This window comes from Rhizobium sp. TRM95796 (assembly GCF_025779995.1).
GTDB lineage: Bacteria > Pseudomonadota > Alphaproteobacteria > Rhizobiales > Rhizobiaceae > Rhizobium_E.
The window spans coordinates 964,923-1,019,324 of record NZ_JAOXHE010000001.1 but is presented as its reverse complement, the minus strand read 5'-3'; the positions used below and the strand labels follow the sequence as shown (position 1 = coordinate 1,019,324).

Here is a 54,402-nt window from a genome sequence, read left to right as displayed (position 1 = left end):
CACAACGCTGGCCGAGGAACTGTTCCTCTTGCAGACATTGGGCGACGATCGCGCCATCGCGGAGACGTATGTCGCAGGCCAGCCGGTGAAATCTCGGTTGCCCGGTTGAATTGCGGTCCCTATTGTCTGAAACGGACAATGGAGGGGACTTGGATGATCGCCAATCTCGGCCTGGGCGCGCTGGTCATATCGCTGACGGTCCTCATCCATACCTGGGGACTGATGGCGGTGACGCATGTGATGACATGGCTCACGGGGCGCTTCCGGCTGCACGGCCATCGCAGCCGCGTGCTGGCGATGAACACGGTGGTGATCGGCATTTTCGCCGTGTTGACGGTGCAGGTCTGGCTTTGGGCCGCCTGCTACACGCTGCTCGGCGTCGTCGCTGATTTTCCCACCGCGCTCTATTTCTCCACCATCACCTTTTCCACCGTCGGTTATGGCGACGTGGTGCCGGCGCATGAATGGCGGCTGTTCGCCGCCCTCGAGGGCGTCAACGGCTTTCTGCTGATCGGCTGGTCGACGGCCTATCTGATCGCCGCCGGCATAAGGGTCGGTCCCTTCAGGTCAGGCGAGCATTTCTAGATTAGCGTCTTTTCCATGAACACGCTGAGCGGATCCGGCAGATAATCGGCGAAGGCCCCGCGCCTGACATAGCCGGAGCGCTCGTAGAGCCCCAGCGCCTCGTGGTTCTCGATGCCCGTTTCCAGCCGGATCACCGAGATGCCGGCGCCGGCGGCGCGGGCTTCGAGATGGGCGAGCAGCGTTTTGGACAGGCCGCGACCACGGGCGGCGGGCGCCACCCACATGCGCTTGAGCTCCGCCCAGCCGTCATCGAGCGCGATAGCCCCGGTCCCCACCGCTACTCCATGTTCGGTGCGGGCGACCACGAAACGGATATGGGTCGCTCGCAGCGTCTCGACGGGTAAATAGTGGTTGCTTTCGGCGGGATAGAGTGCGGCGCCATAGGCTTCGCCATCTTCCAGAAGCTTGAGCACATCCGGCTGGCCGGGATCTTCGAGAGAGAGGTGAAATATCATAGGGGCACAATAGCTGTCATCACAACGACGGTCCAGCGAGAGCCAGACCGAAGACAAAACCGCGGCGGCCGTCAAGCGCGCCACGGCTCGAAAGCTTGTCGGACAGTCAGCGTGTGGTCAACGCGTTAGGCCGTGGCGAGGCGACCTGCTTGAGCGCAAGCATCGCCAGGAGCGCCGCGACATAGGCGGCCAGTTCCATGCCGTCGGGCCGGTCGAAATAGCCGATCAGCGTGTGCAGCACCCGGCCGACCATGGAATCCTGCGACAGGACCCACGATGTATCCCAGAGCGGATCGGTCCATTGCATCAGATAGCCGGCGCTCTGCAGGAAGGTCACGGCTTGGGCGGCGAGGCCGGCGGCCAGCAGCGAGATCAGCAGGGACAGCGACCCGAACAGATAGCGCATGGGGATGGAGATCAGGCCGAGATAGAGGAGCGTCGACACCGCCGCGCCGCCGGCGAGGCCGAGAAGACCGCCGATGAGGATATCGCTCGCGCTGTCGCCGCCGGCGGAGGCGACGCCATAGAGAAACAGCACCACTTCCGACCCCTCGCGCATGACCGCGACGCCGCAGACCACAGCGAGCGCGCGAAGCGGCCGTGTTCCCTGAGCCACCTCGGCGCCGAGTTGTTTCATATCGCGCGCCATGTCCCGGCCGTGGCTCGCCATCCAGGCGTTGTGCCAGGCGAGCATGCCGACGGCGAGAAGCAGGATGGCGGCGTTGACCAGTTCCTGACCGGCGCCGTCAAACAGCCCGGCGATCGCCTCGGCGAACACCGCCACGAGCAGCGCGCCCGCAATGCCGAGCGCCACGCCGCCCGCAAGCCAGGGCAGCCTGTGGCTGAGACCGCGCGTGGCGGCGAGGGCGACGCCGAGGATCAACCCGGCTTCGAGCATTTCCCGGAAAACGATGATCAGGGCAGAGAACATGGGATCATTCCGCCACGATCACGCCCTGGGCGGTGTCGGAGTGATACTCGCCCATGAAATGATAGTTGCCCTTGGCCAGCGGCCTGAGACGGATGATCCCTGTGGCATGACCGGCGACGACCTTCTCGGTCTTGAGGTCATGCGAGTCGAATTCTTCCGGCGTGCCGTCCTCGTTATTCATCAGGATCTGGATCGGCTTTCCCGCCGGTACATGAATTTCGGCCGGATCAAATTCGTGTTCGTCGAGCGTCAGTTCGATCTGGCCGGACGAATTGGTCGGCGTCATGCCGGCGGCGTGTGCGACGCTGGCGGCTGAAGTCATGAGAAGGAGGGACGTGAGGATGCGAAGGCTCATAGGCGTGCTCCGTGCCGGCCCCAATGAAAGTGGATGGCCGATGTCCGGTTTTCTTGGCCTCGAATAAGGCCGAAACATGGCGGTATCGGGCAAGTAGAGGCGCTTGCGCGAGGAGCTTGCGGGGACTTATGATGAGGTACGAACAGGCGAGGCGATCATGCAGACAAAAGTAGATGTGGAGGCATCGCTGCTTGAGCGCGCGATGAAAGCGACAGGCGGAAAATCGGAACGAGACACCGTCGAACAAGCCCTGCGTGCGGCCATCGATCGTGGCGAGCGGCTACGACATGATCTTTCCATCGAGCCGCGTGCGGATCATGGCTGCGCTGATAAAGAACGAGCTGCGTAGAGGCCCATTCACCGGCACGGTCTTCGTGTTCCGGTCACGGAAGGCGGATCGGCTGAAGCTGATCGCCGCACCTATCGAAACGCGCAAATTCAAGGTTTTTGATCCGCTGGCCTATCTGACCAGCACGCTCACCGCCTTCGTCAATGGTCGCAAGCAGAGCCCGATTGATAAGCTCCTACCGTGGAATTGTCTGGTAAAGTAACCCGTTCCCCGTGACCGCCGTCGCCCATTGCGGACTAAGTCAATGTGACCACCCGCTATCTGGTTTCGCTTCCCGTTCTTTTGAAGCCCGATCATGCGTGAAATCGGATGCTGTTTGGCGGTCTTTGGTTCTCAGCTTGGGGGCAGCCCCATAATCGATGAGCAACTGGGCGATATCGGTGTTGTCCAGCTGGGCAGCCACCATCAGAGCTGTGCTCCCGTCTCTATACTGGGCGTTGGGGTTCAATCCGTTTTCCAAAAGATAGCGCGTATCCGCGAGATTATTTTCGCTGACGGCAAGCATTAGAAGCGTGTATCCAGACGATGTCGACTGGTGGATATCGGCGCCATAGTGGATCAGGATTTGACGTATCATTACTCCCATTGGCTTTTGACAGCCCGTGTTGTCGAACTGAAGGAACAATGGAATGCCTTCGTATGACCAGCCGAGTTCCTTGGCGTTGGGATCAGCGCCCGATTCCAGATGACGAATGACGGCAACGGTATTTCCTGAACATACTGCATCAGCGAGCGTTTCCGGAAGCACCCAAGGCTTCGTAAAATGGACGAACGCCAGAGCGAATAATGCAGAAAATATGGCAATAGCGCGTAGAAGAAACCGAACAATTCGGCGGCAAACGGCTGATATCACTATAGTGCACCCTAAACGGCAATTGCCCCCGGTTGCAATATGGCGGGCATCCGAGCCTAAGGTCAACAACTGCTAGGCGTCACAAGATCGGTCGTCCGAGGATTCCTACTGGTCTATAGTTGCCATGCCAAAAAAGCTGCTGGTTCTCCACACAGAATCCAGGAATTTGTCCAAGTGCGAGTGGCGCACCGCTACTATTGTCTGGATCAGCGATACGCTCTTATCCATTCCGACCGCGACTATCAGCCGATGGTGGAGCATCTCGGCCTGAGGCAGTGGTGACGACAATAATCGGCGCCGCCGATGATTGGCGATCTTCGTCGGCGCTCCATTGGCTGGCGTCAGGTGGCCCTCGTTCCTGTCATCGGCAGGGCCATCAACCCACCTTCACATGCGCCATCATGCCCTGAACCATGTGATAGAGATGGTGGCAGTGAAAGGCCCAGTCGCCTTGCGTTCCGGCGTCGAAGGCGATGGTCACGGTCTTCATCGGCGGGACCAAGACGGTGTCGCGCAGCGCGCCGGAGAGGGGCGCGCCGTCGATGGCTGTCACCTGGAAATGATGGCCGTGCAGATGCATCGGGTGTGCCATCATCGACATGTTCATCATGCTGATTTCGATCCTCTCGCCCGGCGCCGCCGTGATGTCCTCCGCGCCCGCCATGCCCCACTGGTAACTCGCCATGTCGCCGGTCAGGTGGACCATGAAGCGCTTTGCGGCGGCTTTGGCGGGAAGCGGCGCGGCGGCCTGCAGTTTTGCTTCGAAGGCGAGATCGAGAACCGGGCCGGCGGTTTCGCTCAGAGGCGCGATTTTCCGCGTCGCCGCGCCTTTGGTGGCGAGAACAAGCCCCGTTCGGTGCGCGGTCCCCTCGCGGCGGGCGAGGATCGGGAAGGAGCCGCCGTCTTTGGGGAGATCGACGAGCAGATCGACGCGCTGGCCCATGGTGAGCGGAAACAGCGTGGCCTCGACCGGCGTGATCGGCTGGCCGTCGACCGCGACCGCTTGGGCCGTGAGCGCCCCGGTGTCTATAGTGAAGCCGGTCGAGGCCGCTCCGTTGATGATGCGCAGCAGGACGCGGCCCGCGCGCTCGACCGTTACGATTTCGGGATCGTCGAGCGTGCGGTCATTGGCGAGATAGGCGTCGTATTCGATGTCGTTGAGATCCATCGACATCATAGAGGCGCTCATGCCCGAGGCATGGTCCATGGAGCCATGCCCCATCGCGTCATGGTTCATCGAACTATGGTCCATCGTTCCGTGATCCATGGCGCCATGTTTCATGCCGCCATGTCCCTGGCCCGAGGTCAGCCGCGTCAGCAGTTCTTCCGCCGGCGTGAAGGAAAAGTCGTGCAGCAGCATGACGACCTCTTGGCGGTCCGCGGTCAGATCCTCCTTTGAATGAACGATCAGCTGCGCGGCGAGCAGATTCTGCTCCTGCAGCGTATGGGCATGCATCCAGTATGTGCCGGGTCGGTCGAGCGGAAAGTCATATGCTCTCGTTTCGCCCGGCTTCAGCATGCCGCCGGCATGGGCGACGCCGTCCTGCCTGATCGGCGGGGTCAGCCCGTGCCAATGCACGATCGTCTCCTCCTTGAGCCTGTTGGCGAGATCGACGCGGAAGGCGTCGCCCGGCGCGAATGTCAGACCGGGGCGGCCGTCGGGCCCGGTGAGGCCATAGACGGTGGCGGCGCGGCCGTTGATTTCGAGAGTGCGGGTGGAGATGGTCAAGGCGCGTGCGGCGGCCCGAACGGGGGCGGGCAGGCCGAAGGCCGCGCCGCCGGCGAGCGCGACGGCGCCCGCGAGAAAACCCCTGCGTTTCATGGAATGTTTCTTTCGTCTGATCTGTCGAAGGCGGCGGGTCGAGCGCCGCGGCGGGTCGTCAAACGAAAGAGGCGATGGGAGGCTCGAGCCCGGGGGCGAGGTCGCGGCCGATCAGCCGAGCCTGCAAGGACGGGGCCGGCCGCTGTGTCTGTGCAGCGCGCGTGATGTCTATGCGCGGCTCCGCCGGGAGCGACAGAAGCGAGGCGAGGCACCAGGCGGCGCATTTCTCCGCGGCGCCGTCATGATTTCCGCCATGGCCGGTGGAGTTGTCCATCATGGCCGCGTGGTCATGCTGCATCATGGCGTGATGAGCGGGGACGGCGTCTGCGGGTTCAGGCGCGCGCCAGGCGCCCGGCAGGGAGATCAATCCCGCCAGAAGGCCCAGCACCATCAACAAGAGCGGCAGACGCGGCATGGTTCGTCCCGTGTTTACCCGTCGATCATAAACCCGAAGCGCTGCGCCGCCAAGCGCCGCAGCGTCGCAGGATGATCACGCCTCGGCCTGTGCGGCGACCGGCGAGCGCCTGAGGCGATCGATGTCGCGGGCCGGCGGGGCGCCGAACAGGCGTTTGTATTCGCGGCTGAACTGCGAAGGACTGTCATAGCCGACCGTATGGCCGGCGCTGGCCGCATCCAGCGACTGGGTGAGGATCAACCGCCGCGCCTCCTGCAGTCTCAGCCGCTTCTGATATTGCAGCGGGCTCAGCGTGGTGGCCTCGCGGAAATGCTGATGCAGCGACGACGGGCTCATGCCGGAGACCGAGGCGACATCCTCGATGCGGATCGGCCGGTCGTAATGCTCCTTGATCCAGTTGATGGCGCGGCCGATGTGGCGGTGATGATTTTCCGGCGTCAGCGCGCGGCGGATGCAGCAGCCCTGCGGTCCCTGCAGCAGACGGTAGATGATCTCGCGTTCGATCAACGGGGCTAGTTCGGCGATGTCGTCGGGCGTTTCATTCAGCTTCAACAACCGGATCGCAGCGTCCATCAAAGGTTCCGGCGTCTCGCCCAAGGCCGCGCCGAGCTTGGCCTCGCTTTTCGGCGCACCGGGATATTTGAGCAGCATCTCCGCGCAGAGTTCCATGTCAAGATCGAGTTTTAGGCAAAGATAGGGATTGTCCGGGCTCGCCTCGATCACCTGGCCGACCACCGGCAGGTCCATGGATACGACCAGATGTTGGCCTGCGCCATAGGTGAAGAGCTGATCGCCCATCGTCACCTGCTTCCTGCCTTGCGCAATAAAGCAGATCGACGCCGAGTGAACGCCGTGCGCCGGCTCCGACGGCGACGACAGTTTCGCCGTAAAAAGCCTGGGAACGCCGGTTGGAGCGACGCCGTCCTCCTTGGCGTAATGTGCAATAAGAAACGCAAGCTCCTGAGATTTCTTCATCTTGTCACCTTGGGAACCATTTTTCGCCCGATTTCATGGCTTATTACTAGCACGTCCGATCGGGGCAGGAAATGGTTGCATGCTAACCTTTGTAGGAATGTGCAATCCTTCCGGAGGATCGGTCTACCGCTGCGGCCGCTTGTTCCCCATATTGGCCGTGTTGCACAAAACGACGAACCTGAGATGGAAGGAGCACGATTATGAAAAACGACCAGCTTCACATCGCCATTAGATGGGATGTCCCGCTCAGGATGTTCAAGACGTTGCGCGACAAAATCATAGCGTTCAACGAGGAGCGCGAGCGGCAGGCGGAAGCGAGGTGGATCAATGGCTGACGGTGGATTTTTGATCAATGCAATGGCGGTGGTGTTCTCGATGATCGCGGCGTTCGGAATCTTCGGCAAGGCGTTTGGCGACACCGTCAAGCGCAAGCAGGAGGTGCGCGCCGAAGAGGTCGACGTGGTCAATCGCCTGGTGGGCATGTGGATCACCGGCGACGGCCAGGTGCAGCGCGAAGTGCGCGCCGATGGCCGCTTCGTGGAGCGCAATGCGGTCGTCGACCGCCCGACCCGCCAGGGCCGCTACGAGATCGACGGCGACAAGGTCGCCTATTACGACGACGCTGGTTTGCGCAGCGACGGCGTCTATAAGGACGGCATTCTCTATCACGCCGGCATGATCTTCTACCGGCGCTGAAGAAACGCGAAGATCCGAAAAAAGGCGGGGCCGCGCGGCGCCCGCCTTTTTTCATGCTCTATCCGTCGATCAGTTCGAACTTGTCGACATCCACCAGCCCCTTATCGGAAATTTTTAGATGCGGGATCACCGGCAGCGGCAGGAAGGCCAGTTGCAGGAAAGGCTCCTGCAGCGTCGAGCCCAGCGCATAGGCCGCCTCGCGCAGGTGATGCAGCGTGTCGCGGACGCTTTCATAGGGTTTGAGGCTCATCAGCCCCGCCACGGGGAGGGCGATTTCGCCGGTGACCTTGCCGCCCTCGACCACCACGAAGCCGCCGCGGATCTCGCTCAGCCGCCTGACGGCGACGGCCATATCCTCGTCATCGGCGCCGACCACGCAGATATTGTGGCTGTCATGGCCGACGGTGGAGGCGATGGCGCCTTTCTTGAGGCCAAAACCCTGGACGAAGCCGACGGCGCGGTTGCCGTTCTTGCCGTGCCGTTCGATCACCGAGACTTTCAGGATGTCGTTTTCGAGGTCCACGCTTGCCTGATTGCCTCGGGATGGCAGGCGATGGCGGCGGTGTTCGGTGATGATCTTGCCGGGGATGACGCCGAGCACGGAGCTGTCGCCCTGCCGCGCCGGCACGGAGAAATCGGCCGCCGTGATCTCGGGGGCGCGGACGCTGTCTGTGCCGACGGGCGCGACCGGTTTGCGGCTGGCGAACAGCTCTTCCGTCACCTTGCGGCCGCCCGAAAACACCAGTTCCGCCCTGCAGTTTTCCAGACTGTCGATGACGACGAGATCGGCGCGGCGTCCAGGCGCTACCAGGCCGCGATCCATCAGGCCGAAGGCGCGGGCCGCCGAGATGGAGGCGGCGCGGTAGACGGCGAGGATGTCTGCGCCATCGGCGATGGCCGTGCGGATGAGATAATCGAGATGGCCCTGTTCGGCGATATCGAGCGGATTGCGGTCATCGGTGCAGAGCGCGATGAAGGGTGACAGGCGTTCGGTGAACAACGGCGTCAACGCTTTGAGATCTTTCGACACCGAGCCTTCGCGGATGAGGATATGCATGCCTTTGCGGATCTTCTCCATGGCTTCCTCTGCCGAGGTCGCCTCATGCTCGGTGCGAATGCCGGCTGAGATATAGCCGTTCAGCCCATAGCCCGACAGCAGCGGCGCGTGACCATCAATATGGCCGCCTTGGAAGGCTTCGAGCTTGGCCATGGCGACGGGATCCTTATGGATCACGCCCGGAAAATTCATGAATTCCGCCAGCCCGATGACTTTCGGGTGCTTGCGGAAGGGCAGGAGCCGCTCGATCGGCAGATCCGCCCCCGCCGTCTCCAGATGCGTGGCCGGCACGCAGGAGGACAGCTGGACGCGGATGTCCATGATGGTTTCCTCAGCGGAATCGAGAAAAAACTGCAGCCCCTCGGTGCCCAGCACATTGGCGATTTCATGCGGATCGCAGATCACCGTCGTCACGCCATAAGGCAGCACGCAGCGATCGAATTCATGCGGCGTGACGAGAGAGCTCTCGATATGTAGATGCGTGTCGATGAAGCCGGGCACGACGATCCGACCGGAAATGTCGATCTCGACAGCGCCTTTGTAGTCGCCATAGGTGCCCACGATACGATCGCCAGTAATGGCGATGTCGGAGGCGACCAGATCTCCCGTCACCAAATCGTAGAAACGTCCGCCCTTGAGCACGATATCCGCGGGTGTGCGGCCCGTTCCCGCATCGATCATCCGTTCGAGTTCGCTCATGGCCTGCTCCGATTCCTGTTGTGTTCGCGAGTGTAGCGGGGGTGGGCGCGGGGGTCACGCCCCCACATGATTTATCGACGTTTTCGAATGCGTCTCGTCGATCCTGTCTCCCAGGTGACAGCCCGGCTTTTGGAGGCGGGGCAAAGTGGCCTCATCAACACGCACACAGGAGGCCATGATGTTGAAAATGCTCGCCTTGACCGCCGCAGTCACACTGACCGCCACCGCCGCAAACGCCATGCCGCCCCGCCATGGCGGGCCGCAGACCGACGAGATCAACCGCACGATCGCCAATGAGGCTGGACCGGCCAGTCGCGTCATGACCCGGCTCTATGGCTGTCTGCCGACCGAAAGCCCCGGCGCGGCCGCCCGCTGGACCTGTGTCGGCATCGGCGACGGGCCCAAGGCGCGACCCTTCGCGATCTCGCTCGAGCGCAAGGACGGGATCACCCGCGCCTATCGGCTGGTCGACGCTTCCGCCGTGCTCTGCCCTAAACCCTCGGAGGTCGCGCGGATTCTCGCTCCGCGCGCCCATTCCGGCGCTTTCGCCGATCTGCGATCGGGCAGCGTTCAGACCCGTGGAGACATCGCTGTCACGGGCCTTTCCGCCGGCCCGCGTCTCGCTGCGGTCTGCCGCTATATCGGCGGCTTGAACACCGGCCTCTACGAGATTACCGCCCATTTTTCCTATGATCATCGCGGCTACAGCCTGGTGGAGGGGCTGCCGATCCGAGAAAGCCTGAAAGATCACGCCGGACGGGACATGGTGATGAAGTGAGGGATCTCACGACGGGTTAGGGGGCGGTCGGCGGTCTGGCGATTTCCTGTCGGGCCGCCGGCTTCGTCATATGCAGGCGTGAGGAATGCTGTATCGTCTCGGTTCTGAGCGCAACGTTCGACGGCTGTTGCCGCGATGGTTCCGCATCTGGTTCGCCTTGGAGTTTTCCCATGTTCTCATCGACGTTGCGCGCTGTCCTGACCGCGCTCTGTCTGTCCTCCAGCGTCGCCGCTGTTCTCGCCGAAAACAAGAACGAGCCCCTGCCGACCTTGATCGGAGCCTGCGCCATCACCAGCATCGTCGAAATCGGCGGAAGGCTGGAAGGCGATGAGACGTTTGAAACCGGAACTTATGTCGCCTTCGCCAATGAAGGCTTGCAGATCGGCTATGACAGGGTCGAGGCGGTAGTCCGCTCCAAGATCGGCGATCCCGTCCGCATCTGCCTCACCGACATTCCCAAGGACTGCCCGCCCGGCGACGATCGCGGCCGCGGCTATCGCACCACCAATCTCCGCACCGGTGAAAGCTGGGAGATGGCCGACAGTCAGCATATGTGCGGCGGGGCGTGAGAGGGCGCAAATCATACTGTGTATGATAGAGGGGTGTTGTAGAAAGAGTGTTTATGTGCATTATCAATTCAGGGTTGCGCGTGGTTTTCATCGCCGACCTGTTGCAGATCTCCAGCGATAAGCAAAGAAATATAGGTGGCTGTTATGCACAGATCCGCGACCGAAACACGTGATTACTATCAGTTGAAGTTAGGTGAAGATTTTGGTCGCGATTATTATTATGCGTTTTCAGAATATTGTGACGTCTGGCTAACTTGGAAGCAGTATTGCGGTCTGTTTCAGCACTCTCCCGAACGAGTGCAGCTTTTAAACAAAGCTGGATCGGCTTTTTTTGCCAGGGTTCAACGGAATTTCTTTGAATTTGTGATTTTAGGAATTTGTAGAATAACTGACCCTGCAGAAAGTGGTAAGGGTCAAAAAAAGCAAAATCTAACAATAAGGCGATTTGATCGATTTTTGGAAGTTCCAGAACATAGGGAAAAATTCTCAGACCTAATTAATATTGCTTCAGATGAAACTGCATTTGCACGAGATTGGCGTAATCGGCATATTAGCCATTGTGATTACCAAGTTCTTACCGGAGCCTCAATTCTGGAAGAGGCAACTGGAGTTAAAATAAAGAGCGCCCTTCGGGCGATATTCAATGTCTTCTTGTTTGTGGAGCGCGAAATAACCAAGGGCGACCTTAGCGACAATGTGATTGACGATCTGAATAATGAGCTTGTTCTTCTTGAGCCGTCCAGGCATTTGAGGAAAGTTTGCGTGATGGACGCGATGTTCATTCCACGTTTCCGGAGTGGCTTTAGAGTAGTTCAAGGCTCTAAGCCTTGAACTACTCGGAAAACATTGAAACCTTACGCGTTCGCGACCAACACTTCCCTCAGCTTGCCGATCAATTCGTCGATCTGCTCCTTGGTGATGATCAAGGGCGGTGACAGCGCGATGATGTCGCCGGTGGTGCGGATGAGAAGGCCCTTTTCATAGGCCTTGAGGAAGGCCGAGAAGGCGCGCTTGGTGGGTTCGCCGTCGATCGGCTTGAGTTCGATCGCGCCGATCAGGCCGATATTCCTGATGTCGATGACATGCGGGCAATCGGCCAGCGAATGCAGGCGCTCTTCCCAATAGGGGGCGAGTTCGCTTGCGCGGGTCAGCAGACCCTCTTCCTTATAGGTGTCGAGCGTGCCGAGGGCTGCCGCCGAGGCGATCGGGTTGCCGGAATAGGTGTAGCCGTGGAAAAACTCGATCAGATGTTCCGGGCCGGTCATGAAGGCGTCGTGGATTTCCGAGGTCACGAAGACCGCGCCCATCGGGATCACGCCGTTGGTCAGGCCCTTGGCGGTGGTGACGATGTCGGGCTTGACGTCGAAGAATTGCGAGGCGAAGGGCGCGCCGAGGCGGCCGAAGCCGGTGATTACTTCGTCGAAAATCAGCAGAATGCCGTGCTTGGTGCAGATCTCGCGCAGGCGCTGCAGATAGCCCTTTGGCGGAATGAGCACGCCGGTGGAGCCGGCCACAGGCTCGACGATCACCGCGGCGATGGTGGAGGCGTCATGCAGGGTGACGATGCGCTCGAGTTCGTCGGCGAGTTCCGCGCCATGTTCCGGCTGGCCCTTGGAGAAGGCGTTCTTCGCCGGCAGATGGGTGTGCGGCATATGGTCGACGCCGGACAAAAGCGTGCCGAACATCTTGCGGTTGGAGACGATGCCGCCCACCGAAATGCCGCCGAAATTGACGCCGTGATAGCCGCGTTCGCGGCCGATCAGGCGGGTGCGCGAGCCGTTGCCCTTGGCGCGGTGATAGGCGAGCGCCACTTTCAGCGCCGTCTCCACCGATTCCGAACCGGAATTGGTGTAGAGGATATGGTCGAGGCCCTCGGGCCCGATGTCGACGAGGCGATTGGCGAGCTCGAAGGCCTTGGGGTGACCGAGCTGGAAGGCCGGGGCGTAATCGAGTTCGCCGGCCTGCTCGCGGATCGCCTCGGTGATCAGCGGACGGCAATGGCCGGCGTTCACGCACCAGAGGCCGGCGGTGCCATCGAGCACGGTGCGGCCGTCATGGGTGGTGTAATGCATGTCCTTGGCGCCGACGAACAGCCGCGGCTCCTTCTTGAACTGGCGGTTGGCCGTAAACGGCATCCAGAACGCCCGCATATCGTTCGGCGTGGAGTTGAGGCGGTTCGACATTTCATTCTCCGGAAGTGGTGAGACCCGATGCGCGTCGCCTCGTACGGTCCGGTTTTTCCTGGCGTTTCAGGCAAATCGGCGCTCGACGCGGGCCGGCGTGCGTGTTGCGCAAAGTAGCAAGCACCCTTGCCGCGTCAAGGAGGGCCACGGAATTTCATGAGTGATCACGGGAATTGACCGGTCAGGCCGGAGCAAGTTTGATGTGGGAGTTCCTAATATGCAGGTTGTGCGGTCGTCAGGGCAAAACGCGGCCACACAGCGATGCATCAGCGGCGGCACGCCAGAATAGCCCCGTTTCTCACTATGACCGGAGAAACGGGGCCGTTTTCACCAGATCTTCCGAAGCATCCGATCGGCTTTCGTCTGTCGCGCCAGACACGAAAGAGGGGCTCATCGCCCCTCTCGTCATCGATCCAGCACGTCGCGGACCTCGATCAGATTCGAACGCGCCCGCAGAATGTAGAAACCCTGCGTGGCGAGATGGGTCGGCATGATCCAGCCGTCCTCGCGGCCATTGGAAATGATCGCGGGCTGGATGTTGAGCGCGGCGCGGAACTGCTTCAGCATCTCGTTCCAGAGCGGGGCGAGATTGCGCTCGCGGATCACCGAGCCGAAATCGGCGCGGGCGGCGGTCAGGATGCCGTAATAGCCGTAGAGCTGCCCATAGGCGAACCAGAAGCGATCGTCGGCGCGCGTGTCGAACCAGCCGGCATTGTAATTCTCCGATCGCTCGCGAAGCATGGCCGAGGTCGAGCCGAGATCATTGGCGATGCGGTCGAGGAATTCGAGCAGATTGTCGGCGCGGCCGTCGAACACGGACTGGCACTTGCCGAGTTCGGTATTGAACTGTTTGAGCTGGGTGACGGCCTGGCGATAGATGTCGGGCGTCGGCGTGCGGAAGCCGAAGGGCGAGAAGCTCACATACCAGGAGCCTTCGTCATATTGCATGTTGGAGCGCGCGAGCTGCAGCGTGTTGTTGATGCCCGAGGTGCCGCGGACGCGGGCGAGCGAATCCACAAGCTCCACCGTGGTGCGGCGCACCGTCTGGTTCACGCCGCGCTGGAAGCTGGCCTTGTTGTCGAGCCAGGGCGTGTGATCCCAGTCTATGCCGAACAATCCCAGTTTATAAAGCGGCATGGACGAGATCCAGGCGTTCTGGTTGACCTCCTGGTCGATGAGATCGGCGGCGACATCGACGATGCCCGACGTCTGGCAGGCGGTGGGCGTGGCGCTGTCGGCGCCGCTGATATCCTGGCCGGCGACGAATTTGCGCTCGTTGAGCTTGTAGGCCGCGACATAATCGGGATTGAAGCCCGACCAGACCTGGGTCATCCAGATGAAATGGCCATAGGCGCCCACCAGGATCAACAGAAATAGCCCGACCACCGCCTTGATGATCAGCCCGCGCGAGGCGTACCAGCGGCTGGCGCTGAGGAAGGGAAACAGGATCCAGGCGATGATCATGCCGATCCCGCGGCCGATGGCGCTGAAGATGCGTTGGAAAAACGCAATGATCGGGTCCAGCATGCTCACTCCTCTTGAATGCCGTAGAGCCGGCGGCGAAAGCCCGCCTTGTCCCTGAGATATGTGCTTTCGAGCGTCTTCACAACGTGCTCCCGGAACTTTTCCGGATAGGCCTCATAGGCTTTGTAGAAGCCCTGTTTGTCGAAGATGAAGCGTGAGACGAAATCATGCGGCTGCAGCGAGGCGATCAGCCGGTTGACCAGCCACTGATCCGGATGGGTGGGTTCGGCGCGGATCAGCAGAAAGCGGTTCTTGGCGGCGATGTCGGGCATGCGGATGCTGCCGGTCGTATCCGCCACGCGCAGCATCTCGTTGAGCAGGGGATAGCCGCCATCGGCGAGCACGCGATCGGTGTTCATGTGCGCCCAGGTCTGCAGCCAGACCATGTCGGCGCGTTCGGGATCGAAATTGGGATCCTTGGCGCTGGCGAGGCCGAGCAGGATCATCCGCATGCGATGCTGATAGAGACCCGAGGCGATGACCCAGGAGGCCTGGGGCAGCTCGATGCGGCGAGTGCGGGCGAGAAAGCCGTAGAGCGTGTCGTGGTCGTCGATGTCGATATAGGACACCTGCCAGGGACGCGCCTTGCGGAAGCCCGGCGTGTCGGCGCGGCAGATCACCGTGGTGTTGCGGGCATCGTGAAAGACGAAGACGCCGCCGAAATGATCGGCCCAGAAGGCGTCATGGCGGAAGACGAGCTGGTCCGGCACCAGCGTGTTCTGGCGGATGTCGCCGGTGATCTTGGCGAGCTCCACCATGCGGTTGAGCATGGCGTCGTCGCGCCAGGCGTCGGGCTGCGACGTCACCTGATCGGCGAGCATGCGCAATTCCGACGCTTTGCCGAGGATGTCTTCGGCGGAATGGACGCGGAAATTCACCTCGTTGATCGAGAGCAGGTCCTCGATATGCTCGACCTTGGCCACCGAATCCTCGATCTCGCCATAGAGCGCGTCCTTGATGGTGACGGCGCTGATGGCGCGGGCGTTTGCGCGATAGAATTCATGCATCAGGCCTGCGGTGTTGGAAAAGCTGGTGTGAACCACCGGCAGGTTTTCCTGTTCCGGGGTCAGGATGATGAAGCGCCTGTTGACCCTGAGCGGATCGAGATAATCACGATCGCCCAGTTCCTCGGCGATCTCCGGCGAGAAGCCGGTCATGTCGATGTCGAAGCGTTCGAGCTTGGTTTCGGCCAGGCCGAACCCCTTGAGCGCCTTGTTGTAGCGGGCGATCAGATGCGGGGCGTCGACGGTGAGCAGGCGGCCGTAGATGAGTTCGGATTCGAGGAGGCGTTTCATGCGGTTGCGACAGCTGCGAGACGTTGCAGTTCCTTGAGATTGGCAGGATTTCGAGAGCCGAGGATGTCGTCGTAGATTTTGAGCACAAGCAACTTCACAAGGTCCGATTTTGTCAGATGCAGGGTGGTCACCAGACGCTCGATAGCGGCGTTTAGTCGAGGCGTCACTTTCAGTGAAAGGCGGCGCTTGGGAGCTTCGGAGTTGAATACCGGCCGGTCCGGCGCCACGCCGATCAGTTCTGTTTGAGCCTGATCTGTTTCTGCCGCCTGGAAGATATAATAGGCGAGCAGCTTCTTTCTAAATTCCGATGTGGCTTCCGGATCGATGCGAAATGCGGCGAGATCAAGCGCCTCGATAAATGGCGCTGGAATATTGACCTCGATCGGCCGTGTTGCCGTCTCTCTCGCTGCCTTGATTGCCGGCGTCGATTGGGCGGGCGTTGCGACAATATCGCCGCATTGGTCGCAAACGAGAGCCAGGATGTTTTTCGCCCTGCCGACGCCGTCGTCGAAGGGAACATCGCGATAGGCGTAGGTAGCGCCCGTCAACTCCTGGCAATGAGGACATAACGCTTTTGATTTTTCGCCTGCGACATGAAGCTTCATACCTCGACCTATCTATGCACGCTGATGAACACGGTGTCGGGATCGACGAAGTAGAAAACCCTTCCTGTTTCATATAATACGAAGATTCTCGTATATCAACTCCACCGCCCCTCCGTCTTCATCGCCTCGATCTCGCGCACCGCGCGTTCGCGCTGGCGCTCGCGGCGGATGATGTCGGTCACGGCGGCGTCGTCGCTCTTGTCGGCGTAGCGGAATTCGGAATCGGCGTAGCGGTTGATTTCCTGCTGCACCATGTCGAGCGTGATCGGCTGGCGCAGGTCCTCGATCATGGCTTTCTTGGCGTCGTAGTCCTTGTGCATGAAGGTTTCGGGTTTTTCGAACCAGTCGTCGGGCAGCTCGACATCCATGGCGCGCATCTTGATCGCGTCGGTGATGTTCTTGATGGCGCGGCCGGTGAAGCGTGGCTCGGCGAGCCGGATCTCGTGCAGATAAGCGCCGATATCGGCGATCGTCCTCAGCCCGCCGCGGCTTTTCTCGAAGCGTTCCCACACTTTGACGAGGCCTTCCTCGGTCGGCCTGCTGTGACCTTCATAGGTGGCGCTCACCGCGCGCTTGATCTCCTGGCCGGCATAGAGCTGGTGTTCGCCGAGCGGGATCTGGTGGTTCTTGCCGACCAGCAGCGCGAAAATGTCGATATAGTCTTCGCGCGTCTGCGGGCCGTCGACCAGCCAGCGGGCGCCGGCGCGCTGGCGCAGCGCATCGTCGACATTTTCCGGGTAGTTCGAGAACATGCCGAAGGAGCAGTTGCCGCGCACAACGGTGGAGGCGCCGGCAAAGGCCTCCATCAGCACGGCGGTGATTTCCTGCTGGCCGGATGAGGCCCGGTCGTCCGAACGTTTCGCGGCGACCTGGTCGACGTCGTCGATCGTGCCGAAGCCGATCGTCTTGGGGTTCATGATGTTGTCGATGAACGCCTTGCAGTTCTGGCCGGATTTGCCCTGATAGGACGAGATCTGGTCGACGCCGAAATTTTCATAGTGGAAGGCATAGCCGGCCACCTGGCAGTAATCGTTGACCAGGCCGGCGATCATCTGGATCAGCGTCGTCTTGCCGGTGCCGGGCATGCCGTCGCCGATGAAAGTGAACAGGAAGCCGCCGAGCTCGACGAAGGGATTGAGGCCGCGGGCGAAGTCATAGGCCATGATCATCTTGGCGAGTTTCATGCCCTGATATTTGGCGATGTGATTGCCGATCACCTCATCCGGCTTCTTGAAGCTCATCACCAGCGGCTTGCGTTTGACGCCGGGGGCGACGTCGAAGCCGTTGAGGTCGAAATCGTCGCTCTCGATGCGGATATGGGCGGTCTCGAAAGGACCGAGGCCGGTAAAGCGCGGCTTGCGCGTCATCAGCCCGGCAATGGCGTCGCGGGCGAAAGCGCGGGCGCGGCTGAGAAGCGCGAGATCGTCGGGGGCGCCGGAAAGGGCCCGCTCCAGACCCGCGATCATCGATTTCACCGCATCCTGCGGCGTGTCGAAGAGATAATCCGGTTCGCCTACATCCTCGGCCGGCTCGCCTTCACCCGACAGCGTCGAAGAGAGATAGGCGGCGAAGGAGAAGGCGGCCACGAAGGCGGAGGTCGACAGGAGCGCCTTGAACTGTTCGGCGTCCGGACCCGCCAGAGGGGAGGCGGCGTTGCGGGCCTTCAGGCTCTCCAGTCCGGTCTGCCGAGCGAAGACGTCGGAAATCGCGAGCGCCGCCATCACCCCGCGCCGGGCCCTGTAGAGCAGCGCATGCTGGCGGGGAGACAGCATCGGGTCGTCGGCGCGCGCCGCCTGGATGGCTCTGGCCAGATCCACCTCGCGCGTCCGCCGCATGCCTGATGTCGAGACGGTGGAGACGAAGCGGCGGCCTGTGCCGGCGATCGGCGCGCTGGCATTCGCGGCGTCGCTTTCGATCATCGAGAAGCGCCCCACGAAGCTTTGCGCGGTCGCCAGATGGCTGCGGAGATCGTCTTCGGAAATGGCCGTGAGGCCTGTATTCAGCGACATATGTTCCTCCCGGTCATGGCTGGCCGCAATGGCCCGCCGCCGTTCTCAGACATCCGTCACCTGGTTGCCCGAGATGACGTGGACCTTGTAGCCCGCAAAAACGCGCTCGGCTTCGCCCGAGGCGTAGAGCGCTGTATAGGCGTCGTGCGGCACCAGCGCGTGTTTCTCGAAAGCGCTAGCGCCCATGCGCGCCGCTTCGAGATCATTGGTGTCGATATGGAAGATCTGCTCGGCCGGCGTCGAGGAGAAGAAACCGCGCTGGGCGGGCTTCTCCTGTTTCGAGATCACGTCCTGCACCGTCCAGGTCAGCAACCAGGCGTTTTCGGCCTTGCGCACCCGCGACAGGATCGAGTTGATCACCTCGTTGTTTTCGGTGATCCCAGCCGAATAGAAGGGGCCGATGACGATCCGTCGCATCTGCTTGGGATGCAGCGTCGGAAAATCCTTGTCGAGATTGGTGGCGATCGTCACCGGCGTCAGCGCGTAGCCGCTGTTGCGGATGACGAAATCGTCGAAGCGAGCCGCGAGTTCCGGATTGAGAAAACCGCCGACTGGGAAAGGGATGTCCACCTTGTCGTTCAATGTCCCATCCGGCTTGACCAGCATGCGGGTGAGGTTCTCCGAGGAGTCCTCGATACGGGCGATATAGATCATCGGCAGCGTCTGCGCGCCGTCGAAGGCCGCCCAGTTGACGACCACCGAGGGACGCAAGTTTTCGGAATTGACCGACACGGCGGAGGTTTCGGGCAACACCACCGGCGAGAACACCTCGCCCTTCTGCGCCTCTTCGAGATAGAGCCGCTCGGCGATCCGGCTCTGCAACTCTTCCGGAAACGCCTTGTTGCGCAGGATGAAGTCGACCATTTCCGCCCGCAGCCTACCGGCATCGGGTATTGCTGCGAGCTTCTCCGGGGCCGAACGGCGATCGTTTTCCAACTCCAGAACATTCTGGAACACCGGGAAGCCCGAATCCGCCCGCGAGATGCGGAAGCGGTCCATGAAGCCGATCTTGTTTTCCCAGCAGGCAAGCGACGTCTTGAGACGCTCGACATATTTCATCACCAGCGTCGAAGTGAGATCCTTCGACGACTGGTTGCGGCCGGGACCGTCGAGATAGGCTTCCAGCCCGACAAAGGCGGCGCGGACAGTCTGGAAATATTGCGCCGCCGCCGGCTCGACCGCATTCATGGGCGACACTCCATGTTTACTTGACGCCAAGGAACGGCACGGCCGATCCCGGCACCATGGTGGAGGGAAGCTGGCCGTTCCACTTTTCCGCAGCGGTCAGGTTGATCAGTTCGGGATTGTCGCGCAACGCCGCGCCCTTGGCCTTGATGGCGTCGGCTTCCGCCTCGCCAGCCAGCCGGGTCGCTGCCGCATTGGCTTCGGCTTCGGCGCGCACGGCATCGGCGCGCGCCTGCGCCTGGGTGACGGTGATCTGCGCCTGCACCTTTTCCCGCTCGGCGTTCTGGCGGATCTTCTGCACTTCCACCTCGGCCAGCATGCGGTTCTCTATGGATTGTTCATAAGCGTCGGAGAAATCGATATTCTCGATCTGCACGCTGTCGATGATGACCGGGCCCCGCACCGTGTCGCGGATAGCGGCCTCGGCTTCCGCGTTCAGCCGGGCGCGGTCCTGAATGGCGGTGACGGCGTTGAACTGGCCGAAAACATTCTTGACCTGCTCATAGACCCGCCGATCGATCAGCCGGTTCACGACGCCTTCCTCGCTGCCATATTCGGCGTAGATCTTGGCGACCTGATCCGCTGGCAGACGGTAATTGACCGAGAGGGTGATCTCGGCGGGCTGCTGGTCGCGCGAATAGGTGCTGACGCGTTCATAGAGCTGGCTGCGGTTCTGCACCGTGATCTTCACCACCTTGTCGATCAGGGGCAGCTTGAAGCCGAGACCCGGCTCCGCCGTGCCGACGACTGCCCCATAGCGAAGGATGACGCCGCGTTCGCCCTGGTCGACGGTGTAGAAACCGCCGGAGGCGATCAGAAATACGATCAGGGCGACAACGGCGATGGCGGCGAATTTCGCGAAGCCGCGATTGTTGGTCTTGAGTTTCGCAATGGCGGTCGGTTCGGTCATGAAGGCTCTTTCGATCGAGCGAGATCAGCGCGTGCGTCGGTTGACGCGGCCCATTCAGGACCGCGTGTAATTGGCGGAATTGTGCTTGTCGAGCACGGCCTGGAAGCGGCGGGCGAAGGCGTCGTCGGCGAGTTTCTTGCGGCGCTGGATGTCCTGGGTGGAGAGCATGTTCTTCTCGTGCATTTCCAGGAGGTCGCCGATATGGCGCTGTGCGGCGGCGCCGATGCCGGCCATGGTTTCCTCAGCCGCCGTATCCACCTGGCTGCCCAGCGTGTTGATGCGGTGGGCGACTTCCTGCTGCGCGGCCGTCTTCAACGAATCCTCGAGCGCCTTGTAGAGAACGATGCGCTGTTCCGTGTCGATGGTCAGCTTGTTGATCAGCGTGTTCTGCGCGGCGATCTGGTTGTTGAGCGAATCCACGAAGGTCTGGAACATCGAGGTGTAGCGTTCGAGCGTCTGGCTTTCGGCCAGCAATTCCTGCTCCTTGGCCTGCTTCTCGTTATATTCGGTGGCGAGTTTCGAGCGCTCGCCTTCGAGATCTGTGCGCGCCTTCTGGTCGGTGGCCGACGCGATCTTGTTCTCGATGTCGAGCAGCAGCGGGTTGAGCTCCTCGATGCGCTTCTGGACGGCCTCCAGATTGACCATGGCGTTCTTGCGGCGCTCGATCACCTGGATCAGGCTGGCTTCGGAAGACTTGTAGCGCTGGTCGAGGACATTCTTCTGTTCTTTGAGAATGCCGACGATCGTGTCGGATTTCGCCAGCAGCTCCTGCAAATTGCCGGCCAGCGACATGCCGCGGACGCGATCGGTGCGCATGCGCTGCGCCTTCTGCTTGGAGAAGATGCCGACGAATTTTTCAAATCCCGTATAGCTCTTCATACTCTCGAATTCGGAGCCGAACACATTGGTGGCGTCCTCGAGCCCGAGAATGAGGTCGGCGATATTGCCCTCCATCACCTTCTGCTGGGTCAGCACGTCCTGGATGCGGGCGTTCTCAATGTCGAAGCTGGCGTCGCCGATCTTGGCGTCCGCCTTTGCGAAACGGTCCAGCACCCCTGTCGAGGCGTCGAGTTTCCCGCGCATGTCGTTGACGATCGAGCGGGTCTTTTCGATTTCGGAGTCGAAGGACTGCAGGCTGGCCATGGTCGTTTCCCTGAAGTGGCCGCGTTGCCGCGGCGCGTTGACTGCGTGCGCACAATAGGCGTTTTCGCCGATTTGAAAACCGGCAAAACGCTCAACCGTCACAGGCGGTTATGTTGTCGTCGTCAGGTCAACGCGCAAGGCTGTCCATTTATTCGGACGCGAAAAAATCGCGCCCGCTGCAAGTAAGACGGGCGCGACGGCGCGGAAACGCTCATTTGGCCGCCGCGGGATCCTTGAGAAAGGCGATGAGATTGAGGATGTCCTCCGGCTTCTTCAGTCCGGCGAAGGCCATCTTGTTCTTCGGGATCGCGGCTTTCGGATTGCTGAGATAGGCCGTCAGATGCGTCTCGTCCCATACCTTGCCGTCGGCGCCGAAGATCTTCATCGCTTCGGAATATTTGAAGCCGTCCACACTCGCCACCTTGCGGCCTACGACGCCCATCAGGGAGGGGCCGACCTTGTTTTTGGCTTCGGTGGCCGTATGACAGGCGGAACACTTCTTGAAGACGGCGGCGCCTGCCTTCGCGTCGCCATCGGCGAAAGCCATGCCGGTGGACGCGGCAAGCAGAAGGGCGGCGCAGGTGAGAGACTTCAACATCGAAAGAATCCTTGAGAATCGTTTGCAGCAGCTCGATGATAAAGCGGTGGCGAGGACGTTGCCTTGACGTCCATCAAGCCTCCGCTCGAAGTCGATAGTCGTCGGAAAACGAGCGGGAATACAAGGAATTTTCAGCTGTCTTCCTCTTGCGCCGTCGGCGTTTCTCGGATTGCGCCGAAATGACGTCGCTAATCGGCATGTGCGCGCCGCCAATCTGCTTGAATTGTCGCGTCAATGGTGGTTGGCTAGCGGAACCATAAAAGAGGGAGAACGTTCAATGACGTCAATGATTTCTAAAGCCGTGATGGCGCTGGCGGTATCTACGCTGGCCTTTGCCGGCGTCGCACGGGCCGCCGAGCCCGATAGCTGCTCGACCGTCCGCTTCGCCGATGTCGGCTGGTCCGACATCGCCGCCACCACCGGCACAGCCTCCGTCGTGCTCAAGGCGCTCGGCTATGAGACGGATGTGAAGGTCCTGTCGGTTCCGGTCACGTTCCAGTCGATGAAGAACAAGGACATCGACGTTTTCCTCGGCAACTGGATGCCGACGATGGAAGCCGACATCAAGCCTTATCGCGACGAGAAGAGCGTCGACACTGTGCGCGAAAACCTCGAAGGCGCAAAATATACGCTGGCGACCAACGAGGCGGGCGCCGCGCTCGGCATCAAGGATTTCGCCGACATCGCCAAGCACAAGGACGAACTCGAAGGCAAGATCTACGGCATCGAGCCGGGCAATGACGGCAACCGCCTCATCCTCGGCATGATCGACGGCGACCAATTCGGCCTCAAGAGCTTCGAACTGGTCGAGTCCTCCGAGCAGGGCATGCTGTCGCAGGTGGCTCGCCTCAACGGCGACAGCAAGCCGATCGTCTTCCTCGGCTGGGAGCCGCATCCGATGAACGCCAACTTCAAGCTGACCTATCTGACTGGCGGCGACGATGTGTTCGGCCCCAATCTCGGCGGCGCGACCATCTACACCAACACCCGCGCAGGCTATGTGGCCGAATGCGCCAATGTCGGCGCTTTGCTGAAGAACCTCAAATTCAGCCTGGCGATGGAAAACGAAGTGATGAAGAAGATCCTCGACGGCGGCATGGAGCCCGAAGCGGCCGCCACCGAATGGCTGACCGCCAATCCCACCGCTTTTGAGCCCTGGCTCAAGGGCGTGACCACCAAGGATGGCGGCGACGCGGTCGCTGCGGTCAAGAGCGCTCTCGGCCTCTGATCGGCGAATGAAGACGGACCGCGCAGGCGAGGGGAAGCCTGCGCGGTAACCGGTTGCCCATCAGCGTCATTTGTCGGGGACAGCGCATGAATATTTTGACTGAATACAAGATCCCGGTCGGCAGTTGGGCCAAGGCCGTGGTCGACTGGCTGACGACAGACCTGAAGGTCGTCTTCCGGGTGATCTCTGCCGTCCTCGACTCGTCGATCAACGCGATGCTGTTCGTTCTCGAGGCGCCTTATCTCAAGGGGTCGAGCCTGGAGCAGGTCTACCCTCTCTTCATGATCCTGGTGTTTACCGGCTTCGCCTGGTTCATGCGCCGCTCGGTCGGCATCGCGGCTTTCACCCTGCTCGGAATGCTGTTCATCTATAACCAGGGTTACTGGAAAGAGACGATGCAGACCCTGGCGCTGGTGCTGGCGGCCACGGGCGTCTGCATGGTGATCGGCATTCCCGTCGGCATCGCCTGCGCGCGCCGTCCCTGGCTCTATTCGGCCATGCGTCCGGTGCTCGATCTGATGCAGACCATCCCGACATTCGTCTACCTCATTCCGGCGCTGCTGCTGTTTGGTCTCGGCATGGTGCCGGGCCTCATCGCCACGGTGATCTTCGCGATCCCGGCGCCGATCCGGCTGACGCGACTGGGCATCATTTCGACGCCGCCGTCGCTGGTGGAAGCGGCGGAAGCGTTCGGCGCCACCAAACGCCAGGTCCTGACCAAGGTCGAACTGCCCTTTGCGATGCCGCAGATCATGGCGGGCCTGACCCAGACGATCATGCTGTCGCTGTCGATGGTGGTCATCGCGGCGCTGGTCGGCGCCAACGGGCTCGGCGTGCCGGTGGTGCGCGCGCTCAACACCGTCAACATCGCCAAGGGGTTCGATTCCGGCCTCTGCATCGTGATCCTCGCCATCATCCTCGACCGAATTTTCCGGTCTTCCGACGAAGGAGACGCGTGATGACAGCGGTCAAGTTCGACAATGTCTCGATCATCTTCGGGGCCAATCCGGAAAAGGCGCTGGCCATGGCCGACGCCGGCAGGACACGCGACGAGATCGGCTCCGAGACCGGACTGGTGCTCGGCGTGGCCAACGCGTCGCTGAGCATCGAGGAAGGCGAAATCCTCGTGCTCATGGGCCTTTCGGGCTCCGGCAAGTCCACGCTTCTGCGCGCCGTCAACGCGTTGGCGCCCGTGGTGCGCGGCGACGTCAGCGTCGCCCACGGGGGTAAGTTCCTCAATCCCTACAAGTGTTCGCCCGCCGAACTGCGTGATCTCCGCATGCATTCCGTGTCGATGGTGTTCCAGCAGTTCGGGCTTCTGCCCTGGCGCACGGTCGCCGAGAATGTCGGCTTCGGGCTCGAACTCGCCGGCATGCAGGAAGGCGAACGCAAGAAGATCGTCGGCGAACAGCTCGAATTGGTCAATCTCGCCAAATGGGCCGACCGCAAGGTGCAGGAACTCTCGGGCGGCATGCAGCAGCGCGTGGGGCTTGCCCGGGCGTTCGCCACCGGCGCGCCGATCCTCTTGATGGATGAACCCTTTTCGGCGCTCGATCCCCTGATCCGCACCCGCCTTCAGGACGAACTGCTCGAGTTCCAGCGTCGACTCAAGAAGACCATCCTGTTCGTCAGCCACGATCTCGACGAAGCCTTCCGCATCGGCAACCGCATCGCCATCATGGAAGGCGGACGGATCGTCCAGTGCGGCACGCCGCAGGACATCGTGCGCAATCCGATCAATCAATACGTGGCGGATTTCGTGCAGAACATGAACCCGATCAACATGCTGACGGCATCGGACATCATGCGGCGGGAGAATGTCGATCCGAACGCCCCGGTCTCCGGCGCCACCACGCCGGACGCTCGTCTCGTCGACGTGCTCGACGTGATGTCGCGCCAGCCTGGCGTGATCGGCGTGGTCGACAACGGCGTTCTGGTCGGCGCGATCTCGGCCGAGGATGTGGTGAGCGGATTGACGCGGCATCGCAACAGAGGCTGACGGACAGCCGAGCCCCTGATAAAACCCTCCGGTCGCCCATGCGCCGGAGGGTTTTTTATGCAGGAAGAGACACCGCTCATCCGTCCAACAGACGAAGAGGCGCGCAAACTCGCGCGGACCCTGCTGCGAGGCGCGCGCTATGGCGCGCTCGCCGTCCTCGATCCGGAAACCGGCTTTCCACTGGCCACCCGCACGCTGGTCGGCGCCGATCTCGATGGCGCGCCTATCCTGCTGATCTCGCACCTTGCAACTCACACCAAAGCGCTGATGGCGGATCCGCGTTGCTCTCTCCTCGTCGGCGAACCCCGCAAGGGCGATCCCTTGGCATGGCCGCGACTGACGGTAACCGGAGTGGTGAGGAAGGTGGAAAAAGGTTCTGAAGAGGAAAATGTGATTCGGCGTCGGTTTTTGCGACGGCATCCGAAATCCAAGCTCTATGCCTCTTTCGAGGACTTCCAGTTCCACAGAATCGAGCTAGGAGACGGCTTCCTCAATGGAGGTTTTGGAAAAAGTTATAATATTTTGCGAGGCGACCTGCTTATCCATTCCTCGCTGACGTCGGATATCGCGGCAAATGAGTTGTACTACCTTTCGCAAGTTGCATCCTTGGACCCCGATCTCGCAAACTTACTTGCAAATGCATATTCCCATGTAAAATCATACAATTGGGAACTAGCGGGAATTGATGCATGCGGCATGGAGCTCTCGCATGGCGAGCATCTTGTGCGTATTGAACTTGAAGAAGCCGCTCAAGATCTAAAAGGGCTGATTGCATCATATGAGAAAATGCTTATGGAAATACGTGAAAATTAGTAATGTACATCAAGGAAAAAACGGCGTTATGATTTTTCTGTTCGATTTCAAGAGCCTGGGGTTTATTGAGTTAAACATCAACGAATTGGATTGAGGATAAATTGCTATGAAGATGAAGACATTGTCAGAAAATTCGGCCTCTGCGGCAGCCCTGCTTTCCGCGCTCGCCAATCCCAAGAGACTTCTGATCCTCTGCAACCTGGTGAATGGCGAAGTTCCGGTCGGCGTCCTCGCCAATCAGGTCGGCCTCAGCCAGTCGGCGCTTTCGCAACATCTGTCCAAGCTCCGCGCGCAGAAACTCGTTCGCACGCGTCGCGACGCCCAGACGATCTATTATTCCAGCAATTCGGCGCAGGTTCTTACGCTGCTCAGTGCGCTGGAATCTCTCTACGGGGAGGACACGCCGAAAAGCGTTGCGGCATAATATACGGATATTCCAGGCTTTTATAATGAGCGAGGAGCCCGAAAGAGCTCCTCTTTTTATTTCGGCGAATGGGAGATCAGCTGATGACCCGCATCCGTATCGCCTTGGCCACCAATTGCGTGCGGTTCACACAGTCGAGTTTCTTCACCGCATTGTTCATATAGGCGTTCACGGTATGGTCCGACAAAGACATGATCATGCCGATTTCCGCAGACGTCTTTCCTTTTGCCGTCCATCGGACGATCTCCACCTCACGTTCGGTCAGTCCGCATGGATTGTCCGTCAACGGATAGCGATTGCGGTCGTAGGACTGGAAAAAGTGTAGCGCCAGCATCGTCAGGTCGTTGATTTCGATCTGTTCCATCGGACGGCGATCACCGTCGAAACGGATGATGTGTCGCGATCCGTCCAATGAGGAAAGCGGAATCACCAGCCCGCGACTGAACCCGTGATCGGTATAATGCTTCAGGAAAAGGGGCGGCGCCGAGTTGATCAATTTGCATTGACGCTCGACCTGTTCGGCCGACCAAGACAGCGGCAGCACCGTGCAACGCGCCGCATCATAAACATAGGAGTCTTTCGGCGGCGCGACCTGGTCGAGATTTTCGTAAAAGTCGTCGGGCGCGTTTGTTTCGATGATCAGCGAGGAAATGCTCTGATCCGTCTTGGACGGCATCACCAGGAAGGTGGAGCAGGCGAAGTCGAACATCAGCCCTATGCGGAACAGATTCAGCGCGAGATCAGGCTTCCCCGAGGCGTCGCCGATCGCGGAATACAATTGCTGCTGTTCCAGCGTCATCTGGCGCATGAGTTCCGACGTTCCTTCCGTGACTAAGGTCAAACGGCCCGACGAGCCATGACGCAAAACCGACGGTTCCCCTTATGCAGCTCGAAAAAACTGAGGCGTATTCCGGACTGGTATGTTGATAGCCCGAATTCTTCCTTCTCGCAAAGCGAATTCCGTAAAATTTGCAGTTTTTCGCAGACGAGGACCCCGGTCAGATGGGGCATGGACGCGATCGACTGCGATGTCGCGGCGCATGATAATTACACATTTCAGCAATCTTCAATAGTCTCGATGAAAGTAAACGTTTGCAACGGACTCGAAATGGGAAAGCCGACAGCCGCTTCAGAGGGCCGGTCGCTCCCCGGGGGCGGCTTTGTCCTTCTTGGACAGCTTCTCCAACACTCCGAGCATCAGGGCCGAAACGACGAAGGCGATGTGGATCAGCGTGAGCAGAGCGAGTTTCCAGTTGTCATATTGGTTGGCGTTCAAGAACACCTGCAACAGATGGATCGAGGAAATCGCCACGATCGACGAGGCGACCTTGATCTTGAGGCTGCCCGCATCCAGTTTCCCGAGAAACGAGACTTCATCGTCGGCTTCATCGAAGCGGCTGACGAAGTTTTCATAACCTGAAATCATCACCATGACGATAAGGCTGGCGACCAGCGCCGCGTCGATCAGGCCCAGCATCGCGAGGATCATCTCCGCCTCGCCGAAATTGAACACGTTGATCGCAACTTTCCAGAATTTGTAGGCGAAGGAGACCGCATAGACTGCAAGCGCGGCGACCAGTCCGAGATAGAAGGCGACCAGGATCCAGCGGCTGGACAGGATGATCCTCTCGATGATCAATTCCAACGATTTCATGATCGGCCTCACGCGATTTTCGAGCACATTGTCTTTGGGCGCGCCGGTCATAACTCGGCGCTGCGCGGTTTCGCAATGCGGTACGGGCGCCACGTTGCAAAGAAAAATAGCAAATCGGATCGCCGGCGTCTTGCGCCGTCCGGCCAATGCAGCCAATTCTCAGTCTACGAAGGAATGGTGGTCAAACTCATGTCTCGGTGGTCTGACAGTGGGCGCGCGGGTCGGCTCTGGATTTTGATGGTCCTGGCGATCTCTCTGACCTGCGCCGATGTCAGAGCCGACGATCGCAGGGAAGGCGCCAACCTGCCGGCTCTGTTCGATCGTCCCATGACGTTTGCCATCGTCCGGTCCGGCGCGGGCTATTGCGAGCCCGTCTGCCCCGAATGGATCTACGGCGAGGGACGGATCTCGCCCGGCACGCCTGCAGCGTTCAAGAAGATCGTGAAAAAAGCGGGCGACCGGCGCTTGCCCCTGATCATCACCTCGCCGGGCGGCGACGTCGATGCGGCCATGGCGCTCGGACGCCTGATCCGCAAGGAAGGCCTTGCGGTGGAGGTCGGTTACACCCGTTTCGTCACCTGCCGGCCCACGGATGACGATTGCAAGCCGGACGGTGCGCGCGATGGGGAATATTACGGGTCGGTCGCCGTGGCCGGATCGTTCTGCTGGTCGGCTTGCCCGTTGGCGCTGGCCGGCGGCGAGAGGCGTTTGTCCAGCCGGTGGTCCTATACGGGCGTGCACCAGGTCACCACCACTTATCGGCGCCAGAAGATCTACTACAAGGAACGCTACGAAATCGTCGACGGCAAGAGAAAGGTGGTGAGCCGCGAGGAGATCCGGCGCAAGGATATCGGGCCGAAAAGCAGCACGAAAATGCCGAAGGCCACGCGCAAGGCGTTGAGCAATTATCTCGGGGACATGGGCGTTGATCTCGTCCTGCTCGATTTGATGCAGTCGGCGACGCCGGATAAGATCAGGACTCTCGAGCCCGTGGAAATGCTGAAGATCGGCTTGATCACCGAATTGTCTTCGACGGACATGCTGACGGCGCCGCAGTCCTGCCTGACGCCGGATAGGCCGGACAACTGCGTTCTTCTGCCCTCCACCGCGCCGGCCTCGACCCTGTCGACGCTGGAACCCGAGGTCGAGCCGATCTGAGCGACGGTAATCGGCTCCATATTTCGCTCCCAAAATGAAAAACGTCGCAAATAGAACATTCTTCGGTTGTTTTGGGACCGGCGGCCGCTCCGTTTTGCCGATTAACTGACGATCGTCTCGCTCCGAGGAGGAAGGCGCGTGGACGAAGGGCGAACCATCCGAACGGGAGGCGGAATGTTTATGGCCGACGTGAAATCCGACATTGAAATTGCGCGCGCTGCGAAGAAGCGGCCGATCCAGGAAATCGGCGCGAAACTGGGCATAGCGACGGAAGATCTCATGCCATATGGGCATGACAAGGCGAAAGTCTCGGCCGATTTCATCGCCCGCATCAAGGACAAGCCGAATGGCAGGCTGGTGCTGGTGACCGCCATCAATCCGACGCCGGCGGGCGAGGGCAAGACCACGACCACGGTCGGCCTGGGCGACGGGCTCAACCGTATCGGCAAGAAGGCGGTGGTCTGCATCCGCGAGGCCTCGCTCGGCCCGTGTTTCGGAGTGAAGGGCGGCGCGGCCGGCGGCGGCTATGCGCAGGTGGTGCCGATGGAGGACATGAACCTGCATTTCACCGGCGATTTCCACGCCATCACCTCGGCGCACAACCTGCTTTCGGCGCTGATCGACAATCACATCTATTGGGGCAACGAGCAGGGCATCGACATCAGGCGCATCGCCTGGCGGCGGGTCATGGACATGAACGACCGGGCGCTCCGGCAGATCGTCGCCTCGCTGGGCGGCGTCGCCAACGGCTATCCGCGCGAAACCGGCTTCGACATCTCCGTGGCCTCGGAAGTCATGGCCATTCTCTGTCTGTCGACCGATCTCAAGGATCTCGAAAAGCGGCTCGGCGACATCATCATCGGCTATCGCCGCGACAAGAGCCCGGTCTTCGCCCGCGACATCAAGGCCGACGGGGCGATGACGGTGCTGCTGAAGGACGCGATGCAGCCCAATCTGGTGCAGACGCTCGAAAACAATCCGGCTTTCGTGCATGGCGGCCCCTTCGCCAACATCGCCCATGGCTGTAATTCGGTGGTGGCGACGACGACCGCGCTGAAACTCGCCGACTATGTCGTCACCGAAGCCGGCTTCGGCGCCGATCTCGGCGCGGAGAAGTTCTTCGACATCAAATGCCGCAAGGCCGGGCTGAAGCCGGATGCGGCGGTGATCGTGGCGACGGCGCGGGCGATGAAGATGAATGGCGGCGTCAAGAAGGAAGATCTCGGCGTCGAGAATGTCGCCGCCGTGCAAAAAGGTTGCGCCAATCTCGGCCGTCACGTGCAGAACGTCAAGAAATTCGGCGTGCCCGTGGTGGTCGGCATCAATCACTTCACCTCCGATACGGAGGCCGAGATCAAGGCGATTCAAGAGTATGTCGCCACCCTCGGCGTCGAAGCGATCCTGTGCAAGCACTGGGCGCAAGGCTCGGCCGGGATCGAGGATCTCGCCCGCAAGGTGGTCGAACTCGCCGAAGGCGGCCAGTCGCAATTCGCGCCGCTTTATCCCGACGACATGCCGTTGTTTGAAAAGATCGAGCGCATCGCCAAGTCGATTTACCACGCCGGCGAAGTGACTGCCGACAAATCGGTGCGCGACCAGCTGCGCACCTGGGAGGCGCAGGGCTACGGAAAACTGCCGGTCTGCATGGCCAAGACGCAATATTCCTTCTCGACCGATCCCGGCCTGCGCGGCGCGCCGGAGGGGCATGTGGTGAATGTGCGCGAGGTCAGGCTGTCGGCGGGCGCCGGTTTCGTGGTGGCGATCACCGGCGAAATCATGACCATGCCCGGCCTGCCGAAATCGCCCTCGTCGGAGCGGATCTACCTGAACGAGATGGGGTATATCGAAGGGCTATTCTGATCTGGCGCCATGAAAAGGCATCGGCTCTCCGCCCTTCACCAGCAATAGCGATAGCCGCCTTTGCGCGCGAGCGTATCGAGATGCAGATGCGTCTCGTGCGCCGCGTCGCTGCCGGGGTCGAGCACGGTGGAGAAATAAAGGCATGCCGCCGAGGCGACTGCGCGCTGGAACGCGCCGTTGAGCGTTGAATCCTCCTCGCGCGGCGAAATCGTCAATGTCGCGCCAGATTTGAAGGTGAAGGCGGCTATATCCACCGCGCTTCCATGCGCGTGTTCGGAGATCTTGCCATTCGACGCCGAATTGCGATTGCGACACACATAGGTGGAAGCTTGGTTGATCGCGGTGAGAGTTTCCGTCGGACGGGCTTTCTTGGCGAAGGGGATGACGACGTCCTGGGTCCAGCGCGAGAGGTTCAACGCCGTCTGGCACCGCATCTGGCCAGGAGGCGTAAACGAAACGCCGGCGCCGAGCGACTTGACCAGCAACGGTCGGTCGATGCCGCAGCCGCCGCCGTCGTCGATGCGCTCGATCTCGCTGAATTCCGCTCCCAGAGCCTTCAGCGCCGTGGAGCAGCGCGTGAATGCCGCCGGATCTTCCGTCTCTATCGGTGGCCCTTTCGCCTCAGGGGCGCTCGGGGATACCGCGCCGTCCGGTCTTTCGGCGGCGCCTGGCGCGGGAGAGCCGGCCTTCGCCTCTGGGGCCGTGATAGGCGTTTTCGGCGCATCCAGCCCCCGGTCCGGTCGGCTTTCAGGAATGGGTCCATGGACCGGGAGGTCCGCGCCGGCGAGCAGCAGGGTCGAGGCGAGTAGGACTATGGCGCGCAGGGGACAGCCCTCCATGAATCTGTGTCTCGAAGGAGAACGCATGGCTGCCGTCTCGGTTCGCCGTTTCATGCCGGCGCCTCTCGTCCGGCCGAAACACTCATCGTCGCAGGGAACAAGAGCCGTGGTCGGAAGGCTGTTTCGGCCCCTTGTCAATTCTGAAAAGATTGATATTGGTAGCGACATGAAAACGTCTGTGATCATGGCAATCTGGTGGTGGGCTCGCTGAAAACGCGGCCTCGGATCGTCATGTGAAAAGACAAGACCACGAAGCCGCCCGGAAAGAGGCGGCTTTTTTCATATCCGGGCCGCGCTCGACCGGGCCTTGACGGAGAGAAAGAATGGGAACGCGCATACTGGAAGACGGCTCGGAGCAATATGTGACGAAGGGCGGGGTGACCATCACCCGGTCGCGTCGCGAAACCTCTTACGCCGACGCGATCGACTCTTATGTCGAAAAGCTCGACGAGCGCCGCGGCGCCGTCCTGTCTTCCAACTATGAATATCCCGGCCGCTACACCCGCTGGGATGTGGCGGTCTGCGATCCGCCGCTCGGCGTGTCCTCCTTCGGCCGTTCCGTCTGGCTCGAAGCCTATAATGAGCGCGGCGAAGTGCTGCTCGACATCATCACCGAGGCGCTGGCCGAGGTCGCGGACCTGACGCTGGGCGCGCGCAGCGCCCGCCGGCTCGACCTCACCGTGAATGCACCCTCGCGTGTCTTCACCGAAGAAGAGCGCTCGAAGATGCCGACGGTCTTCACGGTGCTCCGCGCCATCACCGGCCTGTTCCATTCGGCCGAGGACAGCTCGATCGGCCTCTACGGCGCCTTCGGCTACGATCTCGCCTTCCAGTTCGACGCCATCGATCTCAAGCTCAAGCGGCCGGACGATCAGCGCGACATGGTGCTGTTCCTGCCCGACGAGATCCTGGTGGTCGACAACTATTCCGCCAAGGCCTGGATCGACCGTTACGAATACGCCAAGGATGATCGGACGACGGTCGGCAAAGCTGGCGACACGGTTCCCGATCCTTTCCGCTCGACCGATACGATCCCGCCGCGCGGCGATCATCGACCCGGCGAGTATGCCGATCTCGTCAAGCACGCCAAGAAAAGCTTCCAGCGGGGAGACCTGTTCGAAGTGGTGCCGGGCCAGAAGTTCATGGAGCGCTGCGACTCCAAGCCTTCGGCCATCGCTCGGCGTCTGAAGGCGATCAATCCGTCGCCCTATTCCTTCTTCATCAATCTCGGCAATCAGGAATATTTGGTCGGCGCGTCGCCCGAAATGTTCGTGCGCGTGTCGGGTCGCCGCATCGAGACCTGCCCGATCTCCGGCACGATCAAGCGCGGCGATGACGCGATCTCCGACAGCGAACAGATCCTGAAGCTCCTGAACTCCAAGAAGGACGAGTCCGAGCTGACCATGTGCTCCGATGTCGATCGCAACGACAAGAGCCGCGTCTGCGAACCGGCTTCGGTCAAGGTCATCGGCCGCCGGCAGATCGAGATGTATTCGCGCCTCATCCACACGGTCGATCATATCGAGGGCCGCTTGCGCGACGACATGGACGCGTTCGACGGCTTCCTCAGCCATGCCTGGGCCGTCACCGTCACCGGCGCGCCGAAGCTTTGGGCGATGCGCTTCATCGAGGCGCATGAAAAGAGCCCGCGCGTGTGGTATGGCGGCGCGATCGGCTGGGTCGGCTTCAATGGCGACATGAACACCGGTCTGACGCTGCGCACCATCCGTATCAAGGACGGGATCGCCGAAGTGCGCGCCGGCGCGACGCTGCTCTACGATTCCATTCCGGAAGAGGAGGAGGCCGAGACCGAACTCAAGGCTTCCGCCATGATCGCCGCCATCCGCGACGCCAAGACAGGGAATTCCGCCATGACCAAGCGCGATGTCGCCAAAGTCGGCCAGGGGGTCAATATCCTGCTGGTCGATCACGAAGATTCCTTCGTTCATACGCTCGCCAACTATTTCCGCCAGACGGGCGCTACGGTCTCCACCGTGCGCACACCGGTGCCGGAGGAAGTGTTCGACCGGATGAACCCCGACCTCGTGGTGCTGTCGCCGGGGCCTGGCTCGCCGTCGGATTTCGATTGCAAGGCGACGATCAAGAAGGCGAGGGCGCGCAATCTGCCGATCTTCGGCGTCTGCCTGGGGCTTCAGGCGCTCGCTGAAGCCTATGGCGGCGAACTCCGCCATCTCGCCATTCCCATGCATGGCAAGCCGTCGCGCATCCGGGTGCTCGAACCCGGCGTGGTGTTCTCCGGCCTCGGCAAGGAAGTGACCGTCGGCCGCTACCACTCGATCTTCGCCGACCCCGCCACCCTCGACCGCGATTTCATCATCACGGCCGAAAGCGAGGACGGCACGATCATGGGCATCGAGCATGCCAAGGAGCCGGTGGCGGCGGTGCAGTTCCACCCGGAATCGATCATGACGCTCGGCTCCGAAGCCGGCATGCGGATGATCGAGAATGTCGTGGCGCATCTGGCGAAAAGGGCCAAGGTGAAGGCGGCTTGAGGCCACTTAAAGAAAGGCGCTCCGCCGGATCGGCGGCGCGCTCTTCTATCAGGCGACGCGCGGCTCGATCGTCGCCAACTCGTTTTCGATCTGCCGCCGTCTTTGCATGAGATCGAAATCGGTTTGAAGGCCGAGGAAGAAGCCTTCGGACATGCCGAAATAGCGGGCCAGCCGAAGATCGGTATCGGCGGTGACGGCGCGTTTGCCCAGCACGATTTCATTGATACGCCGCGGCGGCACTTTCACCGCTTTCGCCAGCGCATTCTGGCTGATCGACATTGGTTCCAGAAAGTCCTCGCGCAGGATGTCCCCGGGATGCGGATTTGGAAGTGAGGCGTCTTGTTCCGTCGTTGCCATGGCGGGATCTCCACTCTGGACGCTCAGTGCATTGTTGTTACAGGGTATCTCAGCATGCAGGGTCTCACTAGTTGTGCATATGAACCCCTCCGTCCCGGATCGATCCACAGCGATCGCCGCCTCGCTCTTGACCCACACGTCGATTTCACTCATATGCGACATCATCGAAACCGCGCGCTGGCCCGTCCTGCGCGCGGTTTCGCGTTGATGGACTTGAGTTTTTGCAAATCACTCGCATTCGCGGAAGGGGACGGCGATGGAAAAAAGCGACATGACTGTCCGGAGGCTGGCCTTCTGGGGCATTCCGCTGTCCTTCGGGGTGATGGGGCTGAAGCTGCTGGCGTGGTGGGTGACGGGTTCGGTGGCGCTTTTGTCCGACGGGCTGGAATCGACGGTCAACGTCATCGCGGCGTTCCTGGCTTATTTCGTCATTCGATATGCGCAGAAGCCGGCTGACGACGACCATCCCTATGGGCATCACAAGGCGGAATATCTCTCGGCCGTGCTCGAGGGCGTCCTCATCGTGGTGGCCGCACTGCTGATCATCCGCGAGGCGATCCCGGCGCTCTATGCGCCCACGGTGCTCGAGGCTCCTTTTCTCGGTCTCGCGATCAACGCCGTCGCCGCCATCATCAATGCGGCATGGGCCACGGTGTTGATACGCGTTGGCAAAAGCCATCGCTCGCCGGCCCTTTCTGCAGATGGCCAGCACATCATGTCCGACGTGGTGACGTCGTGCGGCGTGCTGGTGGGGTTGATTCTGGTGCTGTTCACCGGCTATGCGATCCTCGATCCTGCGCTTGCCGTGATCGTCGCGCTCAACATCATCTGGCAGGGCTGGAAGGTCATTTCGCATTCGGTGGCGGGGTTGATGGATGTCGCGGTTTCCAGCGAGGAAGCCGATGCGATCAAGCTGGCGATCAAGGACAATTCGCAGGGTTCGCTCGGCGTGCACTATCTGCGCTCTCGCCGCGCCGGGGCGGCCACGTTCGTCGCCTTCGATCTCGTCGTTCCCTCGTCGATGTCGGTGGGCGACGCGCATCTGATCTGCGACCGGCTCGAAATGGCGGTCCACAAAGCATTGCCCGGCGCGAGAGTGACCATCCATGTCGAGCCGGAAAACGAAATGGCGCATGGCGCCGGCGTCGAAATCTGAAGGAGACCACTGAATGAGCAAAACCGATGTTTCCGGCCTGACGCAACTCGGCCAGGCCGTCGAGACCCCGGCCAGTCCGGAGGCCGCCGTGTTGGAGCGCGTTCCCTCGGGCAATCGCGACGCCAATTACGTCGTGCGCTTCACCGCGCCGGAATTCACGTCGCTCTGCCCGATGACCGGGCAACCCGATTTCGCCCATATCGTCATCGACTACATCCCCGGCGAGTGGCTGGTGGAATCGAAATCGCTGAAGCTGTTTCTTACCTCGTTCCGCAATCACGGCGCCTTTCACGAGGATTGCTCCATCTATATCGCCAAGCGGCTCGTCGACCTTCTCGATCCGAAATGGCTGCGCATCGGCGCCTACTGGTATCCGCGCGGCGGCATTCCGATCGACGTTTTCTGGCAGACCGGCGCGCCGCCCGAAGGCGTCTGGCTTCCCGACCAGGGTGTCGCGCCCTATCGCGGCCGCGGCTGACGCCGGTTGTGCATCGATAAGGACCGGCTTTTGCCGGCCCTGACAGTTTTGCGCGGGATCAGGCGTAGCTGTCGTTGTCGTCGTCCGGATCGAGCCAATCGCCGTCGTCGAACTGGTCATCGGCCTGCTGCAGGTCGTTGTTGTCATCGCCGGAATTGCCGCTATCGCCGTTCAGAAAATAGTTGTTGACCACGGTTTCCTCGACCGGCGCGTTGCCGGATCCAAACAGTCCGGCGCCATTGCCGAAACTCGAGCCGAACAGGCCGTTCGAGCCGCTGACATGCGGCGAAAAGAGATCGCGGACAGCATCCGCTGCGAGCACACCGCCGGCCACGCCGGCCGCCGTGGTGAGCGCGCCGCGCAAGAAGCCGCCGCTGGCAGAGGCCTGGGCCTGACCCCACGGGCCGGCGGGAGCAGCGTCGCGTCCCCATGGGCTCGGCGCCGTGGGCGCAGAGACTGGCCGCCGGTTCGAACGGGCGAAATCGTCATAAAGCTGGCCCGAACGCGCGGCCTGGCACGGTTGCCGGCCCGCGCCGAACAGGCCGGGCAGGCCGCCGAGAAAACCGCCCGGCATTTGCGTTGCAGAGGCGGGTCTCTGGCGTTCGAGTTCCGCGATCTGATCCTGCAGGTCCTGGATGCGGCTCGTCAGCGCTGTGAGCGCCTGATCCTGAACGATCACCGCCTGCGCCAGCAAATAGGCCGCATGCGGCTGTTCTCTCAGGCTGCGCCGGATCAGGTCTTCGGCTTCGGGATCTCGCGGCGTCGACGCCGCGCCGCGTGTGCGGTCGAACAGATCGCTCAACAAGCTTCGTTCTTCCGGTGACATGATCGTCTCCTTCCGGTTCATGCGCCAACCATGAGGTAGGATCGGAAAAAGGCCGAAAGATGCGAGATCGGATTAAATCCTCGTAACAAAAAACGGGCCCGAAGGCCCGCCTGGAAAACGACTATGGTTGCGCTCGTTCAGCCGAACATCAGCGCCGCTCCGCCGACCGCTGTCAGCGCGCCGAGAAGGCGGCCGATGACGGCGCTGCGGCTCGAAGCCCAGACGCCGAGACCGAGGCCGATGGCGTGCAGCATCGCCGTCGCGGCGACGAAACCGAGGCCGAAGGTCAGCGCATCGGCGCCGCCCAGTTCTGCGCCATGCGCGTAGCCGTGAAACAGCGCGAAAGCGCCGACGACGACCATGCCCAGTATGGTCGGCAGTTTCACGGCGAGCGCCACCAAAAGACCCAGGCCGACGACGGAGGCGAGGATCGCCGGTTCGACGAAGGGCAGGGACGCGCCGGTCAGCGCAAGAACGAAGCCGACAGCCATCACCATGACGAAGCTTGCGGGAACCGCAAAGCGCGCCTTGCCGCCGAGCTGCGCCGCCCAAAGGCCCACCGCGATCATCGCCAGCATATGGTCCGTCCCGGAAAAGGGATGCAGGAGCCCGCTCGCCATCGCGCCATGTGCGAGCGGATCGACATGGGCGAATGCCGGCGCTGTCGTGAGTGCGAGGAGGGGCGCAGCTGACAGGGCGGCGGCGGAGATTCGTTTCGACATGGAAGGACCCTCGGTTTCTGACGTTTTCTCGCGCCGTTGCAGGCGTCGTTCGGGCAAAGACTAGTCCCGCCATCGCAATCCTGTCCATACGGCGTTTGCCGCAGATGGCCTTTGGCTGCCGTTTTTTTGTTCCTTGAGCGGCGATGCCCGTTTTCGCGGCGCCGGTGGAGCTGCTTCCCCCGGGCTTTACCGGCAATTCACCCGTTTCGCGTAATCCGCATTTGTTGCATTGTCTTTCCATGTGAGTCGCCCTATCTCAGGGCTCGGAAAGCTTCGAAATCTGGAGAATTGGATGAACGACGAAGACGACGACAAGGAAAAGAAGGTCGAGGCGCCGATGGGCAAGGACATCGAGTCCAATCTCTTCAAGTCGCGATCCATCTTCATCTATGGCGGTATCACCCAGGAGCTGGCCCACAAGGTTTGCGCCCAGCTGGTGGCGCTCGCCGCGGCCGGCGACGACGATATCCGCATCTTCGTCAATTCGCCGGGCGGTCATGTCGAATCGGGCGATTCGATCCATGACATGATCAAGTTCATCAAGCCGAAGGTCTGGATCATCGGCACGGGCTGGGTCGCATCGGCCGGCGCGCTGATCTTCGTCAGCGTTCCCAAGGAACGCCGCCTCTGCCTGACCAACACCCGCTTCCTGCTGCACCAACCCTCGGGCGGCACCCGCGGCATGGCCTCCGACATCGAGATCCAGGCGCGCGAGATCATTCGCATGAACGAGCGTCTGAACCGCATCTTCGCGGCGGCCACCGGCCAGTCGGTGGAAAAGATCGCCAAGGACACCGACCGTGATTATTGGCTCTCCGCCGAGGAAGCCAAGGACTACGGCCTGGTCTCGCGCATTATTTCGTCGCAGGCCGACATCTGATCGCAGGCTGTCATTTAAAGCCCCCGTCGCTGCTCGCGTCGGGGGCTTTTTTGTGTTCGCGCCGCGCCATGCTTATGCTGCATTGCGCTTGTAAGCGTTCTCAAATCCCCATAACGTCCGCCACGAATGATCATGCTGGAGAAGAAGTTATGTCCGTTTGGGTTCTTGGGCGCGCCGCGCCGCGCTTCGGGGCTTGCGTCCACGCCGTGATCCGCGCCGTCGCCGGGACCGCCATTGCGGCGACCCTCGTCGCAGCGGCGACGGGACTGGCGACAGCGGGGGAAACCGTGGTCAATCTGGACGGCGGCATCGTCGCGACCCTCAATATGCCCGATCACACCGCTCCTGTGCCGGCGGTGCTGATGCTGCATGGTTTCGGCAGCTCGCGCGACGAGGTCGGCGGCATGTACAAACGCGCGGCCACTGCGCTGGCGATGAAAGGCATCGCCTCGCTCCGCGTCGATTTTCTCGGCTTCGGAGACAGCGCCGGCGATAGCGGCGACATCACGGTCAATAGTCAACTCGATCAGGCCAAGGCGGCCCTGGCGTTTCTGAACGCGAACAACGAGGTCGATTCCAAGCGGCTGGGCGTGCTCGGCTTCAGTCTCGGCGGCGGCGTCGGCACGCTTCTGGCGTCGGATCGTCCGTCCGAGGTCAAGTCGCTCGTCACCTGGTCGTCGGTCGGCGATTTCGAGCAGGATTTCCGCACGGTGCTCGGCGACAAGGCCTTCGATCGCGCCAAGGAAGACGGCATCGTCGGCCTCGATCTCGGCTTCCGCACCATCGCGCTCAAGCAGGCCTTCTTCGACAGCCTTTCCAAGCGCAAGATCGACGACGCCATCGCCAATTTCCCCGGCGCCTATCTCACCATCACCGGGTCGAAGGATTTCTCGGCGGCCTATTCCGAGCGTTTCGTCGGCCTGGCCAAGAATGCGGCTAAAGAAGTGATGATGATCCCGGAAGGCGACCATATCTTCAAGGTGCTGGAGCAGGATCAATCCATGGCGCAAAGCGTGATTGACAAGACGGCGGATTGGTTCTCAAAGACCCTCTGACGTCTTCCTATCCCGCTTTTCCGGATCACGCATGTTCAAGGATTTTTCTCCGCAGAGCCTCGTCATGGGGCTGCTGGTCGCATTCGTCGGCTTCGCCAGTTCCTTCGCGGTCGTCGTTCACGGCGCCGTCGTCGCAGGCGCGACGGAGGCGCAGGCGACCTCAGGCCTGATGGCCTTGTCCATCGCCATGGGCCTGTGCGGGATTATCCTCAGCGCATGGAAGCGCATGCCGATTTCGGTGGCCTGGTCGACGCCCGGCGCCGCCTTCCTCGCCACGCTCACCGGCATCGAGGGCGGCTTTCCGGTGGCCGTCGGCGCTTTCATCCTTTCGAGCCTGCTGATCGTCGTCGCGGGTCTCTTCAGACCGCTCGGCCGTCTCGTTGCCTCCATTCCGCCCGCGCTCGCGAGCGCCATGCTTGCCGGCGTGCTGGTGACGCTGTGCTTCGCGCCCATCAAAGCGATCGGCTTCGACCCGTGGCTCGGCGCCCCCTTGGTGATCGCCTTTTTCGTCGGCGGCGTGATCAATCGACTCCTGGCTGTGCCGGCGGCGCTCGTCGCCTTCGCGGCGGTGGTGGGTTTCGGCGTCGAAATACCGGACGGCGCCTTCGCCGGTGTCGGAGAGGCGCTCTGGCCGAGGCCCGAATGGGTGACCCCTCAGTTCACCCTGGCGGGCCTGGTTTCGATCGCGCTGCCGCTGTTCATCATCACCATGGCGTCGCAGAATATTCCCGGCATCACCGTGCTCAAGGTCAACGGCTATGAGCCGCCGCCGGGGCCGCTCTTCACCATGACCGGCGTGTTCTCACTGCTGGCCGCGCCCTTCGGCGGCGTCGCGGTCAATCTCGCGGCGATCACCGCGGCGATGTGCGCGGGGTCGGACGCCCATCCGGATCCGAAGCGACGCTATTGGGCCGGCATCGTTGCGGGCGTCTTCTATGTCATTCTCGGACTGACCGCCGGCGGGGTCACCGCTTTCGTGGCGCTGGCGCCGAAAATTCTGATCGAGGCGGTGGCGGGGCTCGCGCTGCTGGCGGCCTTTTCCGGCTCGGCGGTTTCCGCCTTCAAAGATGCCGAAACGCGCGAGGCCGCCGCGGTGACCTTCGTCACCACGGCGTCCGGCGTATCCTTCGCCGGCGTGTCCGGCGCTTTCTGGGGATTGCTGGCGGGCGGCACCGTCATGGCGCTCGGCAGTCTGCCGCGACGCCGGCGCGGCTGACGCCCGCCTTTATTCGATCAGATGAAATCGAAATCCGAGGCCTTGAGGTCTGACAATCGCGTGTCGTCGAAACGCAGTTCGTGACGGCCGAAATCGAACACCAGGTCTTCGCCTTCATCGGTGGTGCGGGCCAGAGCCTTCAGCTCGCTGAAATTGTCGACGCCGAGATCGCTGTCGATCCGCACGGTGTCGTTCGAAGCGAAGTCTTCGATCTCGGTGACGCCCTGGCGGAAGATGAACACATCGGCGCCCGCGCCGCCTTCCAGATCGTTGTTGCCGGCGCCGCCGTCGAGAATGTCGTTGCCGGATCCGCCTTCCAGGTCGTCATTGCCGGCTCCGCCATAGAGCTTGTCATTGCCGGTCCCGCCTTCGAGATCGTCATGACCGGCGAAGCCGTACAGGATATCGTTGCCGCCGCGGCCGAAAATGTCATCGCTGTTGGCGGCGCCTTCGAGGCGGTTGTTGCGGTCGTTTCCAGTGATGCGCGCCATGTCGCGTCTCCTTGTTTCGTTGAATGACGATCGGCTTCTCGCACAGGCCGACTTTTGCTTCGCTGACAGCGGCTGTCAGTGAATTGTAAGTTTCGTCATGATAGAGCCTCTCCATGACACGCTCCCGCGCCCATATCCTGCTCGCATCGTCAACCATCGCGCTTGCGATGGGGGCGACGACCTATGCCGCCAGTCCCGAAGCGCCCGTCACCGCGCCGGAAACCCAGCTTCAGCATGACGACGCCCGCCGTGCGCTGCAATCCGGTCTCGTGCGTCCGCTCGAGGACATTCTCGCCGAAATGCGCAAGAGCTTTCCGGGCGAAGTCATCGAGATCGAATTCGAGCAGGAAGACGGCCGCTACATCTATGAGATCGAGATGATCCGCCCCGACGGTCGCGTGATCGAAGTCAAGATGGACGCCAAGACCATGGCCGTCATCGAGGTGGAAGACGACTGATGCGGCTGTTGCTGGTCGAGGACGATCGTAAGATCGGCGCGGATGTCGCCTCGGCGCTGACCCAGGCCGGTTACGCCGTGGAGATCTGCGCCGACGGCGAGGAGGCATGGTTCCTCGGCGACACCGAGGATTACGATCTGGTGATCCTCGACATCGGCCTGCCCAAACTCGACGGGCTGACGATCATCAAGCGCTGGCGGCAGAACGACCGGCACATGCCGGTGCTGATGCTGACGGCGCGGGCGAGCTGGGCCGAACGCGTCGAAGGCATCGATGCGGGCGCCGACGACTATCTGCCCAAGCCCTTCCAGTTCGAGGAATTGATAGCCCGCGTTCGCGCCCTGATCCGCCGCTCCGTCGGCATCGGCGCGGCCGTCCTGTCGATCGGACCGCTCAGCATCGATCCGCGCAGCATGCGCGTCAGCCTCAACGGCGCGCCGCTGGCGCTGACGCCGCTCGAATACCGGTTGATCAGCTATCTCGGCCATCACCGCGGCCGCGTCGTGCCGCCGTCGGAGCTGCAGAGCCATCTCTATGGCGACGACTTTTCTCGCGACGCCAATGCGCTCGAAGTGCTGATCACCCGTCTCCGCCGCAAGCTAGGCGCCGAGCTGATCGGCAACAGGCGCGGCTTCGGCTATTATCTCGGCGAAGAGCCATGATCGCGGCCAAACGCGGCTCTCTTCGTCTGCGGCTCGCCGTGGCGGGTTTGGCCCTGATCGCCATCGCCTGCGCCATGAGCTTTTTCGGCCTGTCCTATCTGTTCGAACGGCATGTCGAGCGGCGGGTGGCCGCGGAACTCGAACTGCATCTCGGCCAGATCATCGCCAAGCTCGATCGCGATGGCGAGGGGCGGTTGCGGCTTCTCGCCGATCCGGTCGATCCGCGTTTCACCAAGCCGCTTTCCGGCCTCTACTGGCAGATCGAGAGCAATGATGAGCTGCTGCGCTCGCGCTCGCTCTGGGACGGCGCGCTTCAAGCGCCGGCGCTGGAGCCGGGCTCCCCCGTGCTGCGCGACGTGACCGGCCCCGGCGGGCGGCGATTGTTCATGGCCGCGCGCGAGATCGTCGGCGGCGAGCGTCTGGGGGGCGATCCGGTGCTCGTGGCCGTCGCCATGGATCGCGCCGATATCGAGGCGGCGACGGGTGAGTTTCGCTCCGATATGGCTCCGTTCGTCGCGCTTCTGGCCGCGTTGCTGCTGGCCGCCAACCTGATCCAGATCCAGCTCGGCCTGTTGCCGCTCTCGGCGGTGCAGCGTCGGGTGGCGGAGATCCGCGCAGGCCTGGCCCAACGCATGGGCGCGGCATATCCTTCCGAGATCCAGCCCTTGACCGAGGAGGTGGACGAGCTGCTGGCCTCGAGAGAGGCGCAGCTCGCCAAGGCGCGCAGCCAGGCCGCTGATCTCGCCCATGGCCTGAAGACTCCGTTGCAGGCGCTGGCGGGCGATGTGGCGCGGCTGCGGGCTGAGGGACGGGCACAACTCGCCGACGAGATCGACCTGTCGATCGCCGCCATGCGCCGCCATGTCGATCACCAACTCGCGCGCGCGAGACTCGCCGATCGCGGACAGGCGCGGCCGGTTTCGGTGCTCGGCGTCATCAACCGGGTCATCGCCGTTCTCGAACGCACGCCGCGCGGCCAGATCCTCGACTGGATCATCGACGTCCATGACCGGGACAAAGCGCGGATCGAGGCGGAAGATCTCGCCGAACTGCTCGGCAATCTCCTCGAAAACGCCACGCGCTACGCCAAGGATCGGATCGAGATCGCAGCGCGCCGCGAAGGCGGCCGGCTCGTGATCGACATCCGGGACGACGGACCCGGCATTCCGGCGGAACGCCTGGGTGATGTCGTCGATCGGGGCGGGCGGCTGGATACGTCGAGCGGCGGCGCGGGGCTCGGCCTGGCGATCGTCGGCGATATCGTCGCGGCCAACAAGGGCGAGATCGCCTTCGCCAATGCGGAGCCCGGTCTTCTGGTCACTGTCCGCCTGCCGGCCGGGTGAACGCAAATTTGGCCGAAGCGCACTTGCGTCGTCCCGATCGCGTGCTATAACCGCCGCCATGATGAACGCAGCGACCAGAACAACGACCAACGCGAACGGCATTTTTGCCGCGCGGTCCTGCGCGTCGCTCTCCTCGCTTCTTCTCCTTAAGCTTATCCGCGGTTGCCGGGTCCTTTGAGGAGCGCCCGGCGGCCGGGTCAAAGCCGTATGGGCTGAAACGCTCCTCGCTAAAAATCCGAAAATCCGAATTTTTCCGGTTGTCCGGCTGATTTTGCTGTCGTCAAGCGCTTGCAAAGACAGTATCAGGCGACGAGCCAACCGGCCAAGGCGAAGAGACAGTCATGATCACCAAGCAGCATAGCATCAAGCACGGCATGCCCGAGGCGCCGATCAAGTATCAACCCTATCCGCAGGTCAATCTGCCGGACCGGACATGGCCGTCCAAGACGATTTCCACGCCGCCGATCTGGTGCTCGGTCGACCTGCGCGACGGCAACCAGTCGCTGGTCAATCCGATGGGCCATGACCGCAAGGCCCGCATGTTCCAGCTCTTGCTCGACATGGGCTTCAAGGAAATCGAGATCGGTTTCCCCTCGGCCTCGCAGACCGACTTCGATTTCGCCCGCTGGTGCGTGGAAGAAGGCGGCGTGCCCGCCGACGTGTCGCTGCAGGTGCTGGTGCAGTGCCGGCCCGAGCTCATCACCCGCACGTTCGAAGCTCTGGAAGGCGCGCATCAGCCGATCATCCATTTCTACAATTCGACGTCGGAATTGCAGCGCCGCGTGGTGTTCGGCAAGGATGTTCATGGCATCAAGCAGATCGCGGTCGACGCCGCCAAGATGATCACCGACATGGCGGCGAAAGCCGGCGGCGGCTATCGCTTCGAATATTCGCCGGAGAGTTTCACCGGCACAGAACTCGACGTGGCGCTGGAGATTTCCAACGCCGTCATCGAGGTCATCAAGCCGACGCCGGACAACAAGCTGATCCTGAACCTGCCGTCGACGGTGGAAATGGCGACGCCGAACATCTATGCCGACCAGATCGAATGGATGTGCCGCAATATCGACAATCGCGAAAACGTCATCGTCTCGCTGCATCCGCACAACGACCGCGGCACCGGCATCGCCGCGACCGAACTGGGCTTGATGGCCGGCGCCGATCGCGTCGAAGGCACGCTGTTCGGCAATGGCGAGCGCACTGGTAATGTCGATGTCGTGACGCTGGCCTTGAACATGTTCACCCAAGGCGTCGACCCCGGTCTGGACTGCTCGGATATCGAGCGCATCAAGGCGGTCTATGAATATTCCAACGAGATGGTCATTCCGGAGCGCCACCCGTATGTCGGCGAACTGGTCTACACCGCGTTCTCCGGCTCGCATCAGGATGCGATCAACAAGGGCATGAAAGCGATCAAGCAGGCCAATAAGCCGATCTGGGAAGTGCCCTATCTGCCGATCGACCCGCAGGATGTCGGCCGCACCTATGAGGCGATCATCCGCATCAACTCTCAGTCCGGCAAGGGCGGGATCGCCTATATCATGCAGGAGGATTACGGCATCAACCTGCCGCGCAATCTGCAGGTCGAGTTCCGCAACGACATCCAGCGCATCACCGACGAGGAAGGCAAGGAACTGCCGTCCAAGCGCATTCATGCCCGCTTCCTGGATCGCTATGTCGAACAGCCCGGCGCTCGCTTCAAATTCGTCGACCACCACACCTATCCCGACACGGCGGTGAAGGGACAGCGCATTCTCGCCGCCGAAATCGTCGACAAGGGCGAGACCAAGCGAATCGAGGGCAAGGGCACCGGCCCGATCGACGGGTTCATGAACGCCATGTCGATCTATCTCGGCGTCGATCTCTCGGTGAATGATTACTCCGAACATTCGCTGCAGCACGGCTCGAACGCGGCGGCCATCGCCTATGTCGAAATGGCGACGCCAAAGGGCAAGGTCTGGGGCGCGGGCGTCAACACCAATATCGTCGGCGCCTCGCTCGAAGCGATCATGTCGGCGATCAACCGCATGCTGGAGGATCAGGCTCAGGCCTGATCCTTGAAATCTCAGGCGTTCCTGATCAGGAGGCGGATGATGTCCGCCTCCTTTTTGTTGTCATGCTGGAAGAGATCGCCGCCGAACGCCATCGCGTCGCGGTGCAGCCGCATGCGTTCGCTTTCCATCGCCGCCGTCAGGGTGATCCTGTCACGGTCGTCGAAATCGGGCAATTGGGCGATCACGGTTTCGAGCCTGCCGAAGTCGCGCGCCTGGCCGAGCATGTCCACCATGCGTTTGGCGCTGGTCTGGACGGCGATCAGGCCTGACGGCCAAATCTTGCGCAGGAGCGCCGCCTGCATCCAACGGTCCTGGCCGCGTTTCCTGAGATCGTGATAGTCTTCCTCATGCGGATCCCCCGCACAGCGCTCCAGCGCGGCAAATGCGCGCCTGCCGGTTCGGCGCCAGCCACGCGCCACATGTCTGGCGAGTTTGGCTCTGCTTTCAGGTAAGTTCAGATCAAGAATGGCGCGGCTCACCTCATCGAGAGAGTCTGCCGCTTCGGCGGTCATGTCGGCCGGATCGGCCGCAACTTCGATCGGGAGGGCGTTCAGGCGTTCCGACAAGCGATCTGTTGCAGGGCCGGGGAGGATCGCGTCGAGTCGTGACGCCGCCTCCATCAGCGCCGCGCCGTCGCGCAGCGGCGAGAGGCCTGCGGAGATGGCGCGGAGCATTGCGTTGAGCCGCCTTGCGCCATCGTCGTCGGCGGAGCGGAGCAGCCGAAGCAGAGACCGGCTATGCTTGATCGCTTTCCTCGCGCCGTGAACGGCTTTGTCGAGCCCCTCGGGCTGCCGGCGCAGCGCGTCCTGCGCGCCATCGATTTTCTCCGCGGCGATACGGAGGATTTCACTCCGGGGCGGGTTGCTCCAATTTATCCTGAACAAGTTGCTTCCAGTCCTTTCCGAGGCTGCCTTCGGCGATGGCGCGGTTGGAGAAGCGCCGGTCGTCGCTGACCTCGACGCCCACCCAGGGCGGCAGGGGCGGCTTGTCCTTCTCGCTTCTCATTTCCACTTCCGCGACCACCAAGCCTTCGAAAGCGCCTTCATAAACGTCGATTTCCCATACGAAACCCTTATACGGCGTCTCATAGCGGGTCTTGATGATCGCCGATCCATTGGCGAGCCTGAGCATCTCCCGGGCGTCGCCCATCGGGATCTCATATTCGAATTCATGACGCGAGATTTCGTTGCGATCGATCTTCAGGGTCAGACGAGCTTTCTTGCCGTCGATCAGGCGCACCCTGAGAGAGCGGTCCGGTTCGGCCAGAATGACAGCCTGCCGCATCTTTTTGCCGCCGTCGGCATTCTTGCGCCATTCGTCGGAGATCACGAGAAACTTGCGTTCGATTTCCTTGGCCATGCCTCTAACCCCCCGTCAGACGCGTTGCAGACAGGATGTTAATGCGTCAGGCGACGTTTGGCTTCATTCAAAACGACGCAGCCTCGATATTTATCGGACGGCGGCGTCGACGTGTTCGGCCAGGCGATCGGTTTCCGCAAGCGAGGAGGGGGCCGCCACGAACCAGGACAGACCATCGCGCATGCCGGCGAGCAGAGTGACGTCGCCCTCCGTGAGCCTGAGGGGATCTGTCTTGCCTTCGCTGAAATAGACGCCGACGCGTTCGCCGCCTGCATCGCGGAAGTAGAGCGCAGCGGCGGGCTTGCCGGAGATCACGACCAGGCGTCCGCCCTCGAAAGTAAGTCCGTCGGCGGTGAGGTCGGGGACTTCGAAGGCGACCCGCGCGCTGTCGCGCAGCCAGTCGGTGAGCACGACGAGTTCCGCAGCGGGTATTTCCGCCGCGCGGCTTTCCTGCGCGGCGTAGACCGCATGCACGGCGAGCACATCGCGCGCGCTGACCAGCCTGCCGCTCGGCGCGGATCCGCTGGCGCCGACAGTGAAACTGCGGGTCTGGCCGCCCACGGAGAGTGTCGTCGGGGACTTCGCCTCGCTTGGCTGCTCCGCGGCGACCTGCCGTTGCGGCTCATACTGGCGGCCTACCGTGTAGCCGGCATAACCTCCGCCCAGCAAGAGGAGCGCCGAGGCGGCGATCGCCTGGGGGACCTGGCCGAAAAACCAACCGCGCCCGGCGCGCGCCATCAGCGGCGCCGAAGGCTGGCTGGTTTCGCCGCGATAGGCGGCGTCCTTGATGGCGCGGGCGAGGTGGAGCGGAGCCGGTTCGCGCAACAGCGCGTCGAACAGTTGATCGCCATGGGCGGAGCCGGCCTTCAAGCGGTCGAGCAGCGCGCGCGCCTCGGCGTCGGTCGCGAGCCGGGCTTCGATCTCGCCGGCGGCGGCTTCGTCGAGTTCGCCGTCGAGATAGGCCGACAGCAGCACGTCGAGCGGCAGGTCTGCAAGGTTTTCCATGTCAGGCCCTCGCTTCCTGCGCGCCATCGACCATGGCGGCGAGCCGCAGCCGCGCGGTCGAAAGGCGGCTCATCACCGTGCCGATGGGAATGCCGAGGATATCGGCGGCTTCGCGGTAGGAATGACCTTCGACATTGACCAGCAGAAACACCGACGACAGTCCCTCGGGCATCGACAGGATCATCTGGTGAAGTTGAGAGGCGTAGATCGCCTTTTCGGCAGCCGGGCCGATCGACAGTTCGTCCTGTTCGGTCGCATCGACGACGCCGGCGCCGGTGCGCACCTTGCGTTTCCTGATCTCGTCGACCCAAAGATTGCGCGTCATCGCATAGACCCAACTGTCCAGCCGTCCCTCTCCGTTCCAGAGATGGCATCTGGTGATCGCCCGTTCGCAGGCTTCCTGCACCAGATCATCCGCGTCCGATGCGTTTCTCGTGAGCGTCATGGCGAATCGCCGGAGCTTCGGCAGCAAACCCACCAACTCCCGGCCGATTCGCTCCGCCTTGTCCCGATCCCTCATGACCCCCACATCACCCTGACGTCCGCTACGGTCCATTTATTCGCGCTACACCCAAAAATGACCGGCGCCGCGGGAGCCCGTCGTCCGAGGTATGAAACAGAATCGGCCGCTTCGCAATCGTCGGCGACAAAAAGCTCCGCGCGCAGGGGCGTGCGCGCGGAGCGATTTCAAAGACGTCGATGATCTCAATAGGTCGAGCCGCTTTTCAACGACTCGTAGAGAGAAGAATAGGCGTAGGTGTCGCGGCCGCCGCGGTCGCGTATTTCGACGAGCTGGGCGCGGGCTCCTTCGATATCGCCCTGGAGAAGCAGGCCCTGGCCGTAATACGACCGGGCCAGGAGATAGTTGGCGTCCTTGGCGAGCGCGCGGCGATAATAGGCCATGCCGACCTCGACATTGCCGGCCTTGCGGTTTGCAAAGCCGAGATAATTGAGGATTCGCGGATCGTCCTGATTCTTAGCCAGCTTCAATACCCGGATGGCGTTGTCATACTGGCCGGCATAGGCCATTTCGCGGGCGGCGCGATAAAGCTCATCGTCGTTGAAACCGCTTTTCTGCGGATCGACGCATTCTTTTTTCGCAGCGTCCCACACTTTGCCATCTTTGCATTCCTGAGTGGTGGCGGTGGGCTCCGGAGGCTGACCGTCGTCGGAACCGGCGGCATTGGCGCCGGTGAGTGTCGCAGAACTGATAAAGGCGGACAGTAGAACTAGGCTCAGGCTGTGCGGGATGCGATGCGCGAGGGACTTGGCGACCATGGGGTAGACCTCCGTTGAACACGCTGTTTGTACGTGGTCCGCAGCCCCTTCGACAGCCCGGTTACAAAAATTTGATGATCGAAACATAACTTTGCTTGCTAAGTAACCTCTGCGGAGTCATATGGGAAGCATGCTAATCATTCTGGCTGGAGGCATAAACATTGCTGTTGCAGGCTGAAAACCACCGCTCCGACAAGCCGATTTCGGGCGCGGAAGTCACCCGCGTCTCGCTTCTCGAAGCGGCAATCCGACTGTTCGGCGAACATGGCTATGACGCGGTCTCCACGCGCGACATCGCAGATTTCGCTGCGGCGAACATCGGATCCATCGCCTATCATTTCGGCGGCAAGCCCGGGCTCCGCCTCGCCTGCGCCGATCACGTCATCGAACTGGTGCGCACCGAACTCGGCATGAATTTCAAACGACCGATGCCCGCGATGACGCCGGATGTCGCGGAAATGACCCTGGTCAACACCATGAGCACCTTCATTCGCTTCTGGGTCGCCAATCCCGGCATGCGTCACGCCGTCGTCTTCATGACGCGGGAAATGCTCAATCCCGGCGAAGTCTCCGATCTCATCTACAAGAACTGGCTGCGGCCGATGCATGAGCGGCTCTGCGCCATGTTCGCCGCCGTCACCGGCATGGATGCGGAATCCGAGCGGCTGAAGGTGATGGTTTTCTCCATGACCGGCAGCGCTTTCCACTACAGAATTGGCATGCCCGTCATCCAGCGGCGTCTCGAATGGGACGTGGTGGGCGACAAGGAACTCGATCGTCTCTGCGACCACCTCGTTCAGGAAGTCCGCGATCTGATCGACGCGCACAAGCCGCGTCGTCATCTGTCCTGAGCGGCGCGTCAGCGCCGCGGCGCTCTTCGTTTCTCGACGAAGGCGGGCGGCGCGAGCACGGCGGAGTTCTCGAAGGCGAAGCCTTCCGAAGCGCCGTCGAGCCGATGCCTTTCATGATCTATTCGCCAGGCGCCGGCCTCGCCGGTAATCTTGAAGAGGTTATAGGCGGCCGGCGGCTTGTGGCCGCCATGACCCTGGCTCGCCGAGGCGACGCCGACGACCGGAATCGCGGCGCCTTTGGGACCAGCCAGCCAGTAGATCGTGTCGAGATGGGTATGGCCGTGCAGGACGAGTTCCGCGCCGCCGAGATGAAGCGCCGCCGCAAATCGCCTGATGCCGATCATGCGCTTGTAATTGGCCGTGGCGCCGCGAATAGGCGGATGGTGTATCAGCACGACGCGAAACAGGCCCTGCTCGCCGAGCTTTTTGGCTAGGGTCGCGAAACGTCGCGCCTGACCCGAGCCGAAATAGCCCGAGGCCATGAAAGGCGGGGTCGCCGTCGCCGTAGATAGGCCGATGATCGCCATTTCGCCCCTGATGCGCACATAGGGAAAATCATGGTCGTCGAAGCGCCCGTCGTCGCCGGTCATCCACGGTTTCCAGGCGGCGTAGGCGCGATTGATGGCGCCCGGCACATAGGCGTCATGGTTTCCAGGCACCACCGACACCAGCGCCGGATCGGCGAAGGAACGCAGCCACACCTCCGCCGCCTCGATCTCGGTATTGGTCGCGAGATTGACGAGATCGCCTGTCATGACGACATGATCGGGGTTCTGGTCGAGCATGTCCTCGATCAGCAGTTCCAGCGTGTTGCCGAAAAGCTGCTTGCGCCTGTTGCGCTGCCAGTTCACATAGCCCGTGACCCGTTTCGACAGGAGTTCACGAAACGACATATCGGGCAGCGGCCCGAGATGGGCGTCGGAAAAATGTGTAAGTGTCATCATCGGGTTCACGATAGGCCTCGAGGTCTGAAGGAGCAAGCGGCGTGGTCGAAGACACAACCCCGGCTGAACTGAGCAAGTTCCGTTATAAGATTCTCACGCGGCTGGCCCACGCCGTCTACCCGTTTATCCAGGGCATGACCATGGGCGTGCGCGCCGCCTGTTTCGACGAACAGGGGCGGATCTTTCTGGTGAAGCATTCTTATGTTCCGGGCTGGCATATGCCCGGCGGCGGGGTGGCGCGGGGCGAAACGGTGCGCGAGGCGCTGGCCAAGGAATTGCGGGAGGAGGGCAACCTCGAGGCCGTCGTCCCGCCGCAAATGCTGCATGTCTATTACAACAAGCGCACGTCCAAGCGGGATCACGTCGTGTTCTATCGCTGCGTGGTGCGCCAGACCGCGCCCCGGCCGAAAGATTGGGAGATCGTCGACAGCGGCTTCTTCGCGCTCGACGCGCTGCCCGCCGACGTGACCTCCGCGACCCGCCGGCGCTTGCGCGAACTCGCCGGCGAAGCCGCCTTCGACGACCTCTGGTGATCAGCCGAGATCGAGCGCGGGCCCCACGGGCACGATTCCCGTCGGATTGATGGTGCGGTGGCTGCCGTAATAATGGCCCTTGATATGGGTGAAATCCACGGTGTCGCGGATGCCCGGATGCCCATAGAGCCGCTTCAGATAGGCCTGCAGGTTGGGGTAGTCCGCGATGCGACGCAGGTTGCACTTGAAGTGGCCGACATAGACCGGATCAAACCGGATCAAGGTCGTGAACAGCCGCCAGTCGGCTTCGGTCAGCCGGTCGCCGAACAGATAGGTCTTGCCTTCCAGTCTAGCCTCGATCTGGTCGAGCGCCGAAAACAGCTTGTCGAAATTCTCGGCATAGGCGTCCTGCGTGGTCGCGAAGCCGCATTTATAGACGCCGTTGTTGATATTGTCATAAACGAAGGCGTTGAGTTCGTCGATCTCGGCGCGGAGATCCTCGGGATAGAAATCCTGGGCGTCGCCGGTGATGTCGTCGAAGGCCGAATTGAACATCCGGATGATCTCGGCGGATTCGTTGGAGACGATGGTGTTCTTCTGTTTGTCCCACAGCACCGGCACCGTGACGCGGCCCGAATATTTGGCGTCTGCGCGGACATAGATGTCGGCGAGCGCCTTTGCGCCGAACAGCGCGTCGCCGGTCGCGCCATCTCCTTCGTCGAACACCCAGCCCTTTTCGAGCATCAGATAATGCACCACAGATACGGAAATATGGTCTTCCAGCTTCTTGAGCTTGCGGAAGATCAGCGTGCGATGCGCCCAGGGACAGGCTAGCGACACATAGAGATGATAGCGGCCGCTCTCGGCCTTGAAGCCGCCTTTGCCGGTCGGGCCGGGCGCGCCGTCTTTCGTGATGAAATTGCGAAATTGCGAGGCCGAGCGGACGAATTGCCCCTTGCTCGCTTTCGTATCGTACCACACGTCATGCCAGACGCCGTCCACCAACATGCCCATCGCTTTTTCTCCTGAAACCGTAGGCTCTATGTCGCAACTTCGGCCGGACATTTCGAGTGTTAAATGCTGAACGCTGCGTTTTGGCTCTTGGCGGCAGGAAAATTTCCTGCTATCCGCCCTGTCGATCATCAAATCTGGAGCCCTTACAGGCCATGACGCTGCTGCGACGACCGCGATGAAGCTCTTCTTCCCGACCGGGCCGACCGGACGGGTCCTTCACGCCATCGTCTATCGATCCAAGCAGCAGATTCTCCATGAAAAAGCATGACCTCGTCTATCTGACGGAAGACGCAACGCATCACGACGCCATCGAACTGATCAATGAAGAAGCCTTCGGCCCCGGCCGGTTCGTCCGCGCCGCCGCGCGCATTCGCGAACAGGGGCCTCATGATCAGGCGCTGTCCTATATCTGCGCCGATCGCGGCGAGACCATCGCCTCCGTCCGGATGACGCCCGTGACGGCCGGCGGCGTCAAGGGCCATCTGCTGGGACCGCTCGCCGTGAGGCCGTCGCACAAGAATATGGGCATCGGCCGCGAACTCGTGCGCATCGCCGTCGAGGCCGCCAGGAAGAAGGGCTCGGAGGCGATCATCCTGGTCGGCGATCCGCCCTACTACATGCCGCTCGGCTTCGAGAAAGTCGCTTATGGCGCGCTCACTTTCCCGGGTCCCGTCGATCCCGCCCGCGTCCTGGTGATCCCCGCCAGCCCTGACACGCATGACCGGATGAAGGGCGCGATCAAGTGGCGGGCCAGCTGAGGCATTGAAATGGCGCCATAATCTGGTATCATTCTTCGATGAAGCGGAGACATCAGGCGACCCTGGACAAGATCTTTGCGCGCCCCGTGTCCGGCACGATCCTGTGGGACGACATTGAAGCTTTGTTCCGTGAACTCGGCGGTGAGATCAGAGAGAGAAGGCTCGCGTGTGGCGGTCTTCCTGTTTGGAGAGGTCCGGATCTTTCATCGGCCGCATCCCTCGCCCGACACTGACAAGGACGCCGTCTTCTCCATCCGCAAATGGCTCCAAAAGCATGGAGTAACGCCATGAAGAACATTCTCGACATCGACGGCTGCAAGGCGGTGATTTCGCTCGATCCTGACATCGGCCTGTTTCGCGGCGAGTTTCTCGGCCTGTCCGGTGGCGCGGATTTCTATGCGAAAGATCTCGAAGGGCTGATGGAGGAGGGACGGGCCTCGCTCAAAGTCTATCTCGAAGACTGCGCGGCGCGGGGGCTGGAGCCGTACAAAGCCTATTCGGGCCGCTTCAACCTGCGCCTCGACCCCACTCTGCATGCCGCCG

Annotated in this window: 61 protein-coding genes (2 of these 61 running past the window's edge); 30 read left to right on the top strand and 31 right to left on the bottom strand. The window is 61.6% G+C overall.

Annotated features, from left to right (window positions below; genetic code table 11):
• Together guaD and OCK01_RS04875 are read left to right on the top strand one after the other, a co-directional pair.
• Positions 1–109, top strand: the 3' portion of a protein-coding gene (gene guaD, locus OCK01_RS04880) for a guanine deaminase (RefSeq protein ID WP_263822915.1). The gene continues 1,205 nt to the left of window position 1, outside the view; only the last 109 of its 1,314 coding nucleotides appear in the window; its start codon lies beyond the left edge, outside the window; the stop codon is at positions 107–109.
• 44 nt (positions 110–153) lie between these two features.
• Complete coding sequence (locus tag OCK01_RS04875) at positions 154–585, top strand: potassium channel family protein (RefSeq protein WP_263822914.1); 432 nt, start codon at positions 154–156, stop codon at positions 583–585.
• Here OCK01_RS04875 and OCK01_RS04870 read toward each other — a convergent pair.
• The 3 genes from OCK01_RS04870 to OCK01_RS04860 all read right to left on the bottom strand — a co-directional run bounded on the left by OCK01_RS04870 (position 582) and on the right by OCK01_RS04860 (position 2,326).
• Complete coding sequence (locus OCK01_RS04870) at positions 582–1,040, bottom strand: GNAT family N-acetyltransferase (RefSeq protein WP_263822913.1); 459 nt, start codon at positions 1,038–1,040, stop codon at positions 582–584. The genes OCK01_RS04875 and OCK01_RS04870 overlap by 4 nt on opposite strands.
• 106 nt (positions 1,041–1,146) lie before the next feature.
• The gene (locus tag OCK01_RS04865; RefSeq protein ID WP_263822912.1) at positions 1,147–1,971 is read right to left on the bottom strand and encodes an FTR1 family iron permease; all 825 of its coding nucleotides are present in this window, start codon (positions 1,969–1,971) and stop codon (positions 1,147–1,149) included.
• A 4-nt stretch (positions 1,972–1,975) separates the two neighbouring features.
• On the bottom strand, positions 1,976–2,326 hold the full coding sequence (locus OCK01_RS04860) for a cupredoxin domain-containing protein (protein WP_263822911.1): 351 nt from the start codon (positions 2,324–2,326) through the stop codon (positions 1,976–1,978).
• A gap of 157 nt (positions 2,327–2,483) precedes the next feature.
• On the opposite strand from OCK01_RS04860, the gene OCK01_RS26525 reads away from it, so the two are divergent.
• Together OCK01_RS26525 and tnpB are read left to right on the top strand one after the other, a co-directional pair.
• Positions 2,484–2,675 (top strand): type II toxin-antitoxin system VapB family antitoxin, encoded by a 192-nt coding sequence (locus OCK01_RS26525; protein ID WP_412178965.1) that lies wholly within the window; start codon positions 2,484–2,486, stop codon positions 2,673–2,675.
• The gene (gene tnpB, locus OCK01_RS26520; protein ID WP_412178978.1) at positions 2,596–2,877 is read left to right on the top strand and encodes an IS66 family insertion sequence element accessory protein TnpB; all 282 of its coding nucleotides are present in this window, start codon (positions 2,596–2,598) and stop codon (positions 2,875–2,877) included. The genes OCK01_RS26525 and tnpB overlap by 80 nt, the downstream gene beginning before the upstream one ends.
• Positions 2,878–2,916: 39 nt before the next feature.
• Here the strand turns inward: tnpB and OCK01_RS04850 are convergent, their stop codons facing one another.
• The 4 genes from OCK01_RS04850 to OCK01_RS04835 form a co-directional block, all read right to left on the bottom strand.
• Positions 2,917–3,423, bottom strand: a complete 507-nt coding sequence (locus OCK01_RS04850) for an ankyrin repeat domain-containing protein (RefSeq protein WP_263822910.1) — start codon at positions 3,421–3,423, stop codon at positions 2,917–2,919.
• 481 nt (positions 3,424–3,904) lie between these two features.
• A complete protein-coding gene (locus OCK01_RS04845; RefSeq protein ID WP_263822909.1) occupies positions 3,905–5,350 on the bottom strand; it encodes a multicopper oxidase family protein in 1,446 nt (481 codons plus the stop codon).
• Positions 5,351–5,408: 58 nt separating this feature from the next.
• Complete coding sequence (locus OCK01_RS04840; protein ID WP_263822908.1) at positions 5,409–5,765, bottom strand: hypothetical protein; 357 nt, start codon at positions 5,763–5,765, stop codon at positions 5,409–5,411.
• A 75-nt stretch (positions 5,766–5,840) separates the two neighbouring features.
• A complete protein-coding gene (locus OCK01_RS04835) occupies positions 5,841–6,740 on the bottom strand; it encodes an AraC family transcriptional regulator (RefSeq protein ID WP_263822907.1) in 900 nt (299 codons plus the stop codon).
• A gap of 200 nt (positions 6,741–6,940) precedes the next feature.
• Between OCK01_RS04835 and OCK01_RS04830 the strand changes: the two genes are divergently transcribed.
• Both OCK01_RS04830 and OCK01_RS04825 read left to right on the top strand, forming a co-directional pair.
• Complete coding sequence (locus OCK01_RS04830) at positions 6,941–7,075, top strand: hypothetical protein (RefSeq protein WP_263822906.1); 135 nt, start codon at positions 6,941–6,943, stop codon at positions 7,073–7,075.
• The gene (locus OCK01_RS04825; RefSeq protein WP_182828737.1) at positions 7,068–7,436 is read left to right on the top strand and encodes an Atu4866 domain-containing protein; all 369 of its coding nucleotides are present in this window, start codon (positions 7,068–7,070) and stop codon (positions 7,434–7,436) included. The genes OCK01_RS04830 and OCK01_RS04825 overlap by 8 nt, the downstream gene beginning before the upstream one ends.
• A gap of 58 nt (positions 7,437–7,494) precedes the next feature.
• Here the strand turns inward: OCK01_RS04825 and ade are convergent, their stop codons facing one another.
• Complete coding sequence (ade, locus tag OCK01_RS04820) at positions 7,495–9,192, bottom strand: adenine deaminase (protein ID WP_263822905.1); 1,698 nt, start codon at positions 9,190–9,192, stop codon at positions 7,495–7,497.
• Positions 9,193–9,370: 178 nt separating this feature from the next.
• On the opposite strand from ade, the gene OCK01_RS04815 reads away from it, so the two are divergent.
• From OCK01_RS04815 to OCK01_RS04805, 3 genes are all read left to right on the top strand, one after another.
• Positions 9,371–9,970 (top strand): hypothetical protein, encoded by a 600-nt coding sequence (locus tag OCK01_RS04815; RefSeq protein WP_263822904.1) that lies wholly within the window; start codon positions 9,371–9,373, stop codon positions 9,968–9,970.
• A gap of 170 nt (positions 9,971–10,140) precedes the next feature.
• Entirely contained in the window at positions 10,141–10,539 is a 399-nt protein-coding gene (locus tag OCK01_RS04810; RefSeq protein ID WP_263822903.1) for a hypothetical protein, read from the top strand.
• Positions 10,540–10,683: 144 nt separating this feature from the next.
• Positions 10,684–11,370 (top strand): hypothetical protein, encoded by a 687-nt coding sequence (locus OCK01_RS04805; protein ID WP_263823161.1) that lies wholly within the window; start codon positions 10,684–10,686, stop codon positions 11,368–11,370.
• A 23-nt stretch (positions 11,371–11,393) separates the two neighbouring features.
• Here the strand turns inward: OCK01_RS04805 and OCK01_RS04800 are convergent, their stop codons facing one another.
• From OCK01_RS04800 to OCK01_RS04760, 9 genes are all read right to left on the bottom strand, one after another.
• A complete protein-coding gene (locus OCK01_RS04800) occupies positions 11,394–12,722 on the bottom strand; it encodes an aspartate aminotransferase family protein (protein WP_263822902.1) in 1,329 nt (442 codons plus the stop codon).
• A gap of 405 nt (positions 12,723–13,127) precedes the next feature.
• A complete protein-coding gene (locus OCK01_RS04795) occupies positions 13,128–14,249 on the bottom strand; it encodes a DUF2333 family protein (RefSeq protein ID WP_182828745.1) in 1,122 nt (373 codons plus the stop codon).
• Between the two features lie 2 nt (positions 14,250–14,251).
• Positions 14,252–15,541 carry a DUF6638 family protein gene (locus tag OCK01_RS04790; protein ID WP_263822901.1) on the bottom strand — a complete coding sequence of 430 codons (1,290 nt, stop codon included), beginning with the start codon at positions 15,539–15,541 and terminating at the stop codon, positions 14,252–14,254.
• Complete coding sequence (locus OCK01_RS04785) at positions 15,538–16,146, bottom strand: hypothetical protein (RefSeq protein ID WP_263822900.1); 609 nt, start codon at positions 16,144–16,146, stop codon at positions 15,538–15,540. Before OCK01_RS04785 ends, OCK01_RS04790 begins: the two co-directional genes overlap by 4 nt.
• 95 nt (positions 16,147–16,241) lie before the next feature.
• Positions 16,242–18,155, bottom strand: a complete 1,914-nt coding sequence (locus OCK01_RS04780) for an ATP-binding protein (RefSeq protein ID WP_263822899.1) — start codon at positions 18,153–18,155, stop codon at positions 16,242–16,244.
• A 45-nt stretch (positions 18,156–18,200) separates the two neighbouring features.
• The gene (locus OCK01_RS04775) at positions 18,201–19,343 is read right to left on the bottom strand and encodes a hypothetical protein (protein ID WP_182828750.1); all 1,143 of its coding nucleotides are present in this window, start codon (positions 19,341–19,343) and stop codon (positions 18,201–18,203) included.
• Between the two features lie 16 nt (positions 19,344–19,359).
• Positions 19,360–20,250 carry a prohibitin family protein gene (locus tag OCK01_RS04770; RefSeq protein WP_263822898.1) on the bottom strand — a complete coding sequence of 297 codons (891 nt, stop codon included), beginning with the start codon at positions 20,248–20,250 and terminating at the stop codon, positions 19,360–19,362.
• 54 nt (positions 20,251–20,304) lie between these two features.
• Positions 20,305–21,393 carry a hypothetical protein gene (locus OCK01_RS04765; protein WP_263822897.1) on the bottom strand — a complete coding sequence of 363 codons (1,089 nt, stop codon included), beginning with the start codon at positions 21,391–21,393 and terminating at the stop codon, positions 20,305–20,307.
• A gap of 211 nt (positions 21,394–21,604) precedes the next feature.
• On the bottom strand, positions 21,605–21,991 hold the full coding sequence (locus tag OCK01_RS04760; protein WP_263822896.1) for a c-type cytochrome: 387 nt from the start codon (positions 21,989–21,991) through the stop codon (positions 21,605–21,607).
• A 286-nt stretch (positions 21,992–22,277) separates the two neighbouring features.
• On the opposite strand from OCK01_RS04760, the gene OCK01_RS04755 reads away from it, so the two are divergent.
• The 5 genes from OCK01_RS04755 (at position 22,278) to OCK01_RS04735 (ending at position 26,455) form a co-directional block, all read left to right on the top strand.
• Positions 22,278–23,219 (top strand): choline ABC transporter substrate-binding protein, encoded by a 942-nt coding sequence (locus OCK01_RS04755; protein WP_409526960.1) that lies wholly within the window; start codon positions 22,278–22,280, stop codon positions 23,217–23,219.
• Positions 23,220–23,305: 86 nt separating this feature from the next.
• A complete protein-coding gene (choW, locus tag OCK01_RS04750; protein WP_182828755.1) occupies positions 23,306–24,178 on the top strand; it encodes a choline ABC transporter permease subunit in 873 nt (290 codons plus the stop codon).
• A complete protein-coding gene (choV, locus tag OCK01_RS04745) occupies positions 24,178–25,218 on the top strand; it encodes a choline ABC transporter ATP-binding protein (protein WP_263822895.1) in 1,041 nt (346 codons plus the stop codon). The genes choW and choV overlap by 1 nt, the downstream gene beginning before the upstream one ends.
• Positions 25,219–25,275: 57 nt before the next feature.
• Entirely contained in the window at positions 25,276–26,031 is a 756-nt protein-coding gene (locus OCK01_RS04740) for a HugZ family protein (RefSeq protein ID WP_263822894.1), read from the top strand.
• A 106-nt stretch (positions 26,032–26,137) separates the two neighbouring features.
• Positions 26,138–26,455 carry an ArsR/SmtB family transcription factor gene (locus OCK01_RS04735; protein ID WP_182828758.1) on the top strand — a complete coding sequence of 106 codons (318 nt, stop codon included), beginning with the start codon at positions 26,138–26,140 and terminating at the stop codon, positions 26,453–26,455.
• 76 nt (positions 26,456–26,531) lie between these two features.
• On the opposite strand, the gene OCK01_RS04730 is transcribed toward OCK01_RS04735, so the two are convergent.
• Both OCK01_RS04730 and OCK01_RS04725 read right to left on the bottom strand, forming a co-directional pair.
• Entirely contained in the window at positions 26,532–27,263 is a 732-nt protein-coding gene (locus OCK01_RS04730; RefSeq protein ID WP_182828759.1) for a helix-turn-helix transcriptional regulator, read from the bottom strand.
• Positions 27,264–27,584: 321 nt separating this feature from the next.
• Positions 27,585–28,109 (bottom strand): TIGR00645 family protein, encoded by a 525-nt coding sequence (locus OCK01_RS04725; protein ID WP_263822893.1) that lies wholly within the window; start codon positions 28,107–28,109, stop codon positions 27,585–27,587.
• A gap of 237 nt (positions 28,110–28,346) precedes the next feature.
• Between OCK01_RS04725 and OCK01_RS04720 the strand changes: the two genes are divergently transcribed.
• A complete protein-coding gene (locus tag OCK01_RS04720) occupies positions 28,347–29,267 on the top strand; it encodes a hypothetical protein (protein ID WP_263822892.1) in 921 nt (306 codons plus the stop codon).
• A 180-nt stretch (positions 29,268–29,447) separates the two neighbouring features.
• Positions 29,448–31,127 (top strand): formate--tetrahydrofolate ligase, encoded by a 1,680-nt coding sequence (locus tag OCK01_RS04715; RefSeq protein ID WP_263823160.1) that lies wholly within the window; start codon positions 29,448–29,450, stop codon positions 31,125–31,127.
• 35 nt (positions 31,128–31,162) lie between these two features.
• Here OCK01_RS04715 and OCK01_RS04710 read toward each other — a convergent pair whose 3' ends face one another.
• Positions 31,163–31,966, bottom strand: a complete 804-nt coding sequence (locus tag OCK01_RS04710; RefSeq protein WP_263822891.1) for an extensin family protein — start codon at positions 31,964–31,966, stop codon at positions 31,163–31,165.
• A gap of 323 nt (positions 31,967–32,289) precedes the next feature.
• On the opposite strand from OCK01_RS04710, the gene OCK01_RS04705 reads away from it, so the two are divergent.
• The gene (locus OCK01_RS04705; protein WP_263822890.1) at positions 32,290–34,479 is read left to right on the top strand and encodes an anthranilate synthase; all 2,190 of its coding nucleotides are present in this window, start codon (positions 32,290–32,292) and stop codon (positions 34,477–34,479) included.
• A 48-nt stretch (positions 34,480–34,527) separates the two neighbouring features.
• Here OCK01_RS04705 and OCK01_RS04700 read toward each other — a convergent pair whose 3' ends face one another.
• Complete coding sequence (locus OCK01_RS04700; protein WP_263823159.1) at positions 34,528–34,836, bottom strand: HigA family addiction module antitoxin; 309 nt, start codon at positions 34,834–34,836, stop codon at positions 34,528–34,530.
• A 256-nt stretch (positions 34,837–35,092) separates the two neighbouring features.
• Between OCK01_RS04700 and OCK01_RS04695 the strand changes: the two genes are divergently transcribed.
• The gene (locus tag OCK01_RS04695; protein WP_263822889.1) at positions 35,093–35,992 is read left to right on the top strand and encodes a cation diffusion facilitator family transporter; all 900 of its coding nucleotides are present in this window, start codon (positions 35,093–35,095) and stop codon (positions 35,990–35,992) included.
• Between the two features lie 13 nt (positions 35,993–36,005).
• On the top strand, positions 36,006–36,470 hold the full coding sequence (gene queF / locus OCK01_RS04690) for a preQ(1) synthase (protein WP_182828765.1): 465 nt from the start codon (positions 36,006–36,008) through the stop codon (positions 36,468–36,470).
• A 58-nt stretch (positions 36,471–36,528) separates the two neighbouring features.
• Here the strand turns inward: queF and OCK01_RS04685 are convergent, their stop codons facing one another.
• Together OCK01_RS04685 and OCK01_RS04680 are read right to left on the bottom strand one after the other, a co-directional pair.
• The gene (locus tag OCK01_RS04685; protein WP_263822888.1) at positions 36,529–37,296 is read right to left on the bottom strand and encodes a DUF2076 domain-containing protein; all 768 of its coding nucleotides are present in this window, start codon (positions 37,294–37,296) and stop codon (positions 36,529–36,531) included.
• A 137-nt stretch (positions 37,297–37,433) separates the two neighbouring features.
• Complete coding sequence (locus OCK01_RS04680; RefSeq protein ID WP_263822887.1) at positions 37,434–38,018, bottom strand: HupE/UreJ family protein; 585 nt, start codon at positions 38,016–38,018, stop codon at positions 37,434–37,436.
• A gap of 292 nt (positions 38,019–38,310) precedes the next feature.
• Between OCK01_RS04680 and OCK01_RS04675 the strand changes: the two genes are divergently transcribed.
• The 3 genes from OCK01_RS04675 (at position 38,311) to OCK01_RS04665 (ending at position 41,169) form a co-directional block, all read left to right on the top strand.
• On the top strand, positions 38,311–38,898 hold the full coding sequence (locus tag OCK01_RS04675) for an ATP-dependent Clp protease proteolytic subunit (protein WP_182828768.1): 588 nt from the start codon (positions 38,311–38,313) through the stop codon (positions 38,896–38,898).
• 149 nt (positions 38,899–39,047) lie between these two features.
• Positions 39,048–39,953 (top strand): alpha/beta hydrolase family protein, encoded by a 906-nt coding sequence (locus OCK01_RS04670; protein ID WP_263822886.1) that lies wholly within the window; start codon positions 39,048–39,050, stop codon positions 39,951–39,953.
• 31 nt (positions 39,954–39,984) lie between these two features.
• Positions 39,985–41,169 carry a benzoate/H(+) symporter BenE family transporter gene (locus OCK01_RS04665; protein ID WP_263822885.1) on the top strand — a complete coding sequence of 395 codons (1,185 nt, stop codon included), beginning with the start codon at positions 39,985–39,987 and terminating at the stop codon, positions 41,167–41,169.
• Positions 41,170–41,186: 17 nt separating this feature from the next.
• On the opposite strand, the gene OCK01_RS26445 is transcribed toward OCK01_RS04665, so the two are convergent.
• Positions 41,187–41,660, bottom strand: coding sequence for a hypothetical protein (locus OCK01_RS26445; RefSeq protein WP_318530224.1), 474 nt, complete (start codon positions 41,658–41,660; stop codon positions 41,187–41,189).
• Positions 41,661–41,773: 113 nt separating this feature from the next.
• On the opposite strand from OCK01_RS26445, the gene OCK01_RS04655 reads away from it, so the two are divergent.
• From OCK01_RS04655 to leuA, 4 genes are all read left to right on the top strand, one after another.
• Complete coding sequence (locus OCK01_RS04655; RefSeq protein WP_263822884.1) at positions 41,774–42,118, top strand: PepSY domain-containing protein; 345 nt, start codon at positions 41,774–41,776, stop codon at positions 42,116–42,118.
• Entirely contained in the window at positions 42,118–42,780 is a 663-nt protein-coding gene (locus OCK01_RS04650; protein WP_263822883.1) for a response regulator transcription factor, read from the top strand. The genes OCK01_RS04655 and OCK01_RS04650 overlap by 1 nt, the downstream gene beginning before the upstream one ends.
• Complete coding sequence (locus tag OCK01_RS04645; RefSeq protein WP_263822882.1) at positions 42,777–44,123, top strand: sensor histidine kinase; 1,347 nt, start codon at positions 42,777–42,779, stop codon at positions 44,121–44,123. Before OCK01_RS04650 ends, OCK01_RS04645 begins: the two co-directional genes overlap by 4 nt.
• A gap of 341 nt (positions 44,124–44,464) precedes the next feature.
• Positions 44,465–46,177 carry a 2-isopropylmalate synthase gene (leuA, locus tag OCK01_RS04640; protein WP_263822881.1) on the top strand — a complete coding sequence of 571 codons (1,713 nt, stop codon included), beginning with the start codon at positions 44,465–44,467 and terminating at the stop codon, positions 46,175–46,177.
• Between the two features lie 11 nt (positions 46,178–46,188).
• Here the strand turns inward: leuA and OCK01_RS04635 are convergent, their stop codons facing one another.
• The 5 genes from OCK01_RS04635 to OCK01_RS04615 form a co-directional block, all read right to left on the bottom strand.
• Positions 46,189–47,061 carry a CHAD domain-containing protein gene (locus tag OCK01_RS04635; RefSeq protein WP_263822880.1) on the bottom strand — a complete coding sequence of 291 codons (873 nt, stop codon included), beginning with the start codon at positions 47,059–47,061 and terminating at the stop codon, positions 46,189–46,191.
• Positions 47,024–47,536: a CYTH domain-containing protein gene (locus OCK01_RS04630; RefSeq protein ID WP_182828778.1), complete on the bottom strand. Its 513-nt coding sequence runs from the start codon at positions 47,534–47,536 to the stop codon at positions 47,024–47,026. Before OCK01_RS04630 ends, OCK01_RS04635 begins: the two co-directional genes overlap by 38 nt.
• A gap of 90 nt (positions 47,537–47,626) precedes the next feature.
• Positions 47,627–48,541: an anti-sigma factor family protein gene (locus OCK01_RS04625; protein WP_263822879.1), complete on the bottom strand. Its 915-nt coding sequence runs from the start codon at positions 48,539–48,541 to the stop codon at positions 47,627–47,629.
• A gap of 1 nt (position 48,542) precedes the next feature.
• A complete protein-coding gene (locus OCK01_RS04620) occupies positions 48,543–49,061 on the bottom strand; it encodes an RNA polymerase sigma factor (RefSeq protein ID WP_263822878.1) in 519 nt (172 codons plus the stop codon).
• 185 nt (positions 49,062–49,246) lie between these two features.
• Positions 49,247–49,819: a tetratricopeptide repeat protein gene (locus tag OCK01_RS04615; RefSeq protein WP_263822877.1), complete on the bottom strand. Its 573-nt coding sequence runs from the start codon at positions 49,817–49,819 to the stop codon at positions 49,247–49,249.
• Positions 49,820–49,980: 161 nt separating this feature from the next.
• On the opposite strand from OCK01_RS04615, the gene OCK01_RS04610 reads away from it, so the two are divergent.
• Positions 49,981–50,670, top strand: coding sequence for a CerR family C-terminal domain-containing protein (locus OCK01_RS04610; RefSeq protein WP_182828781.1), 690 nt, complete (start codon positions 49,981–49,983; stop codon positions 50,668–50,670).
• Positions 50,671–50,678: 8 nt separating this feature from the next.
• On the opposite strand, the gene OCK01_RS04605 is transcribed toward OCK01_RS04610, so the two are convergent.
• Entirely contained in the window at positions 50,679–51,614 is a 936-nt protein-coding gene (locus tag OCK01_RS04605) for a metallophosphoesterase family protein (RefSeq protein WP_263822876.1), read from the bottom strand.
• 41 nt (positions 51,615–51,655) lie between these two features.
• Here OCK01_RS04605 and OCK01_RS04600 point away from each other — a divergent pair, with 41 nt between their 5' ends.
• Positions 51,656–52,147 (top strand): NUDIX domain-containing protein, encoded by a 492-nt coding sequence (locus OCK01_RS04600; protein ID WP_412178964.1) that lies wholly within the window; start codon positions 51,656–51,658, stop codon positions 52,145–52,147.
• Here the strand turns inward: OCK01_RS04600 and OCK01_RS04595 are convergent, their stop codons facing one another.
• Positions 52,148–53,101 carry a glutathione S-transferase family protein gene (locus OCK01_RS04595; RefSeq protein ID WP_263822875.1) on the bottom strand — a complete coding sequence of 318 codons (954 nt, stop codon included), beginning with the start codon at positions 53,099–53,101 and terminating at the stop codon, positions 52,148–52,150. It abuts the gene before it with no gap.
• Between the two features lie 254 nt (positions 53,102–53,355).
• On the opposite strand from OCK01_RS04595, the gene OCK01_RS04590 reads away from it, so the two are divergent.
• Entirely contained in the window at positions 53,356–53,859 is a 504-nt protein-coding gene (locus OCK01_RS04590; RefSeq protein ID WP_263822874.1) for a GNAT family N-acetyltransferase, read from the top strand.
• A 287-nt stretch (positions 53,860–54,146) separates the two neighbouring features.
• Positions 54,147–54,402 carry the 5' portion of a type II toxin-antitoxin system HicB family antitoxin gene (locus OCK01_RS04580; RefSeq protein WP_263822873.1) on the top strand. Its footprint extends 83 nt past the window's final position, so the window shows 256 of its 339 coding nt (coding positions 1–256); the start codon lies at positions 54,147–54,149; its stop codon lies beyond the right edge, outside the window.

Excerpts from the sequence above, each read along its gene's own strand:
- OCK01_RS04875 (WP_263822914.1), top strand. The coding sequence starts at position 154 with ATGATCGCCAATCTCGGCCTGGGCGCGCTGGTCATATCGCTGACGGTC.
- OCK01_RS04870 (WP_263822913.1), bottom strand. The coding sequence starts at position 1,040 with ATGATATTTCACCTCTCTCTCGAAGATCCCGGCCAGCCGGATGTGCTC.
- OCK01_RS04865 (WP_263822912.1), bottom strand. The coding sequence starts at position 1,971 with ATGTTCTCTGCCCTGATCATCGTTTTCCGGGAAATGCTCGAAGCCGGG.
- OCK01_RS04860 (WP_263822911.1), bottom strand. The coding sequence starts at position 2,326 with ATGAGCCTTCGCATCCTCACGTCCCTCCTTCTCATGACTTCAGCCGCC.
- OCK01_RS26525 (WP_412178965.1), top strand. The coding sequence starts at position 2,484 with ATGCAGACAAAAGTAGATGTGGAGGCATCGCTGCTTGAGCGCGCGATG.
- OCK01_RS04845 (WP_263822909.1), bottom strand. The coding sequence starts at position 5,350 with ATGAAACGCAGGGGTTTTCTCGCGGGCGCCGTCGCGCTCGCCGGCGGC.
- OCK01_RS04840 (WP_263822908.1), bottom strand. The coding sequence starts at position 5,765 with ATGCCGCGTCTGCCGCTCTTGTTGATGGTGCTGGGCCTTCTGGCGGGA.
- OCK01_RS04835 (WP_263822907.1), bottom strand. The coding sequence starts at position 6,740 with ATGAAGAAATCTCAGGAGCTTGCGTTTCTTATTGCACATTACGCCAAG.
- OCK01_RS04830 (WP_263822906.1), top strand. The coding sequence starts at position 6,941 with ATGAAAAACGACCAGCTTCACATCGCCATTAGATGGGATGTCCCGCTC.
- OCK01_RS04825 (WP_182828737.1), top strand. The coding sequence starts at position 7,068 with ATGGCTGACGGTGGATTTTTGATCAATGCAATGGCGGTGGTGTTCTCG.
- ade (WP_263822905.1), bottom strand. The coding sequence starts at position 9,192 with ATGAGCGAACTCGAACGGATGATCGATGCGGGAACGGGCCGCACACCC.
- OCK01_RS04815 (WP_263822904.1), top strand. The coding sequence starts at position 9,371 with ATGTTGAAAATGCTCGCCTTGACCGCCGCAGTCACACTGACCGCCACC.
- OCK01_RS04810 (WP_263822903.1), top strand. The coding sequence starts at position 10,141 with ATGTTCTCATCGACGTTGCGCGCTGTCCTGACCGCGCTCTGTCTGTCC.
- OCK01_RS04805 (WP_263823161.1), top strand. The coding sequence starts at position 10,684 with ATGCACAGATCCGCGACCGAAACACGTGATTACTATCAGTTGAAGTTA.
- OCK01_RS04800 (WP_263822902.1), bottom strand. The coding sequence starts at position 12,722 with ATGTCGAACCGCCTCAACTCCACGCCGAACGATATGCGGGCGTTCTGG.
- OCK01_RS04795 (WP_182828745.1), bottom strand. The coding sequence starts at position 14,249 with ATGCTGGACCCGATCATTGCGTTTTTCCAACGCATCTTCAGCGCCATC.
- OCK01_RS04790 (WP_263822901.1), bottom strand. The coding sequence starts at position 15,541 with ATGAAACGCCTCCTCGAATCCGAACTCATCTACGGCCGCCTGCTCACC.
- OCK01_RS04785 (WP_263822900.1), bottom strand. The coding sequence starts at position 16,146 with ATGAAGCTTCATGTCGCAGGCGAAAAATCAAAAGCGTTATGTCCTCAT.
- OCK01_RS04780 (WP_263822899.1), bottom strand. The coding sequence starts at position 18,155 with ATGTCGCTGAATACAGGCCTCACGGCCATTTCCGAAGACGATCTCCGC.
- OCK01_RS04775 (WP_182828750.1), bottom strand. The coding sequence starts at position 19,343 with ATGAATGCGGTCGAGCCGGCGGCGGCGCAATATTTCCAGACTGTCCGC.
- OCK01_RS04770 (WP_263822898.1), bottom strand. The coding sequence starts at position 20,250 with ATGACCGAACCGACCGCCATTGCGAAACTCAAGACCAACAATCGCGGC.
- OCK01_RS04765 (WP_263822897.1), bottom strand. The coding sequence starts at position 21,393 with ATGGCCAGCCTGCAGTCCTTCGACTCCGAAATCGAAAAGACCCGCTCG.
- OCK01_RS04760 (WP_263822896.1), bottom strand. The coding sequence starts at position 21,991 with ATGTTGAAGTCTCTCACCTGCGCCGCCCTTCTGCTTGCCGCGTCCACC.
- OCK01_RS04755 (WP_409526960.1), top strand. The coding sequence starts at position 22,278 with ATGATTTCTAAAGCCGTGATGGCGCTGGCGGTATCTACGCTGGCCTTT.
- choW (WP_182828755.1), top strand. The coding sequence starts at position 23,306 with ATGAATATTTTGACTGAATACAAGATCCCGGTCGGCAGTTGGGCCAAG.
- choV (WP_263822895.1), top strand. The coding sequence starts at position 24,178 with ATGACAGCGGTCAAGTTCGACAATGTCTCGATCATCTTCGGGGCCAAT.
- OCK01_RS04740 (WP_263822894.1), top strand. The coding sequence starts at position 25,276 with ATGCAGGAAGAGACACCGCTCATCCGTCCAACAGACGAAGAGGCGCGC.
- OCK01_RS04735 (WP_182828758.1), top strand. The coding sequence starts at position 26,138 with ATGAAGATGAAGACATTGTCAGAAAATTCGGCCTCTGCGGCAGCCCTG.
- OCK01_RS04730 (WP_182828759.1), bottom strand. The coding sequence starts at position 27,263 with ATGCGCCAGATGACGCTGGAACAGCAGCAATTGTATTCCGCGATCGGC.
- OCK01_RS04725 (WP_263822893.1), bottom strand. The coding sequence starts at position 28,109 with ATGAAATCGTTGGAATTGATCATCGAGAGGATCATCCTGTCCAGCCGC.
- OCK01_RS04720 (WP_263822892.1), top strand. The coding sequence starts at position 28,347 with ATGGTCCTGGCGATCTCTCTGACCTGCGCCGATGTCAGAGCCGACGAT.
- OCK01_RS04715 (WP_263823160.1), top strand. The coding sequence starts at position 29,448 with ATGGCCGACGTGAAATCCGACATTGAAATTGCGCGCGCTGCGAAGAAG.
- OCK01_RS04710 (WP_263822891.1), bottom strand. The coding sequence starts at position 31,966 with ATGGAGGGCTGTCCCCTGCGCGCCATAGTCCTACTCGCCTCGACCCTG.
- OCK01_RS04705 (WP_263822890.1), top strand. The coding sequence starts at position 32,290 with ATGGGAACGCGCATACTGGAAGACGGCTCGGAGCAATATGTGACGAAG.
- OCK01_RS04700 (WP_263823159.1), bottom strand. The coding sequence starts at position 34,836 with ATGGCAACGACGGAACAAGACGCCTCACTTCCAAATCCGCATCCCGGG.
- OCK01_RS04695 (WP_263822889.1), top strand. The coding sequence starts at position 35,093 with ATGGAAAAAAGCGACATGACTGTCCGGAGGCTGGCCTTCTGGGGCATT.
- queF (WP_182828765.1), top strand. The coding sequence starts at position 36,006 with ATGAGCAAAACCGATGTTTCCGGCCTGACGCAACTCGGCCAGGCCGTC.
- OCK01_RS04685 (WP_263822888.1), bottom strand. The coding sequence starts at position 37,296 with ATGTCACCGGAAGAACGAAGCTTGTTGAGCGATCTGTTCGACCGCACA.
- OCK01_RS04680 (WP_263822887.1), bottom strand. The coding sequence starts at position 38,018 with ATGTCGAAACGAATCTCCGCCGCCGCCCTGTCAGCTGCGCCCCTCCTC.
- OCK01_RS04675 (WP_182828768.1), top strand. The coding sequence starts at position 38,311 with ATGAACGACGAAGACGACGACAAGGAAAAGAAGGTCGAGGCGCCGATG.
- OCK01_RS04670 (WP_263822886.1), top strand. The coding sequence starts at position 39,048 with ATGTCCGTTTGGGTTCTTGGGCGCGCCGCGCCGCGCTTCGGGGCTTGC.
- OCK01_RS04665 (WP_263822885.1), top strand. The coding sequence starts at position 39,985 with ATGTTCAAGGATTTTTCTCCGCAGAGCCTCGTCATGGGGCTGCTGGTC.
- OCK01_RS26445 (WP_318530224.1), bottom strand. The coding sequence starts at position 41,660 with ATGGCGCGCATCACTGGAAACGACCGCAACAACCGCCTCGAAGGCGCC.
- OCK01_RS04655 (WP_263822884.1), top strand. The coding sequence starts at position 41,774 with ATGACACGCTCCCGCGCCCATATCCTGCTCGCATCGTCAACCATCGCG.
- OCK01_RS04650 (WP_263822883.1), top strand. The coding sequence starts at position 42,118 with ATGCGGCTGTTGCTGGTCGAGGACGATCGTAAGATCGGCGCGGATGTC.
- OCK01_RS04645 (WP_263822882.1), top strand. The coding sequence starts at position 42,777 with ATGATCGCGGCCAAACGCGGCTCTCTTCGTCTGCGGCTCGCCGTGGCG.
- leuA (WP_263822881.1), top strand. The coding sequence starts at position 44,465 with ATGATCACCAAGCAGCATAGCATCAAGCACGGCATGCCCGAGGCGCCG.
- OCK01_RS04630 (WP_182828778.1), bottom strand. The coding sequence starts at position 47,536 with ATGGCCAAGGAAATCGAACGCAAGTTTCTCGTGATCTCCGACGAATGG.
- OCK01_RS04625 (WP_263822879.1), bottom strand. The coding sequence starts at position 48,541 with ATGGAAAACCTTGCAGACCTGCCGCTCGACGTGCTGCTGTCGGCCTAT.
- OCK01_RS04620 (WP_263822878.1), bottom strand. The coding sequence starts at position 49,061 with ATGAGGGATCGGGACAAGGCGGAGCGAATCGGCCGGGAGTTGGTGGGT.
- OCK01_RS04615 (WP_263822877.1), bottom strand. The coding sequence starts at position 49,819 with ATGGTCGCCAAGTCCCTCGCGCATCGCATCCCGCACAGCCTGAGCCTA.
- OCK01_RS04605 (WP_263822876.1), bottom strand. The coding sequence starts at position 51,614 with ATGATGACACTTACACATTTTTCCGACGCCCATCTCGGGCCGCTGCCC.
- OCK01_RS04595 (WP_263822875.1), bottom strand. The coding sequence starts at position 53,101 with ATGGGCATGTTGGTGGACGGCGTCTGGCATGACGTGTGGTACGATACG.
- OCK01_RS04590 (WP_263822874.1), top strand. The coding sequence starts at position 53,356 with ATGAAAAAGCATGACCTCGTCTATCTGACGGAAGACGCAACGCATCAC.